The sequence below is a fragment of the Micromonospora qiuiae genome (genome assembly GCF_016863555.1).
In the GTDB taxonomy this organism is placed as follows: Bacteria; Actinomycetota; Actinomycetes; order Mycobacteriales; family Micromonosporaceae; genus Micromonospora; species Micromonospora qiuiae.
Map to the genome: position 1 here is coordinate 1 of NZ_BOPC01000055.1, position 57,671 is coordinate 57,671.

46 protein-coding genes and 1 pseudogene (1 of these 47 running past the window's edge) are annotated in these 57,671 nt (G+C 69.9%); 21 read left to right on the forward strand and 26 right to left on the reverse strand.

Annotated elements, in window-relative coordinates; genetic code table 11:
• The first annotated feature begins 385 nt into the window (after positions 1 to 385).
• Positions 386 to 1,483 (forward strand): hypothetical protein, encoded by a 1,098-nt coding sequence (locus tag Vqi01_RS30845; RefSeq protein WP_239098523.1) that lies wholly within the window; start codon positions 386 to 388, stop codon positions 1,481 to 1,483.
• A gap of 137 nt (positions 1,484 to 1,620) precedes the next feature.
• Here Vqi01_RS30845 and Vqi01_RS19775 read toward each other — a convergent pair whose 3' ends face one another.
• Together Vqi01_RS19775 and Vqi01_RS19780 are read right to left on the reverse strand one after the other, a co-directional pair.
• Positions 1,621 to 2,610 (reverse strand): D-alanine--D-alanine ligase family protein, encoded by a 990-nt coding sequence (locus tag Vqi01_RS19775; RefSeq protein WP_204036307.1) that lies wholly within the window; start codon positions 2,608 to 2,610, stop codon positions 1,621 to 1,623.
• An 8-nt stretch (positions 2,611 to 2,618) separates the two neighbouring features.
• Positions 2,619 to 3,932: an aminotransferase-like domain-containing protein gene (locus Vqi01_RS19780; RefSeq protein WP_204036308.1), complete on the reverse strand. Its 1,314-nt coding sequence runs from the start codon at positions 3,930 to 3,932 to the stop codon at positions 2,619 to 2,621.
• A gap of 290 nt (positions 3,933 to 4,222) precedes the next feature.
• On the opposite strand from Vqi01_RS19780, the gene Vqi01_RS19785 reads away from it, so the two are divergent.
• Complete coding sequence (locus Vqi01_RS19785) at positions 4,223 to 4,888, forward strand: GNAT family N-acetyltransferase (protein ID WP_204036309.1); 666 nt, start codon at positions 4,223 to 4,225, stop codon at positions 4,886 to 4,888.
• 12 nt (positions 4,889 to 4,900) lie between these two features.
• Here Vqi01_RS19785 and Vqi01_RS19790 read toward each other — a convergent pair whose 3' ends face one another.
• From Vqi01_RS19790 to murJ, 7 genes are all read right to left on the reverse strand, one after another.
• Positions 4,901 to 6,067, reverse strand: a complete 1,167-nt coding sequence (locus tag Vqi01_RS19790) for an N-acetylmuramoyl-L-alanine amidase (protein ID WP_204036310.1) — start codon at positions 6,065 to 6,067, stop codon at positions 4,901 to 4,903.
• A gap of 199 nt (positions 6,068 to 6,266) precedes the next feature.
• Positions 6,267 to 6,590: a thioredoxin gene (gene trxA / locus Vqi01_RS19795; RefSeq protein WP_204036311.1), complete on the reverse strand. Its 324-nt coding sequence runs from the start codon at positions 6,588 to 6,590 to the stop codon at positions 6,267 to 6,269.
• Between the two features lie 29 nt (positions 6,591 to 6,619).
• On the reverse strand, positions 6,620 to 7,591 hold the full coding sequence (trxB, locus tag Vqi01_RS19800) for a thioredoxin-disulfide reductase (protein ID WP_204036312.1): 972 nt from the start codon (positions 7,589 to 7,591) through the stop codon (positions 6,620 to 6,622).
• 173 nt (positions 7,592 to 7,764) lie between these two features.
• The gene (locus Vqi01_RS19805; RefSeq protein WP_204036313.1) at positions 7,765 to 8,844 is read right to left on the reverse strand and encodes an RsmA family anti-sigma factor; all 1,080 of its coding nucleotides are present in this window, start codon (positions 8,842 to 8,844) and stop codon (positions 7,765 to 7,767) included.
• A complete protein-coding gene (gene sigM, locus Vqi01_RS19810; RefSeq protein ID WP_204036314.1) occupies positions 8,841 to 9,581 on the reverse strand; it encodes an RNA polymerase sigma factor SigM in 741 nt (246 codons plus the stop codon). Before sigM ends, Vqi01_RS19805 begins: the two co-directional genes overlap by 4 nt.
• A 28-nt stretch (positions 9,582 to 9,609) precedes the next feature.
• On the reverse strand, positions 9,610 to 11,211 hold the full coding sequence (locus Vqi01_RS19815) for a protein kinase family protein (RefSeq protein WP_204036315.1): 1,602 nt from the start codon (positions 11,209 to 11,211) through the stop codon (positions 9,610 to 9,612).
• 433 nt (positions 11,212 to 11,644) lie between these two features.
• Positions 11,645 to 13,390 carry a murein biosynthesis integral membrane protein MurJ gene (murJ, locus tag Vqi01_RS19820; RefSeq protein ID WP_204036316.1) on the reverse strand — a complete coding sequence of 582 codons (1,746 nt, stop codon included), beginning with the start codon at positions 13,388 to 13,390 and terminating at the stop codon, positions 11,645 to 11,647.
• Positions 13,391 to 13,515: 125 nt separating this feature from the next.
• Here murJ and Vqi01_RS19825 point away from each other — a divergent pair, with 125 nt between their 5' ends.
• From Vqi01_RS19825 to Vqi01_RS19835, 3 genes are all read left to right on the forward strand, one after another.
• A complete protein-coding gene (locus Vqi01_RS19825) occupies positions 13,516 to 14,976 on the forward strand; it encodes a CCA tRNA nucleotidyltransferase (protein ID WP_204036317.1) in 1,461 nt (486 codons plus the stop codon).
• A 214-nt stretch (positions 14,977 to 15,190) separates the two neighbouring features.
• Complete coding sequence (locus Vqi01_RS19830; protein WP_204036318.1) at positions 15,191 to 17,266, forward strand: S8 family serine peptidase; 2,076 nt, start codon at positions 15,191 to 15,193, stop codon at positions 17,264 to 17,266.
• A gap of 247 nt (positions 17,267 to 17,513) precedes the next feature.
• Positions 17,514 to 17,993: a methylated-DNA--[protein]-cysteine S-methyltransferase gene (locus tag Vqi01_RS19835; protein ID WP_204036319.1), complete on the forward strand. Its 480-nt coding sequence runs from the start codon at positions 17,514 to 17,516 to the stop codon at positions 17,991 to 17,993.
• Between the two features lie 161 nt (positions 17,994 to 18,154).
• On the opposite strand, the gene Vqi01_RS19840 is transcribed toward Vqi01_RS19835, so the two are convergent.
• The 3 genes from Vqi01_RS19840 to Vqi01_RS19850 form a co-directional block, all read right to left on the reverse strand.
• Positions 18,155 to 18,709, reverse strand: a complete 555-nt coding sequence (locus Vqi01_RS19840; protein ID WP_204036320.1) for a hypothetical protein — start codon at positions 18,707 to 18,709, stop codon at positions 18,155 to 18,157.
• Between the two features lie 724 nt (positions 18,710 to 19,433).
• Positions 19,434 to 19,673, reverse strand: a complete 240-nt coding sequence (locus Vqi01_RS19845) for a DUF397 domain-containing protein (protein ID WP_204036321.1) — start codon at positions 19,671 to 19,673, stop codon at positions 19,434 to 19,436.
• A gap of 4 nt (positions 19,674 to 19,677) precedes the next feature.
• Entirely contained in the window at positions 19,678 to 20,532 is an 855-nt protein-coding gene (locus Vqi01_RS19850) for a helix-turn-helix domain-containing protein (RefSeq protein ID WP_204036345.1), read from the reverse strand.
• Positions 20,533 to 21,150: 618 nt separating this feature from the next.
• Between Vqi01_RS19850 and Vqi01_RS19855 the strand changes: the two genes are divergently transcribed.
• Positions 21,151 to 21,444 carry a hypothetical protein gene (locus Vqi01_RS19855; protein WP_204036322.1) on the forward strand — a complete coding sequence of 98 codons (294 nt, stop codon included), beginning with the start codon at positions 21,151 to 21,153 and terminating at the stop codon, positions 21,442 to 21,444.
• An 83-nt stretch (positions 21,445 to 21,527) separates the two neighbouring features.
• On the opposite strand, the gene Vqi01_RS19860 is transcribed toward Vqi01_RS19855, so the two are convergent.
• The gene (locus Vqi01_RS19860; RefSeq protein WP_204036346.1) at positions 21,528 to 22,607 is read right to left on the reverse strand and encodes an inositol-3-phosphate synthase; all 1,080 of its coding nucleotides are present in this window, start codon (positions 22,605 to 22,607) and stop codon (positions 21,528 to 21,530) included.
• 23 nt (positions 22,608 to 22,630) lie between these two features.
• Complete coding sequence (locus tag Vqi01_RS19865; protein ID WP_204036347.1) at positions 22,631 to 23,269, reverse strand: PadR family transcriptional regulator; 639 nt, start codon at positions 23,267 to 23,269, stop codon at positions 22,631 to 22,633.
• 174 nt (positions 23,270 to 23,443) lie between these two features.
• On the opposite strand from Vqi01_RS19865, the gene Vqi01_RS19870 reads away from it, so the two are divergent.
• The 3 genes from Vqi01_RS19870 to Vqi01_RS19880 all read left to right on the forward strand — a co-directional run bounded on the left by Vqi01_RS19870 (position 23,444) and on the right by Vqi01_RS19880 (position 28,703).
• Positions 23,444 to 23,905, forward strand: a complete 462-nt coding sequence (locus tag Vqi01_RS19870) for a DUF5318 domain-containing protein (RefSeq protein WP_204036323.1) — start codon at positions 23,444 to 23,446, stop codon at positions 23,903 to 23,905.
• 196 nt (positions 23,906 to 24,101) lie between these two features.
• Positions 24,102 to 26,981, forward strand: coding sequence for a transglycosylase domain-containing protein (locus Vqi01_RS19875; RefSeq protein ID WP_204036324.1), 2,880 nt, complete (start codon positions 24,102 to 24,104; stop codon positions 26,979 to 26,981).
• Positions 26,982 to 27,128: 147 nt separating this feature from the next.
• Positions 27,129 to 28,703, forward strand: coding sequence for a glycosyltransferase family 87 protein (locus Vqi01_RS19880; RefSeq protein ID WP_204036325.1), 1,575 nt, complete (start codon positions 27,129 to 27,131; stop codon positions 28,701 to 28,703).
• 144 nt (positions 28,704 to 28,847) lie between these two features.
• Here Vqi01_RS19880 and Vqi01_RS19885 read toward each other — a convergent pair whose 3' ends face one another.
• Together Vqi01_RS19885 and Vqi01_RS19890 are read right to left on the reverse strand one after the other, a co-directional pair.
• On the reverse strand, positions 28,848 to 30,914 hold the full coding sequence (locus tag Vqi01_RS19885) for a hypothetical protein (protein WP_239098520.1): 2,067 nt from the start codon (positions 30,912 to 30,914) through the stop codon (positions 28,848 to 28,850).
• Positions 30,911 to 31,702 carry a deoxyribonuclease IV gene (locus Vqi01_RS19890; RefSeq protein ID WP_204036326.1) on the reverse strand — a complete coding sequence of 264 codons (792 nt, stop codon included), beginning with the start codon at positions 31,700 to 31,702 and terminating at the stop codon, positions 30,911 to 30,913. Before Vqi01_RS19890 ends, Vqi01_RS19885 begins: the two co-directional genes overlap by 4 nt.
• Before the next feature lie 562 nt (positions 31,703 to 32,264).
• Between Vqi01_RS19890 and rpsF the strand changes: the two genes are divergently transcribed.
• The 4 genes from rpsF to rplI all read left to right on the forward strand — a co-directional run bounded on the left by rpsF (position 32,265) and on the right by rplI (position 33,897).
• Complete coding sequence (rpsF, locus tag Vqi01_RS19895; protein ID WP_089004747.1) at positions 32,265 to 32,555, forward strand: 30S ribosomal protein S6; 291 nt, start codon at positions 32,265 to 32,267, stop codon at positions 32,553 to 32,555.
• 81 nt (positions 32,556 to 32,636) lie between these two features.
• On the forward strand, positions 32,637 to 33,155 hold the full coding sequence (locus Vqi01_RS19900; protein ID WP_204036327.1) for a single-stranded DNA-binding protein: 519 nt from the start codon (positions 32,637 to 32,639) through the stop codon (positions 33,153 to 33,155).
• Between the two features lie 41 nt (positions 33,156 to 33,196).
• Positions 33,197 to 33,436: a 30S ribosomal protein S18 gene (gene rpsR, locus Vqi01_RS19905; RefSeq protein ID WP_007073789.1), complete on the forward strand. Its 240-nt coding sequence runs from the start codon at positions 33,197 to 33,199 to the stop codon at positions 33,434 to 33,436.
• Positions 33,437 to 33,450: 14 nt separating this feature from the next.
• Positions 33,451 to 33,897, forward strand: a complete 447-nt coding sequence (gene rplI / locus Vqi01_RS19910) for a 50S ribosomal protein L9 (protein WP_204036328.1) — start codon at positions 33,451 to 33,453, stop codon at positions 33,895 to 33,897.
• Between the two features lie 139 nt (positions 33,898 to 34,036).
• On the opposite strand, the gene Vqi01_RS19915 is transcribed toward rplI, so the two are convergent.
• Entirely contained in the window at positions 34,037 to 35,728 is a 1,692-nt protein-coding gene (locus tag Vqi01_RS19915; RefSeq protein ID WP_204036329.1) for a hypothetical protein, read from the reverse strand.
• 410 nt (positions 35,729 to 36,138) lie between these two features.
• Between Vqi01_RS19915 and dnaB the strand changes: the two genes are divergently transcribed.
• Positions 36,139 to 37,530 (forward strand): replicative DNA helicase, encoded by a 1,392-nt coding sequence (dnaB, locus tag Vqi01_RS19920; RefSeq protein WP_239098524.1) that lies wholly within the window; start codon positions 36,139 to 36,141, stop codon positions 37,528 to 37,530.
• A 148-nt stretch (positions 37,531 to 37,678) separates the two neighbouring features.
• Here the strand turns inward: dnaB and Vqi01_RS19925 are convergent, their stop codons facing one another.
• From Vqi01_RS19925 to Vqi01_RS19940, 4 genes and pseudogenes are all read right to left on the reverse strand, one after another.
• The gene (locus tag Vqi01_RS19925) at positions 37,679 to 38,047 is read right to left on the reverse strand and encodes a TFIIB-type zinc ribbon-containing protein (RefSeq protein ID WP_204036331.1); all 369 of its coding nucleotides are present in this window, start codon (positions 38,045 to 38,047) and stop codon (positions 37,679 to 37,681) included.
• Between the two features lie 22 nt (positions 38,048 to 38,069).
• Positions 38,070 to 38,702 (reverse strand): phosphoribosyltransferase, encoded by a 633-nt coding sequence (locus Vqi01_RS19930; RefSeq protein WP_204036348.1) that lies wholly within the window; start codon positions 38,700 to 38,702, stop codon positions 38,070 to 38,072.
• Positions 38,703 to 40,016: pseudogene (locus tag Vqi01_RS19935) on the reverse strand (glycosyltransferase 87 family protein); the annotation flags it as partial.
• Between the two features lie 13 nt (positions 40,017 to 40,029).
• Positions 40,030 to 42,531 carry a putative bifunctional diguanylate cyclase/phosphodiesterase gene (locus Vqi01_RS19940; RefSeq protein ID WP_204036332.1) on the reverse strand — a complete coding sequence of 834 codons (2,502 nt, stop codon included), beginning with the start codon at positions 42,529 to 42,531 and terminating at the stop codon, positions 40,030 to 40,032.
• 433 nt (positions 42,532 to 42,964) lie between these two features.
• On the opposite strand from Vqi01_RS19940, the gene Vqi01_RS19945 reads away from it, so the two are divergent.
• The 5 genes from Vqi01_RS19945 (at position 42,965) to Vqi01_RS19965 (ending at position 48,925) form a co-directional block, all read left to right on the forward strand.
• Complete coding sequence (locus Vqi01_RS19945) at positions 42,965 to 46,027, forward strand: AfsR/SARP family transcriptional regulator (RefSeq protein ID WP_275408830.1); 3,063 nt, start codon at positions 42,965 to 42,967, stop codon at positions 46,025 to 46,027.
• Positions 46,028 to 46,263: 236 nt separating this feature from the next.
• Positions 46,264 to 46,755: a cyclic pyranopterin monophosphate synthase MoaC gene (moaC, locus tag Vqi01_RS19950; RefSeq protein ID WP_204036334.1), complete on the forward strand. Its 492-nt coding sequence runs from the start codon at positions 46,264 to 46,266 to the stop codon at positions 46,753 to 46,755.
• Complete coding sequence (locus Vqi01_RS19955) at positions 46,752 to 47,234, forward strand: MogA/MoaB family molybdenum cofactor biosynthesis protein (protein WP_204036349.1); 483 nt, start codon at positions 46,752 to 46,754, stop codon at positions 47,232 to 47,234. Before moaC ends, Vqi01_RS19955 begins: the two co-directional genes overlap by 4 nt.
• 30 nt (positions 47,235 to 47,264) lie before the next feature.
• Positions 47,265 to 48,512 carry a molybdopterin molybdotransferase MoeA gene (locus tag Vqi01_RS19960; protein ID WP_204036351.1) on the forward strand — a complete coding sequence of 416 codons (1,248 nt, stop codon included), beginning with the start codon at positions 47,265 to 47,267 and terminating at the stop codon, positions 48,510 to 48,512.
• Positions 48,506 to 48,925 carry a molybdenum cofactor biosynthesis protein MoaE gene (locus tag Vqi01_RS19965; protein ID WP_239098521.1) on the forward strand — a complete coding sequence of 140 codons (420 nt, stop codon included), beginning with the start codon at positions 48,506 to 48,508 and terminating at the stop codon, positions 48,923 to 48,925. The genes Vqi01_RS19960 and Vqi01_RS19965 overlap by 7 nt, the downstream gene beginning before the upstream one ends.
• A 6-nt stretch (positions 48,926 to 48,931) precedes the next feature.
• Here the strand turns inward: Vqi01_RS19965 and Vqi01_RS19970 are convergent, their stop codons facing one another.
• Together Vqi01_RS19970 and Vqi01_RS19975 are read right to left on the reverse strand one after the other, a co-directional pair.
• The gene (locus Vqi01_RS19970; RefSeq protein ID WP_204036335.1) at positions 48,932 to 50,374 is read right to left on the reverse strand and encodes a glycosyltransferase 87 family protein; all 1,443 of its coding nucleotides are present in this window, start codon (positions 50,372 to 50,374) and stop codon (positions 48,932 to 48,934) included.
• Between the two features lie 203 nt (positions 50,375 to 50,577).
• Positions 50,578 to 51,123, reverse strand: coding sequence for a DoxX family protein (locus tag Vqi01_RS19975; protein WP_204036336.1), 546 nt, complete (start codon positions 51,121 to 51,123; stop codon positions 50,578 to 50,580).
• A gap of 126 nt (positions 51,124 to 51,249) precedes the next feature.
• Between Vqi01_RS19975 and Vqi01_RS19980 the strand changes: the two genes are divergently transcribed.
• Positions 51,250 to 51,795: a GNAT family N-acetyltransferase gene (locus Vqi01_RS19980; RefSeq protein WP_204036337.1), complete on the forward strand. Its 546-nt coding sequence runs from the start codon at positions 51,250 to 51,252 to the stop codon at positions 51,793 to 51,795.
• 112 nt (positions 51,796 to 51,907) lie between these two features.
• Positions 51,908 to 53,353, forward strand: a complete 1,446-nt coding sequence (locus Vqi01_RS19985; RefSeq protein ID WP_204036338.1) for a polysaccharide pyruvyl transferase family protein — start codon at positions 51,908 to 51,910, stop codon at positions 53,351 to 53,353.
• Positions 53,354 to 53,369: 16 nt separating this feature from the next.
• On the opposite strand, the gene Vqi01_RS19990 is transcribed toward Vqi01_RS19985, so the two are convergent.
• From Vqi01_RS19990 to Vqi01_RS20000, 3 genes are all read right to left on the reverse strand, one after another.
• Positions 53,370 to 54,605 carry an ATP-binding protein gene (locus Vqi01_RS19990; protein WP_204036339.1) on the reverse strand — a complete coding sequence of 412 codons (1,236 nt, stop codon included), beginning with the start codon at positions 54,603 to 54,605 and terminating at the stop codon, positions 53,370 to 53,372.
• 135 nt (positions 54,606 to 54,740) lie between these two features.
• Entirely contained in the window at positions 54,741 to 55,466 is a 726-nt protein-coding gene (locus Vqi01_RS19995; protein WP_239098522.1) for an LppU/SCO3897 family protein, read from the reverse strand.
• Positions 55,467 to 55,500: 34 nt separating this feature from the next.
• Positions 55,501 to 57,671 carry the 3' portion of a UvrD-helicase domain-containing protein gene (locus tag Vqi01_RS20000; RefSeq protein ID WP_204036340.1) on the reverse strand. Its footprint extends 1,027 nt past the window's final position, so only the last 2,171 of its 3,198 coding nucleotides appear in the window; its start codon lies off the right edge, out of view — the gene reads right to left on this strand; the stop codon is at positions 55,501 to 55,503.

A 57,671-nucleotide genomic window follows, 5' to 3' on the forward strand; every position in this document is an offset into this window, starting at 1 on the left:
TTACCTCCAGGCGCTGGACATCGAGTTAACCCCGTGCGGCGGCCGGCCACGTTTCACGTGAAACGAACCGTGATCAGCTCAGCCTCGCTCCTCATTCGACCCGGCCAGAGACATCACCAAGTTCCCACCGGCGGCACGCCCCCGTACGCCTGATGAAGGACGCCGGCCGCCAGAAGGTTATCCACACCCGTTATCCACAGGCCGGCGTTGTTTCACGTGAAACCCAAGCTGGAACCCGTGTTGAGCCGCGCGTACGGCCACCGCGCAGAGATCTTCTAGCCTGTGGATATCTCTGGGGACAGTCCGTGCGTAGCGCTGCCACTTCCCTTGATCCTGGCCGGAACCGAAGGTGATTCGGATAGGGACAGCGGTGGCGGACTCGGTTATGGTCAGCCTCGTGCGCGACACCCCTCCCTCAGTCCCGGACTTCACACAGTGGCCGTCCTTCCCCTTCGAGGGCGAGCTGCAAATCAAACCACTCGACGATCCGGTGCCGGTCGAACCACCCCGCAAGGGTGAGGCCGACCGGGAATGCGCCGCGTGCCAGGCGCCCGACGATGCCTACATCTGGGTCGGTGAGCGGTGGCGCGTACGCGCCATGGACCGCCCCACCGGCCTGCCGATGGTTCTCATCCTGGAATCACGGTCGCACTTCGACTTGGGCGACCTACCCAATCTGCTCGCCGCCGAGTTGGGCGTGATGATCGTACGGCTCGAACGGGCCATCCGATCGCTCGACGGAGTGGCCCGGGTGCACGTCAACCGCTGGGGCGACGGCTCCGCCCACCTGCACATGTGGTTCCTCGCCCGGCCATACGGGCGGCTTCAACTAAGAGGCACCTTCCTCACCCTCTGGGACTCGATCCTGCCGCCCATCCCCGAGGAGAAATGGCGGGAGAACCTCGCCCTCGTGGCTGCCTGGCTCGCCGAGTTCGGCGGTCGGCCGCTGGCTGAGCCGCCCCGGATCCAATGGCAGGCCCCGTCCAGTCTCGCCGTGCAGTCCGACCCGATCGAGGAGGATGTACTGCAGGGGAGTTCGCTTCTGGACGCCATCGGGGAATCGGCCGAGCCGCCGGATATCGATGCTTTGGACCTCGGAGGGCAGCCGACGACCGGGGCCATGCCGCCCGATGCTCCGGAGGTCGAGGCGCTGCCAGCCTCGACCGAGGCCGCGTCGACGGCTGTTGCTGCCGCCGTACGATCGGCGCGACCTTCACCAGAAGCGGAGGCCGGGCTTGCCGATGCCGCGCACGAATGGCACGCCGGCATCGCCGGCGCGGCAGAGACCGGCGCGGCAGAGGCGGGCGCGGCAGAGGCGGGCGCGGCAGAGGCGGGCGCGGAGCGGGAGGCGGGCGCGGCAGGTGCGCCGGACGCGTCGACCACCGAGGCGTACCCGACTTCGCACGGCCAGGCTTCCGAGCCGGAGGCGACGGGGTTCGCCGGCGACGTGACCGGCTCGATCGGCAGGTCAAACGGTGCCTGAGATTCGGCCGTGGTGACGGCGGGACGATCTGGCTCGCAGTCGAGTCCGCGGGCTTGTCCAGCGCCCCGGAAGTGTTAAGAAGGGGCCCCTATACAACGCTAGGCGTTAATAAGGGGCCCTTCCTTACATCTCGGCCGTCAGCGGGTGGTGGCGCGGGTGACCAGGGCGGCGATCACTTGGCCGAAGTCCATGCCGGCGGCCTGGACCGCGAGCGGCAGCAGCGACGTCTCGGTCATTCCCGGGGAGACGTTGACCTCCAGTACGTGCGGCTGGCCGGCCGAGTCGACGATCAGATCGACCCGGCTGAGGTCACGTAGGCCGAGCGCGGTGTGCGCGGCCAGCGCGATTTCGGCCACCGAATCGGCCACCGCCGGGTCCAGCCGGGCCGGCGTGTGCCAGGTGGTCCGGCCGGCGGTGTAGCGGGCGGCGTAGTCGTAGACGCCGTTACGCGGCACGATCTCGACCGGCGGCAGGGCCTGTGGACCGTCACCCAGGTCGACGACGGAGACCGCCACGTCCATGCCGGGCACGTAGCGCTCCACGAGCGCGGTCTGGTCGTACGCGAAACAACCGACCATGGCGGCCGGCAGGGACGCCGTGTCCCGGACCACGGCGGCGCCGAGCCCGGAGCCTCCCTGCGCCGGCTTGACCATCAGCGGCAGTCCCAGCCGGTCGACGATGCGGTCCAGCACGGCCACCGCACCCAGTTCGCTGAACCGGTCGTGCGGCAGTGCGACCCAGTCCGGGGTGGCGATGCCGGCCTCCCGGAGCACCGCCTTGGCCGACGGTTTGTCCCAGGCCAGCCGAGAGGCCCGCGCGTCGCAGCCGACGTACGGCACGCCGCAGAGGTCGAGTACTCCGCGCAGCGATCCGTCCTCACCGGTGGCACCGTGCAGGGCGATCACCACGGCGTCGGGCGGATCGGCGTCCAGCGCCGGCAGCAGGGCAACGTCGGCGTCGCGCAGCTCGGCCTCCATCCCGACCGCTCGCAGCGCGTCGAGCACCCGGCGGCCGGAACGCAGCGACACGTCGCGCTCGTAGGACAGACCACCGGCGAGCACGAGCACGTGCAGTTCGCTGGCGGTGGCACCGGACAGGAGGGACTCTTCGGTTGCGTTGGCACCCATGCCGGGCATCATGCCAAGTCGGGTCCCGGGGCGTCCGAGCCGGCCTGGCCCCGCCGGGCGCCTGGCCCACCGACCGCACCGAACACCCGCCGCATGGCGATGTCCTGCTCCATCACGCCGGCCAACCGGCGGACCCCTTCCCGAATCCGCTCGGGCGAGGGGAAGGAGAAGTTGAGCCGCATGTGGCCGGCGCCGCTGTCGTCCGCGTAGAAGCCGGTGCCGGGGACGTACGCCACCCGGGCGGCGATGGCCCGCGGCATCATCGCCTTCGCGTCCAGCCCGTCCGGCAGGGTCGCCCAGACGAACAGGCCGCCGGCCGGCGTGGTCCATCTGGTCCCGGCGGGCATCAGGTCCGCCAGCGCGGCGAGCATCGCATCGCGTCGCTCGCGATAGACCTCCCGGTAGACCTTCAGCTGCTCGCGCCAGGGCATCGTGCTGAGGTACGCGGTGACGGCGGACTGCGCGTAGACGCTGGGGCAGAGGATCTGCGCCTCGCTGGCGATCACCAGCTTGTCCCGCACGGCGTGCGGGGCGAGGATCCAGCCGACCCGTAACCCGGGAGCGAAGGTCTTGGAGAAGGTGCTGAGGTAGAAGACGCCCTCGCGGCGACGCGCCCGCAGCGGCGCGGGCGCCTCTCCCTCGAAACCCAGCTGGCCGTACGGGTCGTCCTCGACCACCAGCAGACCGGCGCGCTCGCAGATGTCCAGGACCCGCTCACGCCGTTCTTCGGTGAGCGTCACACCGGCCGGGTTCTGGTAGGTCGGGATGGTGTAGAGGAACTTCACCCGACGGCCGGCCCGGGCCTGGTCCGTGATGGCCGTCTCCAGCGCCTCCGGGATCAGGCCGTCGTCGTCCATGGGCACGTGCACGACCTGCGCCTGGGCGGCCTGGAACACCCCGAGCGCGCCGACGTAGGTCGGCCCCTCGGCGAGCACCACGTCACCTGGGTCGAGGAAGAGCCGGGCCACCAGGTCCAGCGCCTGCTGCCCGCCGACGGTCACCACCACGTCCTCGGGGGAGGCACCGCAGGCGGCGTCGATGCCGGAGAGGGCCATCACCTCGCAGATCCGCTCGCGCAGCTCCAGGGTGCCCTGGCCGATGCCGTACTGCAGGGTCGTGGCCCCGTGTTCGGCGCCGAGCCGGCCGAGCATCTCGCCGACGGCGTCGAGCGGGAGCGCGGCGATGAACGGGGCACCTCCGGCGAGCGAGACCACTTCCGGCCGGCTGGCCACCGCGAACAGCGCCCGGATCTCCGAGGCGGTCATTCCCCGCACCCGGCGGGCGTACCGGTCGGTGTAGTCGTCGAGTGTCGTGCCGGTCATCACATCACCTCGGTGGCGGCTCGGACGGCTCCTTCCCGGATACCCGGGACACCGGCGACCATGGCGGCACGGCGCGCCGGATGTCGATCCTAGCCGCCACTTGTCGGCTGGGCGTTTCTTGACGGCCTCGCGTCCACATGCCGGGCCACGGGGGGCGCTCCTGTGGTGGGCGTTCGCACGTACTCTCCCGTGGTGGCGATCGGCGGCGTACGATCGCTCGTCGGGGGGTAGGAATGCGGCGGTGCCGTCCGGGCTGGCCCCGCTGCCGAACCTAGTGTGGGGAAGCACCTATGTCGCGACGTCTGGTCAGCCTGACCCTCGACACCCTGGAGGATCTCCCCCGGCCGTGCCGGCAGTGCGTCTACTGGGAGCTTGATCCCGTTTCGGCCGATCGGGCCTGCGCGGCCGGCGATCCCGGGCTGGAGAAGGAGGCGTGGGTCTCGCAGACCCTGCTGGAGTGGGGGTCCTGCGGCAAGTTGATCTACGTCGACGGGATGCCCGCCGGTTTCGTCATGTACGCCCCGCCGGCGTACGTGCCGCGGTCGATGGCTTTTCCCACCTCGCCCGTCTCCGCCGACGCGGCGCTGCTGATGACCGCGAACGTGGTGCCCGCCTTCGCCGGCGGTGGGCTGGGCCGGATGCTGGTGCAGGGGGTGGCCCGCGACCTGACCAAGCGCGGCATCAAGGCGATCGAGGCGTTCGGTGACGCCAAGTTCGGTGACGCCGCCGATCCGGCCGGCACCTGCGTCGCACCTGCCGACTTCTTCCTGTCGGTGGGCTTCAAGACCGTCCGCCCGCACCCCCGTTTCCCCCGCCTGCGGCTGGAACTGCGCACGGCGTTGAGCTGGAAGTCGGATGTCGAGTACGCGCTGGAGAAACTGCTCGGCTCGATGAGCCCGGAGGCCCTGCTGCGTCCGGTCCGTCCCGCGCCGGCCACCCGCTCCACCACAGGGTGAATCCGGCGGCACTCAGTCGACCACGGTGCTGGCGGCGATGGCTGCCCGCAGCTCACGCACGTCGATCGACCCGGTCGGCACGTCGCGCTCGATCGGCAGGTACATCCGCTGCACCGCCGCCACGATCGCCTCCACCACCTTGTCCCGGAAGCGGGAATCGACCAGCCGATTCCGGTCCGCCGGTGAGGTGAGGTAGCCGACCTCGACGCGTACCGCCGGCATGCGGGTGAGCCGGAGCAGATCCCACGCCTTGGCATGGGTCCGGCAGTCGCGCAGTCCCGTCCGCGCCACGATTTCCCGCTGGACCAGGCCGGCCAGCCGTTCCCCGGTCGCGGAGGTCACGCCGTTGTCGGTGCCGTAGTGGTACGTCGCGACCCCTTCGGCGTCCGGGTTGGCATGCCCGTCGGTGTGCAGCGAGATGAAGACGTCCGCGCCGAGCGAGTTGGCCAGTTGTGCCCGGTCGATGTCGGGCAGGCAGGTCTCCGGTGCCGGCCCGCGGGTGAGCTGCACCCGTACGCCCGACGCGGCGAGCGCTCCCTCGAGCCGGTTGGCCAGGTCGTGTACCAGGTCGGCCTCGGTCCAGCGCAGCGGACCGTCAAGCACCACCACGCCCGGATCGGTGCCGCCGTGGCCCGGGTCGATGACCACCGTCCGGCCGACCAGCGTCGGGCCGGACTGCCTGATGGCGTCGGATTCGCGCAGCCATTGCGGCCGTCCGCCGACCACCTTGCGTCCGAGGCGGCGCAGCGCCCCCATGGTGTGCGGACCGCAGGTGCCGTCCGGGGCCAGTCCGACCTCACGTTGGAACTGGGCCACCGCCCGGGAGGTGCGTACGCCGTAGATGGCGTCGGCCCGGCCGACGTCGTACCCCATTTCCAGCAGCCGTTCCTGCAACGACCGGACGTCCTCGCCGGTGAGCGGAACCGGCACTGCGTGGTAGAGCGTTCGGGCGCCGAGGCGCCAGCGCGCGGCGTCGAGGGCCCGCCAGGTCTCGGCGCCGACCCGGCCGTCGACGCTGAGTCCCCGTGACTGCTGGAAGGCCCGGACGGCCCGTTCCGTGGCCGCGTCGAACTCGTCGTGATGCGGGCCGGTCGCCTTGGAGAGGAGGTCGAGACCGGTCAGCACGGCACGGATCTCGGTCACCGCAGGTCCTCGGTCACCGGGACGGATCGGACGCACGCACGACCCCCTCTGCACGGGCGATGGCTGGCCGGGCCCATCGGCGGCGAGGCGCCGCGACGGGAACCAGGTGGTCACCGGCGTCCCGCGCCCCCTGGGTTCGAGGCTATGCGCTGAACGATCCGCAGGGGCGGAAAAACGCGTCGACCCCGTACCGGTGAGCCCGGCACGGGGTCGAGACGGCGGTTGTCGCCCGAGGTCAGAGCGCCGACTGGATCAGCTTGACCAGCTCGCCCTTGGGCTTGGCGCCCGCGATCGACTGCACCGGCTCGCCGTTCTTGAACACGGTGAGGGTCGGTACGGACATCACCCGGTAGGCGCGGGCCGTCTCCGGGTTCTCGTCGATGTTGAGCTTGACGATGCTGACCTGGTCACCCATCTCGCCGGCGATCTCCTCCAGCAACGGCGACACCTTGCGGCACGGTCCGCACCACTCGGCCCAGAAGTCCACCAGAACCGGCTTGTCCGACTTGAGTACGTCGGCGGCGAAACTTGCGTCGGTGACCGCCTTGGTTGCTCCCACTATTGACCCTCCTCCTCAAATTTTCTGGTTCAGCCCGCAGCCCTGGTGCCGGTCTCGCTCGGCAGCGTGGCGATGAAGCGTTCCGCGTCCAGGGCCGCCGCACAGCCCGTACCGGCCGCGGTGATCGCCTGCCGATAGGTGTGGTCGACCAGGTCACCGGCGGCGAAGACACCGGGAATGCTGGTCCGGGTGCTGGGCGGGTCGACCTTCACGTAGCCCTCGTCGTCCAGCTCCACCTGCCCGCGGAACAGCTCGCTGCGCGGGTCGTGGCCGATCGCCACGAAGACGCCGGTGACGTCGAGCACCCTCGTCTCGCCGGTGTGCACGTTGCGCACCCGTACGCCGGAGACCTTGCCGTCGGCGCCGAGAATCTCCTCGACCACGGTGTTCCACTCGACCTTGATTTTGTCGTTACTGAGCGCCCGCTCTGCCATGATCTTGCTGGCCCGGAACGAGTCCCGCCGGTGGATGATGGTGACCGAGTCGGCGAAACGGGTCAGGAAACTGGCCTCCTCCATCGCCGAGTCACCGCCACCGACGACCACGATGTGCTGGTTGCGGAAGAAGAAGCCGTCGCAGGTGGCGCAGGAGGAAACCCCGTGGCCGAGGAACTCCTGCTCACCGGGCACGCCGAGCGGACGCCAAGCGGAACCGGTGGCGAGGATGACCGCCCGAGCCCGGTAGGCGGTCTCGCCGACCCAGACGGTGCTCGCCGTGCCCGGCTGGCCGGTCTCCACCAGCTCGACGCGGGTGGCGTCGTCGGTCAGGAACTCGGCGCCGAACCGCTCGGCCTGCTTGCGCATGTTGTCCATGAGCTCGGGGCCGAGGATGCCGTCCGCGAAACCGGGGAAGTTCTCCACCTCAGTGGTGGTCATCAGCGCCCCGCCGGACTGCACGCCCTCGATGACCAGGGGCTTGAGATTGGCGCGGGCCGCGTAGACCGCCGCGGTGTAACCGGCCGGCCCGGAGCCGATGATGATCAGGTTGCGGACCTCGTCCACTGCCGTCTCCCAATCGTGTTGACTGTCGCCATCGACGTATGCCGATGGCGATCCGAGTGCCGACGCGGCGGCAACTGATGTGCAGAACGTCATCGTACGAAGCGGGAATTCCCGAGCCGGTCATCCGGTGGGTCAGGTCACGTGGACGGGCAAACGTCCGGTGGCCGTGAAAATCACCCTACCCGCGTACGGTAACGGTTGTCCGAGCCGGACCCGGGGATACCGCAGTCGGGCCCGCTGACCCAGGACCACCGGGTGCCGGAATCGTCGGTGAAGCGCACGACCAGCGCCGGGCGCCCCTGGAAGCGGGCGTAGTCGACGGCGTCGAAGGTGACCGGACCGCCGTGCTCGGAGCCGATCTCGGCCAGGCAGGCGCTCAACGCCATCTGGTCGCCGAGCCGCGCCAGGTCCCCCAGGCCGGCCGGCCGCCCGCCCGCCGCGCTGAGCTGTGGTTCGGGGCTGCCGGCGAACTTTCTGACCGTCGGCAGAGGCTCTGCCTTCGCCAGTTGCTCCGAGGAGTAGTCGGTGCCGGTGCGCTCCGGCGGGGCCGCGACCCGGTACCGGGGCTCGGCCGCTGCGGGCGCCGGCTCCTTCGCAGTGTTCGCGGACGCATGCTCCTGGGCGTCCTGCGGCTTGTGACCGTACGGTTCCGCGTTGCTGGTGCCCTGGTCGCTCAGCGCGGTGCCGCTCGCTGTCTGGCTTTCGGCCTGATGCCGGGCGACTTGCAGGACCCCAATCCCCAACACGGCCACGGCGGCGAGCGCGACCGGGCCGGCGAGCCGGGACCAGCGCCGTCGCCGCTGACCCGGACGGCTCTGGTCGCGGTCCTGCGCCGGCCGTAACGTGCGGGCCGGACGCCGGGATCCGCCGAGCGGCTGGGCCGGCACGAGGGCCGGTCTGGCACCGGTCGGCGTTGGTTCGGAGTCGTCGGCCAGGCCGTCGATGGCGTCGGTCGCCCGGTCCACGGCCGCGATGTCATCTTGCGTGGCCTCCGACGGAGCAGCGGCGCCCATCGCGGCGAGGATCCGGTCGGCGATCTCCGCCGGCATCTCCGGCGATCGCTCACCCAAGGCGGACAGGTCCGCACGGACCTCGGCGACGGCCGGGGCCAGCGACGCGTGGGCCTGCGCCCAGGCCGGGTCCTCCGTGACGAGGCGAGCGACCTCGGTCTCCTCCGGGGTGCCCGCCAGCGCACCGCCGAGGTAGTCGGCGAGCAGGTCGTGGTCGACCCCGCTGAACTCCCCGGTACTCACGCTTCCTCCTGGTCGGCATCCGGTCGGGAGTGGCCCGACCTCGATCGGACGGCCTGCCGGGCTCTCGGGTTCCCGCGGGTGATCGCCGGCACGTCGGACGGGTCGCCGGGCAACTGTTCGCCACCGGTCCGCAGGTGCCCAAGCACGACCGCCAGCCGGGCCCGGCCCCGGGCGCACCTGCTCTTGACCGTTCCCTCGGGCACGCCGAGGATCCGGGCGACCTCGGCGACCGGGTACCCCTGCACGTCCACCAGGACGAGAGCAGCTCGCTGCTCGACCGGAAGCGCGGCCAGGGCGTCGCGGACCACCATTGCGGTGTCGTGGTCGCGTGCCGGTGCGGCCGGCTCGACGCCGCCGGTGCCGTCGTCTGAATCGCGGACTCCGTCGGGCAGCGGCACCGTGGGGTGGGACTGCCGTCGTCGAATCCGGTCGAGACAGGCGTTCACCACGATCCGGTGCAGCCAGGTGGTGACAGCGGCGTCGCCCCGGAACCGCCCGGCGGCACGGTGCGCGGACAGCAAAGCGTCCTGGAGGGCGTCGGCCGCCTCCTCCCGGTCGGCGAGCGTACGCAGGGCCACCGCCCAGAGTCGGTCCCGGTGCCGGCGGAACAGCTCGGCGAACGCGTCCCGGTCGCCGGCGATGTGGGCGTGCAGCAGATCCAGGTCGGTGACCGTCTCGTCCACCAATGCTCCGTCCGTCCGGTCCCGAGCGGCAGCACGTCCATCGCGTACGTCCATCATCGAGTCCGGTGCGGGTGCCGCTCCGTCACGACCCCTGGACCGTGATCTCCTGGACGCCGACCTTGAAGCCGTTGCCGTTCGCGGGCAGCTCGGTGATCCAGAAAAGCAGGTAGCGGTACTTCTGGTCGGCGTCGAAGCCGTTGAAGGTCATGGTGGTCCCGTCGTGCTCCTCGAACGGCTGCCCGATCCTGTTCTTCAGATACGCGGTGAGGACCTGCTCATCGCCGGCCTTGTCAGAAGGGCGGTCGATGGTGCCGGTCAGCAACTCGGCCGAGGCACCCGGGGTGGAGAGGTTGACCTGTACGGACTTGACGGTGTGCTCACCGCCGAGGTCGATCCAGACACCCATGCCCCGCTTGAGGCCGCCGAAGTTGCTACGCGGGTAGGTCTCCGTCGACCAGCCCTCGTCCCGGTCGCCGTCGAAGACCTTCTCGGCGTCGCGGACCTCGCTGCGGTTGCGGCTGTCGGGGTCGATGATCCGGGCGTCGCTGATCTTCAGGTTACGGGCCTTGGGCGTCGGCGGTTCCGTGCTCACCGGCGCACTGGCCGTGGGCCCGGCCACCGGGTCGGTCTGCGGATCCTCGTCGTTGTCGCCCAGCGTGGTGATGCCGATGATCAGGCCGATCAGGGCCACCGCCAGCAGGCCGGCGATGCCCAGGGCGACCTTGCGCCCACCTGCGGCGGCCAGCGGCGAGGGCACCTCGCCGGGCTCGGCGGCGAAGCGCAGCGGGCCGCTGTTGTCGAGGTAGTCGTCCTCGGCGGGCACGTCGAGCCGGGCCAGTTCCGCCGCCAGCACGTCCGACGAGGGAGGCGCGACGTTGGCGTCGAGCAGATCCATCGTGAGATCGTCAAGGTAGGCCGGCACGCCGGCCCGGATCTGGCGCGGAGCCGCCAGGACACCGTTCGCGTCGCGCACCGCGTCGGCGATGGCTGCCCGCCCGTGCCCGGGTGTGGCGCCCAGCAGTGGTGCCTCAGTGTGGGGCCAGTGCCCGGTCAGGGCGTAGTAGAGGATCCCGCCGACCGCCCGGACGTCGGTCTCCTGGGTGTCGGCACCATCGGTGCGGGCGTCGGCCAGCACCACCCGACCGTCGTCGCTGATCATCACCGTGCCGGGGTGCACGTTGCCGTGCACCATGCCGGTGGCGTGCACGGCGGCCAGCGCACTGGCGACGGCGTTGCCGACGGCGGTCGCCCGCCACGTGTCCAGCGGGCCGTCTGCGACGAGCTCCCGCAGCGACTGTCCGTCGACCCACTCGCGCACCACGTAGGCGCGCTCGGCCTCGTCGATCGCGTCGTAGACGCCGGCGAGGTTGGGATGGACGACCCGGCTGGCCGCGACGGCGGCCTGGAGCATCTCGGTGGCGGAGTCACCGCCCGGGTAGCGCATGACGACCGCGACGGGCCGACGCAGCACGACATCGACGCCGCGCCAGACCAGCCGGCCCGCGCTGTCGTTGTTGATGTGCTCGACCAGTTCGTACCGTTCGGCGAGGATCTCACCGGTCTGCGGAGCACCGAAGGTCATGACCGGCGGAGTGGTCTCGTCCGCGTCCTGACCCTCGCCGACCTGGGTCACCCGTCCTCCCTCGGTGATCGTGTCGATCGATGGACCCGAGTTGCTGGGCATCTGATTCCCGCTCCGCCTTCGTGTCGCACCGGGCGACCTGATCCCGGCACGGCGAGCGCCGGTGCCTGTCTGTCCCGTCGAGAGCGACCTTACCTGGGTTCGCCGTCTCCCCGACATGTCATCTTCCCGCCGCCACCGCTGGGAAACTCACGCCTCGGGCGGTCTCGTCCTGTTACGACCGCTGTCAGCCCCGTTGCTGGCAGATGTACCAGCCAATCTAGAGGCTGCCCACAATTGCCCTCCGCACGGGCGGTGCGGGGACGTGGGGTGGATCGCCACGCCTGCGGGGTTCCCGTCGATCGGCTGACCATGCTCGGACTTCCGGCTGGTTATCCACAGGCCGATTCGTCAGTTGAGCGGCGACGCGCCCGGTTATCCACAGGCCGGTCCACAGGATGGTGATCCGCGATCACTGTGCGTGCATCTATGGCGATCAGCGGCCGAGGCGGCGGCGAACCATGCCGACCACCTCGGTGATTTCCGAGATCCGCAACACCATGGCCAGGCCCAGGTAGCTGCCGCCGATCACCGCACCGCCCACCACCAGCTGCACGATCGCCTGCAGGCGGGTCGGCGTGTCGTCGCCGGGGAGCACGGCCACGACCAGCAGGCCGGCCACGGCGGCGCCGAGCGCGGCAAGGGCCACCCGACCGAGCGTACGCAGGATCGCGCCCAGCCCGATCCGGCCCACCCGGGGGCGCAGCAGCCAGGCGGAGCCGATGGCGGCGGCCAGGTACGAGACCGTGTTGCCGATCATCATCCCGGCCCCGGCGAAACTCGCCGAGAAGAGCAGGAAGAGTACGACCTGTACGCCGACCCGCAGCGCAACCACCGGAATGTTGATCAGTGCCGGGGTGCGGGTGTCCGGCAGCGCGTAGAAGGCGAAGGTGAACAGCTGGCTGATCGCGAACGGAACCAGTCCGATCGCGGCGACCAGCAGCACGGTCGACGTGGCCACCGCGTTGTCCGCGCTGAAGGCTCCGTAACGGAAGACCACCACCGAGATCGGTGCGGCCAGCACCGCATAGCAGACCGCGATCGGTGCGAGCACCGCGCTGACGGTCCGGGTGCCCCGGCTCAGATCGCTGGTGAACTCGTGGAACCGACCGTCCGCCGCGGCGGCGCTCATCCGGGGCATCAGCGCGGTGATGATCGAAACGGCGATGATGCCGTGCGCCATCATCAGCAACAGGAACACGTTGTTGTAGATCAGGAGGCCGGCATTGTCCTCGCCGGCCGCCCGGGTCAGCAGATTGACCACCACGAAGAGGCCGAGCTGGTTGACCGCCACGTAGCAGAACATCCAGCCGCCGAGCTGGCCCAACTCGCGCAACCCCAGCGCCCGGAAGTCGAACCGCGGCTTCCACCGGAACCCGACCTTGCGTAGCGCCGGCAGCAGGCCGGCGGCCTGGACCGCCACGCCGAGCAGCGTGCCGCCACCGATCAGGAGAATCTGGTTCAGCCCCACGTCGGCGGGCTGACGCGCCTGGGCACCGAAAACGAGGATGTAGGTGCCGAAGGTGGCGATGGCGACCAGGTTGTTCAGGATGGGTGCCCACATCGGTGCCGCGAAGTGGCCCCGCGTGTTCAGGATGGCCGCGATCAGTGCGCTGATGCCGGTGAAGAAGAGCATCGGCAGCATCAGGTACGACAGCTTGGTGACCAGGCCGGTGTAGTCGTCGTCCTTGCCACTGGCGTACAGGCTCGTGAGCACCGGTGCCGCGATCACCGCGATCAGCACGGTTGCGGCGAGCGCGACCACCGCCAGGGTCAGCAGTCGCTGTGCGTACGCCTGCCCCCGGTCAGAGTCGATCTTGCTCCGGCGGACCAGCACCGGGATCAGCACGCTCGTCAGGATGCCGCCGAGCAGGAACTCGTACACCTGTTGCGGCAGGAACATGGCAGTGGTGAAGACGTTGCCGATCAGGTTGCCGAGAGCCGCACCGATCATGAGATTACGGAGGAAGCCCGTACCCCGGCTGACCAGGCTGCCGATCGCCATGACCGCGCTGTTGGCCGCGGCGCTGCCCTCCGCCACCTGCTCCTGGGGTGGCGCGACCGACTCGGCCGCCGGCTGGTTCAGCGGCTCGGCGGAGATGAACGTCGCGCCGTCACCGGGCCGTCCGCCGGGCGCGCCGCCCTGCTGGGCGTTCGCGCTGCGGTAGAGCCCGCCGCTCATCTGTGCCTCCAAGGGGTACGCCGGAGCCGGCACCGGCCCGCACGCCACAGACCTTAGTCAACTCGCGTCCGTATACCGCGCCCGGCGGAGGAGATGCCGGTCAGGACCGATAGGCTGGCGCTCCCATGTCCGAAGCCGCCGCATCCCACGCCATCGACCGCCGCGAACTCACCTCGGCGCAGCGCAACGCCGTCGCCGAACTGCTCCGGGTCTCCCCGGTCGCCGACGAGTTGGGCCGCCGGTTCGCCGCCGCCGGTCACGAGCTGCACCTCGTGGGCGGTTCGGTCCGTGACGCCCTGCTCGGCCGCCTCGGCGAGGACCTCGACTTCTGCACCGACGCCCACCCGGACCAGACGCTGAACGTCGTACGCGGCTGGGCCGAGGCGATCTGGGAGACCGGCCGCGAGTTCGGCACCATCGGCTGCCAGCGGGACGGGCTGCGGCTGGAGATCACCACCTTCCGCGCGGAGTCGTACGACCAGGTCAGCCGCAACCCGGTGGTCGAGTACGGCACCAGCCTGATCGAGGACCTGCGGCGGCGGGACTTCACCGTCAACGCGATGGCGGTGAGTCTGCCCGAGCACCGTTTCACCGACCCGTACGGCGGCCTGGCCGACCTGGCCGCGAAGGTGGTGCGTACCCCGGGCACGCCCGCCGAGTCGTTCGGTGACGACCCGCTGCGGATGCTGCGGTCGGCTCGTTTCGCCGCGCAGTTGCGTTTCACGGTGCACCCGGACGTACGGGCGGCGATGAGCCGGATGGCGCCAGACCTGGATCGGATCACCGCCGAGCGGATCCGCGACGAGTTCACCAAACTACTCTGCGGCGCGGATCCGATCGCCGGGCTGCGGCTGCTGGTGGAGACCGGGCTGGCCGAGCGTTTCCTGCCCGAGCTGACCGGGCTCAAGCTGGAGATCGACGAGCACGCCCAGCACAAGGATGTCTACGAGCACACCCTCACCGTGGTGCGCAACGCGATCTCGTACGAGGATGACGGGCCGGACTTCATTCTCCGGATGGCCGCCCTGATGCACGATGTCGGCAAGCCAGCCACCAAGGCGGCGGGCCCCGACGGGCGGGTCAGTTTCCACCACCACGAGGTGGTGGGTGCCCGGTTGACCAAGGCGCGGATGAAGGCGCTGCGCTACCCGAAGGACGTGACCAGCAAGGTCGCCACGCTGGTCGCGCTGCACCTGCGCTTCTACGGCTACGGCCGGGGCGAGTGGACCGACTCGGCGGTGCGCCGGTACGTCACCGACGCCGGTGACCTGCTGCCTCGGCTGCACAAGCTGACCCGCTCGGACTGCACCACCCGAAACCGCCGCAAGGCGGCGCAACTGGCGGCGGACTACGACGCCCTGGAGGAGCGGATCGCCCGGATCGCCGCCGAGGAGGATCTGGCCCGGGTCCGACCCGACCTCGACGGCAACGCGATCATGGAACTGCTCGGCGTACCGCCGGGGCCGATCGTGGGGCGGGCCTGGAAGCACCTGAAGGATCTGCGCCTGGAACGCGGGCCGCTGGACCGTGACACCGCCGAGGCCGAACTGCTGCGCTGGGCCCGCGACGAGGGCCTTCTCGGCTGAGGGACGCGGCTCGCACCCGTCATCGATGATCATTCGGTGCGGGTCGCTACGCCGAAACGCCGACGTATCGACCAAAAGGTTGACGCGGCTCGTTGCGTGGATCCGTCATGATGTTCGCACGTCCATTCGCGCGCTCAACTGTCGAAGCGGGACGATCCACTATCCGTCCGGCCGCGTTCAAGGCGTGGTCGATGACGAGCGGGGAGATTATCTAGTGAAACGCCGTGGCGTATTGCGCCGCACGGCGGTGGCGGGGCTCGCCCTGGCCACCGCCTCGTCCATCCTCACCGTCGCCACCGGTGCGGCAGCCGCCGAACCCTCGCCGGAGCGATCGCACCCCAAGGTTCGCGGCGGCGAGAGCACCAGCAGCGTGGTACCGGACCGCTACATCGTCGTCCTGAAGGACCAGCGGGCCAGCTACAGCAGCGTCCGGGCCACCGCCTCGGCGCTCACCCGAGCCAACGGCGGCACCGTCGGGCAGGTGTTCGGCAACGCGCTCAGCGGCTTTTCGGTCGCCATGAACCAGCGGCAGGCGGAGAAGCTTGCGGCGAATCCCGCCGTGGCCTACGTGGAGCCGGTGCAGCGAGTCTTCGCCACCGGTACTCAGAGCAAGCCGCCGTCCTGGGGGCTGGACCGGATCGACCAGGCCTCGGCCAAGCTGAACAAGTCCTACAAGTACCCGAACACCGGCAGCAAGGTGACCGCGTACATCCTGGACACCGGCATCAACCTCAAGCACCAGGACTTCGGCGGTCGGGCCAGCTTCGGCTTCGACGCGTTCGCGCCGCCGCCTCCGCCCCCGTCCACTCCGACGCCGGAGCCCACCGAGCCCGGCAGCGTGCAGACCAGCGCGAACGGGGACTGCAACGGGCACGGCACGCACGTAGCCGGCACCGTCGGTGGCACCAAGTACGGGGTGGCCAAGGGCATCAAGCTCGTTGACGTGCGGGTGCTCGGCTGCGACGGCGGCGGCGACATCGAGCAGGTGATCGCCGGCATCGACTGGGTGACGGCCAACGCGAAGAAGCCGGCGGTTGCCAACATGAGCCTGGGCGCTGGGGTGTCCACGGCGCTCGACGCGGCCGTGAAGCGCTCCATCAACTCCGGCATCACGTACGCGATCTCGGCCGGCAACGAAGCCGCTAGCGCCTGCGGCGTGTCGCCGGCCCGGGTGCCGGACGCGATCACTGTCGGTGCCACCGATCGGTTCGACATGCGGGCGATCTTCTCCAACTACGGCAAGTGCGTCGACGTGTTCGCTCCTGGGCTGGGCATCGTGTCGGCGTGGCACAGCAGCAGCAACACGGCCAGCAGGGTGCTCAGCGGCACCTCGATGGCCGCTCCGCACGTCGCGGGCGCTGCGGCGCTGCTGCTGCACTCCAACCCGAAGTGGACGCCCAAGCAGGTCCGCGACCGGATCGTCACCACCGGCATCGCCGGCGCGGTCCACGACCCGAAGAGCTCGATGGACCGGCTGCTGACCGTCGGCTCGGTCACCCAGGCCCGCTCGGCGTACGGCTTCAAGGCCAAGTCGAACGGCAAGTTCGTCACCGCCGCCAGCACCAAGAAGGCACTGCTCAACAACGGCAAGAGCCTGGGCACTGCGCAGCGGTACGACTTCGTCAACGCCGGCAGCGGCCTGGTCGCGTTGCGTTCCAAGTCGACCGGTCGGTACGTGGTCGCGCCGAGCAAGGGCAAAAAGCCGCTGATTGCCAGCCACAAGAAGATCGTCACCGCCGGAAAGTTCAAGATCATTAACCACACCGACGGTACGATCAGCCTGAAGGCCAAGATCAACGGTAAGTACGTCACGGCGCCGAAGTCCGGTAAGTCGTCGCTCAAGGCGAGCGCGAAGAGCATCGGCACGTCCCAGAAGTTCACCATGGAAGCGCCGGCACCGGTGGTCAGCATCAAGTCGGTGGCCAGCGGCAAGTACGTCGTGGCCGGCAGCAAGCCGCTGATCGCCAGCAGCAAGTCGGTCACCAAGTCGGCGAAATTCGAGATCGTCACCCGCGGTTACGGGCTCTTCGGCCTGAAGGCCCTCGCCAACGGCAAGTACGTGACAACGCCGAATTACGGCAAGAAGCCGCTGATCGCGAACAAGAAGTCGGTGGGCTACTGGGAGTTGTTCGGGTTCTACGACTACTTCGACGATGGCACAGTCACCGTGCTGGGCGGCGACGACAAGCTGGTTTCCGCCGGCAAAGCCGGTAACAAGCAGCTGATCGCGAACAAGAGCCTCTCCGCGAAGCCCGGCAAGGGCGAGAAGTTCCTCTTTTCGATCGCCTGAAGTCCTACCGCACCACACCCGGCACCCGCCGGAGCACCCCGATTCCTGGGGAAGCTCCGGCGGGTGCCGCCGTTGCAGCCTCCTCTTGCGGAGGCCAGCGCGCCCGCACCTCGGTGAGCGCGCCCGCACCTCGGTCAGCGCGATCTTGCACTTTCTGTCGCCGAGATGCCCTTTGTCTAGGGGTTTGTCCTGACCAAAAGTGCATGATCGACGATGTGGGGGTGGAGGGGTCGGGGAGGATGGGGGGATGGGTTGGACGGTGCTCGACTCGCCGATCGGGATGTTCTCCGTGGCCACGGACGGGGTCAGCGTGTGCGGGACGCGCTTCGGTCCGGTCGAAGACGCGGCCGTCGCGCCGGTCGACGAGGTGTCCCGGCGGGCGGTGGCGGAGCTGCGGGCGTACTTTGCCGGGGAGCTGACCGAGTTCGGGGTGCCGGTGACGGTGCCGCGCGGCTCGGAGTTCGAGCGGGCGGTGTGGCAGGAGATGACCCGCATCCCGTACGGCGAGACGCTGACCTACGGCGAGATGGCCCGACGGGTGGGTGATCCGGGCGCGGCCCGCGCGGTCGGGGTGGCCTGCAACCGCAACCCGATCCCGGTCATCGTGCCGTGTCACCGCATCATCGGCGCCGGCGGAAAACTTGTCGGCTTCGGCGGCGGCCTACCCCGCAAGGTCAAGCTCCTGGAGATGGAAGCCGCCGTGGCCCTCCAACGCGCCTGGTCCTAACCCGGCCACCCCCACCCCACCCGCTTTGACGACGGCGGCGAGGACCAGGGCGAAGCGCACCTCGATCATGAGGTTAGCGGCAGTCCAAGAGATCCACTTCGCCGCTAACTTCATGACCAACAAGGTGTTGGCGGTCGGAAGGCAGTGTGCAGGGGTGGCGGTCAATCGGGGGCGGGCAGGCAGCCGCCGTCGGCGATGCGGGTACCCACCTCCACCTGGATGTCGTCCCGGCGGACGCTGCCGAAGACACACGCCCGTCCGGTCCACCCGGCGAAGAGCAGCCCATTGCCGGGGCCGAGGTCGAGCCGACCCGGCGGCCGGACGACGACGTCGACCAGCCCGGTGACGGCCAGCGCCCGCTCTACGACCTCCTGCTCGGGCTCGTCCTGGCCGCCGACGGGCAGCAGGTTGAGGCCCTGCGATACCTCCGCCGCGCAGGCCCGGGCACCGTCGGACGCCTCGGGGTCAAGATTGCCGCGCTGCCGGAAGGCTTTGTTGGCCGCCTGCTGGCGCAGAAACTCCTCCTGGCGCAACTGCTCGTCCGTCACCGGGTTACCGGTGCCGGGCACCGCCGGCACGATCGGGGAGGCGACGACGCCGCTCGGCTCGACCACCACGTTGGGCGGCGGGGTGGCCGCAGAGGTGACGCCGCCGCCAGGCTCGGGCACCACCGCCGGTGGCGCGGTGCCGGCGACAGCACAGCGGGCCTCGGCCACGGGTGTCACTGGAATGGCGGGTGGTGCATTCTCGCCTGGGTCGGCGGATGGAGCGCTCCCTGGCTGGGCGCAGGCGACCAGGGTGGAGAGCAGCATCGCGCCAACGACTGCCCCGGCAGCCCGATGCCCAGACCCGACGACATGAGCAGCGTCGATGGACAACACGCTGCTCAGCCTAGCGTCCGCCCCATCTGCGCCCGGTCCCTCCTGGACCGCCAGAACGGGGGATTGGCGGTATCACCACGCGAACGATCGCGCCATTGCGGCGTAACGGAGTTGATCATAGGGCTCAGAGACCGGCAATGGGTGGTAATAGCGACGTCCAGGGGTGGTGGCCGCTGTGCGTGGGGATGTGGACGGCGCGGATTGCGGCATCTCGGGGTGTTCGGGTGCTCGGGGCGGGCGCGGGTTGCGGCATCTCGGGGTTTCCGGCCCCTTGGGTGGCGCGGGTTGCGGCATGTTGGGGCTTCCGGGCCGGTCGAGACCGCGAGTTGCGGCATCCTGTGGGCAGGGCCGCGAGTTGCGGCATCCATTGGCAGGGCCGCGAGTTGCGGCCCCCTTGGCAGGGCCGCGTGTCCTGTTGGCAGGGGCGCGAATTGCGGTGCCCTATGCGAGGGGCCGGTTGCGGACGTGGTCTCATCGCCCGGCCGCCTGGACGTGCCAGGACCCGCCCCGTCGCCCTGCCTACTGCCGCTTGCTCTTACCCGGCCAAGCGTGCTCGGCGTCAGGCGGTGGGCGCGTCGAATCGCCCTGCCCGAAGTTCGACAAGGAAACGGCTCCAGGTGGTGTCGGGATAGATCAGGATGGGGCCGGTGCGGTCTTTGCTGTCGCGTACGGCGTACCGCCGGCTTCCGTCGAGCACCGGCCCGGCCTCTACACAGTTGCCGTCGCCGTTGCCGCTGCGGGTGCTGACATGCCAGGCCACCGGCAACCCGGTGCTGGTGGATCGGTCGGCGGTCGCCATCGGCTCACTCCAGACGCGCTTCGAGATCGAAGAGGATTCGCTGCACGGCGCCGTTGCGCAGCGCCGCCCGGCGTAGCCGATCGTAGCGCTGGTGCAGCGAAGCGGCCTTCTCTCCTTCGACCACGACTGTCCCGACGACCGTGGAGATGCAGCCGGCGGGTGGATAGGGCCGACGCATCCGGAAGACATCGAAGGCACCATTCGGACTGGCATGGGCACCCGCGGTGAGCGGCAGGATCATGATCTCGACGTTCGGCCAGCCGGCCATCTCGCGGAGGCGGGCAAGCTGGGCGCGCATCACCTCGGGGCCGCCGATCATCCGGCGCAGCGCGCCCTCGTCGATGATCGCGGAGAGTCGAATCGGCTCGGGCTGACTCAAGCGCTGCTGCCGGTTCATGCGCAGGTTGACGAAGCGTTCGAGCTGTTCGTCGGGGAGGTGGTCGTCCGCAGCCCGGATGACGGCCTCGGCGTATTCCCTGGTCTGAAGAAGACCGGGGATCACCGAGTCCTGAAAGGAGTTGATAGCGGTGGCCCGGCTCTCCAGCCAGATCCAGTCGATCAAAGACGCGGCGACGTTGGCGGTGAGGCCTTCCCACCAGCCTTTTTGCCAGACATCCTGTGCCATCGTCTTGAGGTCGTCGCGTCTTTTCGGGTCGTCGATCCCGCAGACGTCGAGGTAGGTCAGCACCTCGGGAACCCGGGCCGGCAGCATGCCGGACTCAATTCGACTGACGGTGCTGGCGTTGCGGTTCAGGCACTCGCCCACGTCCCGCAGGGTGCGCCCGGCACCTTCGCGCATCTCGCGGAGCTGCTGGCCGAGCCATTGGGCGCGAAGCGTGAAGGCATGTTCGTTCGGCATCGCCTCTCCATTCGTCTCCGGACAGCATGGCGAAGAGATTCCACAGTTGCAAGCTTGCATGGCTGCGATCCATCATGCATGCTGCGTGTGGCTGTGGTTACCGAAGGTGATCGACGGTCGAGATGGGACGGACCGGAGTGGGTCGGCTTGGCGGCATGCCCACCCCGGTCCGGGAACGAGCCGAACGGGAGACACATCGCGATGGATGGCGTCCCGGGGGTACGACTCCCCGACTGTCTAGCACGCCGTACCCGCCGTGTGCGGGCATCGGCGCGCCTGCGTTGTGCGTACCGCTTCGGTTTCAGGCCGGGGGTGTGCTGACCCGACAGCGCATTCCTCGGCGTCGAGCCGGGCGGGCGCGCGGACCCCGCTGCGAATCCCCCTCGCGGCGGCGCCGGACCGCGCGTCCGCCCCTTCTCAGGGGGTACGCACTGATGAGACCGCACGAGAGCCGGCTCGGATCGTGACCGGGAGGCGGTTGCCGGCACTGGTACGAATTGCCTGGCGGGTGTTGGAGTTTCACCGCCACCACCGCTGTCGGGTGTGCGGAGACGGGGGACGGTGTCCTGCCGTCGAGGTGGCGCGGGCCCGGATCAGGGCGTGGCGGCGGTACGGGTCATGACTGTCGAGATCGGCCCCGGCGACCTGGTCTGGGTGACCCGAGCAGCCAGCGTCCAGTTCGCCAGGCGACCCTTCGTTGCCCGGGTGATCCGGGTCCGTGACGACCTGATCACCTACCACGGCTGGTGCTGGCTCGACGTCTACCAGTTGAACCAGAAGGGCGACGCGGTCGACCGCCGCTCGATTTTCGTCCAGCCGGTTGGCCTCCGCCTCATCGACAAGCGCGTCACCGGAACTGCCGGCCGGGTCGTGTCAACAACCCGTCAGGGCGGCGGGCGGTTGACCAGGTGATGGCGATGCTGGGCGACCGGTGAGACGGCTGTGGGGCCGGATCCGCACGGACCCGACCCCACAGCCGCTGCTACGTCAGCGGGTCAGCGCTCGATCTCGCCGGCGATGAACGCCTCGACGGCGGCGTGTGCGTCGTGGTCGGCGTACTGCACGGGCGGGGACTTCATGAAGTACGACGAGGCCGACAGGATCGGGCCGCCGATCTTGCGGTCCAGGGCGATCTTCGCGGCCCGGACGGCGTCGATGATGACGCCCGCCGAGTTTGGCGAGTCCCACACCTCGAGCTTGAGCTCGGCGTTGAGTGGGGTGTCACCGAACGAGCGGCCCTCCAGGCGGATGTAGGCCCACTTGCGGTCGTCCAGCCACGGCACGTGGTCGGACGGGCCGATGTGCACGTCGCTCTTGGCCATCTCGTGCGGCACCTGGGAGGTCACCGACTGGGTCTTCGAGATCTTCTTCGAGACCAGGCGGTTGCGCTCCAGCATGTTCATGAAGTCCATGTTGCCGCCGAAGTTCAGCTGGTACGTGCGCAGCAGCTCGACACCGCGGTCCTCGAAGAGCTTGGCCAGCGCCCGGTGCACGATGGTCGCGCCGACCTGGCTCTTGATGTCGTCGCCGACGATCGGCAGGCCGGCGTCGGTGAACTTCTGCGCCCACTCCGGGTCCGAGGCGATGAAGACCGGGAGGGCGTTGACGAACGCGCAGCCGGCGTCGATCGCAGCCTGGGCGTAGAACTTGTCGGCCTCATCGGAGCCCACCGGCAGGTAGGAGACGACGACGTCGACCTGCGCGTCGCGCAGCGCCTTGGCCACGTCGACCGGCTCGACGTCCGACTCCTCGATGATCTCGCGGTAGTACTGGCCGAGACCGTCGAAGGTCGGGCCGCGTTGCACGGTGACGCCGGTCGGCGGCACGTCGCAGAGCTTGATGGTGTTGTTCTCGCTGGCGACCATCGCCTCCGCGAGGTCCATGCCCACCTTCTTGGCGTCGACATCGAACGCCGCGACGAACTTCACGTCCGAGACGTGGTAGTCGCCGAAGGTGACGTGCATGAGACCCGGGACGCGATCGTTCGGGTCGGCATTTCGGTAATACTCGACGCCCTGTACCAGGGACGAGGCGCAGTTACCCACACCGACGATGGCGACGCGGACGGAGCCCATCGCGTGTGCCTCCTTCTTCATCATCACGGCCGCTCTTTCCTGGACTCTCCAGGCGGAGGCGGGCTGTTGTCTTCTCGTCGGCCGCCGGCCGTCCCTTCCTGCGGGACCGTCGGGGCACGGCCGGAGCGCTCGTTGGCGATGAGCTCCTCCAGCCAGCGGACCTCACGCTCACAGGCCTCCAGGCCGTGGCGCTGCAGCTCCAGTGTGTACGCGTCGAGGCGTTCGGCCGCCCGGCCCAGCATGTCGCGAAGGCCTTCGCGGCGTTCCTCGATGGTGCGGCGGCGACCTTCCAGGATCCGAAGGCGGGTCGCCTGGTCGGTTCGGGAAAAGAACGCGAAGTGAACACCGAAAGCGTTGTCGCCGTACGTCTCCGGCCCGGTTTGTGCGATGAGCTCGGCGAAGCGTTCCTTGCCCTCTGCGGTGATGGTGTAGACCACCCGACCTCGCCGGCTGGTCAGCGCGGGGACCTCCTCGGTGGTGGCGGGTGTCTCGGCGGCCTCGGCGATCCAGCCCGCCGCTTGCAGGCGGCGCAGAGTCGGGTAGAGCGAGCCGTAGCTGATTGCTGCCCGGATTGCCCCGAGCTTGGCGGTCAGCTCCTTGCGCAGCTGGTAGCCGTGCATGGGGGCGTCCTGCAACAGGCCGAGGATGGCGAGTTCGAGCACGGCCACCCTTCCCTTACCCTGTGGGTGGAGCGCTAACCACCACGATGTATCGGACCGATACATCGCACCGTAGCGTCTCACCCTGGTCGGGGCAAACCCCCACTCCGGGCGTTCAACAGTCACTGATCGTCACGGTGGTCGCCTCGTCTGACGAGAGCGCGTACCCTTTGCCGCATGCGTACGCAGCGCCAGGTAGTGGACTACTCGCTCCGGAAGCGAGCGGCGCTGCGTGAACTCCTCGCCGGGCGCGTCGGCACCTACGACCTGTGCGACGCTTCTCCGTACCTGAAGAACGCGGCTCGCTTCCATGGTGAGCCCACCGATCAGCGGTGTCCGATCTGCCGGAGTGAGAACCTCACTCACGTCCACTACATTTACGGGGACGAGCTCAAGCAGTCCGCCGGCCAGGCCCGTACGATGGCCGAGTTGTCCGTGCTGGCGATGACGCTGCGTGAGTTCCAGGTCTTCGTGGTGGAGGTGTGCCTCGGCTGCGACTGGAACCATCTTGTCGAGCAGTACCTGCTCGGGCGGGACGGGCTGACCGGTGGCGTCGAGGGCGAGTCGGAGCAGCAGGCGGCGAGTGTGGCCGCCGCCGGTGGACCAGGTGCCCGACGAAGGCGAGAGGCGCAACGGTGAGTCGAGCTCGATCGGCCAGCCCTGGCCGTGGTGTACGCGGCCGGGGCAACCGATGGCTCACACGGGCGAATAGTCCGAATGATTCTGATCTGAACTCGTCGATGCGGCACCCCCGTGCCGAGGCGACGGGTGTCGCAACTCACGGCAAACCGGTGGCGGCGCGACAGGGCCCCACCGCGACGGCAGGGTGTGAGGAATGAACTCGTACGGTGATCCCAGCTCCTCGCGCGGCCGGGCCCGCATTCCGGGCCAGGACGACGGGCCGGCGGACGACGCGTACCGCCGCCCGGGTGGTGATCCGCGCGCAGTCAACTGGTCAGCCGGACCGGCGGACGCGGGTTCGGTAGCCCGTGCATCGGTTGGCGGGCGCGCCTCGGTCGGTGGCTCGGCGAGCGTTCCGCCGCGTGGCGGGCCCGCCGCTGGCTCTGCCTCGGCCGGCGCCGGGTCAGTGGGCCGGGCCGGGCCGGGTCGCGCCTCGGTGCCGGTCTCCCCGGCCGGGCCGGGCCGCGCCTCGGTGCCGGTGTCCCCCGCGCCGGGGCGAGCCGGTCGCGCGTCGGTGCCGGTGAGCCCGGCGCCGGGCCGGGCTTCCGTCGGTGCCGCCTCCGTCAGCGCGGCCTCGGGCGGTCGGGCGAGCGTCGGCTCGGCGTCCGTGGGCGGCCGGGCCGCGGTGGCCCGCGCGAGCGTCGGTGGACCGGGCGGACCCGGTGGACCGGGCGGACCCGGTGGACCGGGCGGACGCGGTGGACCGGGCGGACGCGGTCGCGGTGGACGCGACCCGGACGCGGTGGCCCGGGCCCGTAAGCGCAAGCGGATCAACATGCTGATCGCCGGTTTCGCGGTCTTCATCATGCTGGCCGGCATCGGCGTGGTCGGGTTCACCTACTACTCGACCAACGTGGTGCTGCCCAAGGAGATCCCGCTGCCGCTCTCCACCACCGTCTACATGAAGGACGGCAAGACCACGGTGGCCAAGCTCGGCAACGAGAACCGCATCTTCGTCACCATCGACAGCATCCCGCAGCACGTGCAGGACGCGGTCGCCGCCGCCGAGGACCGTAACTTCTACCGGCACTCGGGCGTCGACTACAAGGGCATCGCCCGGGCCGCCTGGAACAACCTCTCCGGTGGCGACAAGCAGGGTGCCTCGACCATCACCCAGCAGTACGCCCGCAACGCCTACGAGAACCTCCAGGACGACAGCTACGGCCGGAAGGTGAAGGAGGCGATCCTCGCCTCCAAGCTGAACGACAAATTCACCAAGAAGCAGATCATGGAGAACTACCTCAACGTGATCTACTTCGGTCGGGGCGCGCACGGCATCGAGGCGGCGGCACAGACGTACTTCAAGACCAGCACCAAGAATCTCACTCCGGCGCAGGGGGCGGTGCTCGCCGCCCTGATCAAGCAACCGGTCGCCAGTGCCACGCACAAGGGGTACGACCCGGCGGAGAACGAGGTCGACGCCAAGATCCGGTGGGAGTACGTCATCAACGGCATGGTCGAGGAGGGCTGGCTGAACGCTCCTGGCAAGCCGGATCGCCCGACCGAGTACCCGAAGGTCGAGAAGGTCAAGAAGGACAACGGCTTCGGTGTCGCCACCCCGCGCGGCAACGTGATCAACTACGTCCGCAAGGAGATGGCCGAATGGGGCATCTGCACCGAGACCGGTGAGCCGGACAAGCCAAGCTGCGTGAGCGAGCTGCGGGAAGGCGGTTACCGGATCACCACCAGCATCGACCCGAAGATGCAGAAGTCGCTGGAAGAAATTGCCCAGGTCGATCGCAAGGGCGCATTCCTGGCGGACCAGCCGAAGAACCTGATGCCGGCGGTGGTGTCCGTGGAGCCGAAGACCGGCCGCGTGCTGGCCTACTACGGCGGCAACAGCGGCGCCGACTACGACTACGCGGGCCTCAACACCGACTCCAAGGGTGCCCTCGTCGGTGGTCACCCGGCCGGTTCGACCTTCAAGGTTTACACCCTCGCCGCTGCCATCGATGCCGGCATCTCTGTGAAGTCGTATTGGGACGCCACTCCGTTCAAGCCGGAGGGCTTCAAGGATCCGATCGTGAACGCCGGCCGGGACGTGCGACAGAGTTGTAACAAGTCCTGCACTCTGCAGGAGTCGACCGTGCTGTCGTACAACGTGCCGTTCTTTCACATTGCCGACCAGATCGGCACGGACAAGGTGATCGACATGGCCCGGCGGGCCGGCATCCGCACCATGTGGAACGACGATCAGAAGCCGTTCGACCTGCTCAAGAACAAGCCGAAGGATCTCGCGCCGAGCCAGTTCGACCGAGTGGCCGCCTATGGTCAGTACCCGGTCACCGTGCTCGACCACGCCAACGGCCTGGCCACGCTCGCCAATGGCGGCAAGTACAACAAGGCGCACTTCGTGCTGAAGGTGGAGAAGCAGAACAAGGCAACCGGCAAGTGGGACAAGGTCCGCGGCACGGGCGAGAAGCTCGAGCCGAAGCAGGTAATCCGGCCGGAGGTCGCCGACGAGGTGACCGCTGTCCTTAAGGAGATCCCGGGCAAGAACAACGCCAGCGTGGCCGGCCGCCCGCTGGCCGGCAAGACGGGCACCTGGCAGCTCGGCGACACCGGCAAGAACCAGGACGCCTGGATGGTCGGCTACGACGAGAATCTCGCCACGGCGGTGTGGATCGGTAGCCGCGACGTGAAGAAGCGGGCCATCCTCGACCGGGGCGGCAGCAACATCAGCGGTGGTGGTCTGGCGGCCCAGCTGTGGAAGCGGTACATGGACGAGGCGCTCAAGAACTCCAAGCCCTCTGACCTGCCCAACGTCACCGGCATCGGGGACGAGAGCGCCGGCAACGGCGTACCGCCGGCTCCTCCGCCGCCGGAGAACGGGCAGTGCGAGCCGACCGATCTGATCTGCCAGCTCACCGGCGGAAACAACAACCGCGGAAACAACCGCGGCGGCCGCGACAACAACGGCTCCGGCCCCGGTAACCCCGCCGACGGCTTCCCGTTCAACCCGCCGACGGGCGGCGACGGCCGCGGTGGTGGTGGCGGTGGCCTGCTGCCACCGAGAACAACCAACCGGGAGTAATAGCCATCGATGCCGCAGGCGGCCGGACAGCGGGTCCGACCGCCTGCGGCTTTTGGCGTACCCCAACGCAGGTGGTCGCGACGATCCATGGCCTTCGTCGCGGTTTCGACTTCTGCCCGGTCATTTGATACGGCAGGATGCACGGTCATGAGCACCCAGTCGACGCCCGGCATCGATGGACCGGATGTCCCCGATCACCCGTCCCGGTCCGACGGCTTCATCCGCGGACTCTCCGGCCTGATCGGTGGCCCGCTCGGCGACCACGCCGTCGCCCGCGACTCGCCGAGCGGCACGGCCCGCCGGTTGTGGACGGCTGCGCGGATCGTGCTGGCGCTGGCCTGCCTGACCCTGGTCCTGCACTGGGTGCAGAAGTCGCCCTGCCAGGACGGTGCCTGGACGGACAACAAGCAGTACACCCGGTTCTGCTACACCGACGTGCTGGCGCTCTACTACGCCGAGAACCTTCACCAGGGTGCGGTGCCCTACCGGGACCATCCGGTTGAGTACCCGGTGCTGACCGGGTACTTCATGGGGGCGCTCGGCCTGCCGGTGCACGCGGCTGGCGAGGGTAATCCCGACATGAACCAGGGGCAGTGGTTCTACAACCTCAATGCCCTCGTGCTCGGGGCGCTGGCGGTGGCCACCGTGGCCGTGCTGCTGGCACTGCGTCGCCGCCGACCGTGGGACGCCGCGCTCTTCGCCCTGTCCCCCGCGCTGCTGCTCACCGCCACCGTCAACTGGGACCTGCTCGCCATCGGGCTGGCCGCCTTCGGCTTGCTGGCCTGGGCGCGTACCGGCCGAGGGTTGGGGGGCAGCCTGCCCGGCGGATCGCCGCCAGGGCATTGGAACGGCGGGTTGCTGATGATCGCCCTGGCCGGGGTGCTGATCGGGCTCGGCGGTGCGGCGAAGATGTGGCCGCTGTTCATCCTCGGCCCGATCCTGGTGTTGGCGATCCGTACCGGCCGAGTCTGGGCCGGCATCCTGCCGATCATCACCGCCGCGGTGACGGTGGTCGCGGTGAACCTACCGGTGGCCCTCCCGGAAGCTTCGCGGGAGAACTGGGGGCGGTTCTTCGAACTCAACACCACTCGCCCGATCGACTGGGGAACTCTCTGGTACATCGGCCGCTACCTGGACGGCAAGATCGGTGACCCGGCAAGCCAGGGCCCGTTCCAGTGGCTCGACGCCAACATTCCCACCCTCAACTGGGTGTCGTACGCCCTGTTCGGGCTGGCCTGCCTCGGCATCGGCCTGCTCGCGCTGCTCGCGCCGCGCCGGCCCCGGCTCGCCCAGCTCGCCTTCCTCGTGGTCGCCGCCTTCCTGATCTTCAGCAAGGTCTGGTCGCAGCAGTTCGTGCTCTGGCTGCTGCCGCTGCTGGTGCTCGCCCGGCCCAAGTGGGGGGCCTTCCTCGCCTGGCAGGCGGCCGAGGTCGGCTACTTCGTCGCGTTCTACGGCGAACTGCTCGGCACGTCGACCGGCACCCCGGTCTTCCCGGAGGGCGTGTTCGTGCTCGCCTCGACCCTGCGACTGGCCACGGTGGTGGCGCTGTGCGTGCTGGTCGTACAGGAGATCCTGCACCCCGAGCGCGACGCGGTCCGCAACAGCTACGCCGACGACCCGGACGGCGGCCTCTTCGACGGCGCTCCCGACGCCCCCTGGCTGCAACGATGGCGAGCAAGCCGCGCAACCGCCGCCCCGACCCCGACCCCAGCCGCCGCCTGACGCTGGCCGTCGACTTGTCAGCCGCGCAAGTCCCAGACGGCGCCGGCCACCGTCAGGATTTGCGGGAAGCCTGCCCGGCGCAGGGATCAAGCCTGACCGCCCGGAGCCGGGCAGGCTTCCCGCAAATCCCCACCCGGACCGGCTCTAGAGACGGAACACGACGACCGAGCCGATCTCCTCGCGGGTGACGCCCAGCCCGTCGACCGGCGCGTCGATGCTGATCTCCCACGGCGTGCCGGCGATCCGGTCGCGCAGCACCAGCACGTTGTGTACGCCGAGGGTGCGCAGGTAGTCGACGCTGACCTGGTCGGGGAAGGCCATCGTGACCCGGCGGACGTCGTCCAGTTGGCGCGGCGTGAAGCCACTGCCCCCGTTGACGATCTTCTGGAACCGCGTCGTCGACCAGAGCATCACCGGCTGGTCGTGGTTCTGCCCGCTGGGCAGCACCAGCAACGGGCCGTCGATGGTACGCATGGCAGCCGGCTGTGGTGGCACCACCGGGTGCGGCGTGGTATTGGTGCCCTCGGCGATGACCAGCACCAGCGGGAGCAGGGTGGCCAGGCGCAGCCACGGGCTCGGCCAGGAGGGGATCCGTTCAGCGGAGATCTCCCGGACCCGCTCGGCGAAGGCGCCGACCGCGCCGGCGGCGAGCAGTCCGAGCAGGAGGGTGGCCCACAGCATGAGCCGCCCCGGCGTACGGATGCCGGCCCAGCCCGGCAGGTGGTCGAAGAGCGGAGCGTAGGTGAATCGGCCGCCGAAGAACTCGGTGCCCATCGACAGTGTCATCGCCACCAGCGCCCCGGCGAGCAGCAGGAGGCGGTGGCGGACCTTCCAGATCGAGAAGAACAGGCCACCGGCGGCCAGCGCGTAGAGCACGAAGCCGGGCAGCAGGGTCATCTCCGGATGCCAGGGCAGGATCGATCGAGCGCCCTCGTGTAACCCGCCCCAGATGCGGGACTCCGTCGGAGCGGTCACGAAGCCGCTCAGCGGGGGCGAGAAGGCGGCGATGTCGCGGAGGGTTCGTTCGGCGTGCGGGTGCAGGTGGGTGACGGTGAAGTACGGGATGGCCAGCAGCACGCCGACCCCGGCGAAGATCAGACCACCGATCACGTCGGCGGCGAACAGGCGTTGGCCGAAGGGTCGTTTCACCCGCCAGAAGATCCGCTTCGCGTACCAGACGACGACGCTCACGATCACCGTGCCGGCGAGGAAGTACGCGAACGGCAGGCCGACGCCGAAGCCGAGGCTCAGCTGCCAGGTGGCCACCAGCCAACCGCCGTAGACCCAGCCCTCGCGCCGGCGCTCGGGCCGGTAGCCGTGCCGCAGCGACCAGCCGTGCCCCCGGGCGAGCATGGCCAGCGCCAGCGGGATGCCGCCGTTGGAGATCACGTGCAGGTGACCGGCCTGGGCCAGCAGCCACGGCGCGTAGGTGTAGCTGACTCCGGCCACGGCGGACCCGATCCGTCCCGCCCCGAGCTGCCGGGCCAGCACGTACGCGCCGAACGTGGCGAGCGCGTGCGCCAGCACGAACATGATGTTGTAGCGAACGAGGGCGGCCTCCGGCCCGGTGCCGATCATGCCGGCTGGCGCATAGCCGAGCAGCGTGTCGGAGAACGCGAAGCTCCAGCGCTCCGGAAAGAAGACGTTCGCGTGCCACAGTTGGGCGGGGTCGGTCAGCAGGATGTGCCCGGACCAGGCCATCTGCCAGGCCTGGAGGCTCGGGTCCCAGTAGTCCTGGGGCAGCGTGTATCGGGGGTAGCGCAGCGTCGGCCAGGTCATCAGCACGGCCAACGCGAGAGAGCCGAAAGCGGCCAGGGTCCACTCGTGGATCAGAATCCGGCCGAATCGACGGCCGAAGCGGCCGTACCAGGTCGGCACCGGGTCGGGGGCCGGCCCGAAGGAGGCCCAGGGATCCTTGCTGTCCCCGTCCGCCCGGCCCTCGTGGCCCTTCCCGTCCCGCTCGGCTGTGCCCTCGTCGGCCTTGGCGTCGTCCTTGTCTGTCGTGCCCGCGGCGTCCTTGCCGTCGCCCTTCTTGTCGGCCGTGCCGGCCTTCCTGTCGGCGAGGCCGGCCTCCTTGTCGGCGGTGGCCTTCTTCGGATCGTCCTGGCCGGGCTCTGGCCGCTCGTCGATGCCGTGGCCGCTCCTGTCTGATTCGTCCTTGCTGATCGCGCCCGTGGCGTTGTGGTCGCCGCCGGTTCCGCCCGTCGTCATCGCGCCGGAGTCTCCCCGCCGAGCTGTTCCCGCAGGAAGGCGATGTCGCTGGCCTGGCCCTCGGCGCCGCCCGGCGTCTCGACGATGACCGGGGCTCCGGCCGCCCGGATCACCGCCACCACCAGCTCCGGGTCGATGGTTCCGCCGCGCAGGTTGTCGTGGCGGTCGCGGCCCGACCCGAACCCGTCCTTGGAGTTGTTGGCGTGCACCAGGTTGATCCGCCCGGTGATCGCCTTCACCCGGTCGACCAGGCCGAGGAGTTCCTCACCGCCGGCGTGGGCGTGGCAGGTGTCGAGACAGAAACCGACCTGATGGTCACCGATGGCGTCCCAGAGCCGGGCGAGCGCGTCCAGCCGGCGCGCGCAGGCGTTCTCACCGCCAGCAGTGTTCTCGATGAGCACCGGCAGCCCGAAGCCACCCGACTCCTCCGCGTACGCCAGGGCCTTGCGCCAGTTGTCGAACCCGCTTGCGGGGTCGTCGCCGGAACTGATGTGCCCGCCGTGCACCACCAGCCCCTTCGCGCCGATCGCCGCAGCGGCCCTTGCGTGCGCGAGCAGCAGCTTGCGACTGGGGATCCGGATGCGGTTGTTCCCGGTGGCGACGTTGACCACGTACGGCGCGTGCACGTAGATGTCCACGCTGCTGGTGCGCAGGTGCTCCGCGTCCGCGCGGGGCTGCGGCGCCTTCCAACCCTGCGGGTCGGAGAGGAAGAACTGCACGGCGTCGGCTGCACGGGCGGCCGCTTCCGCGAGCGGGTCCGTGGGATCGACGTGGGCTCCGATACGCATGCAGGCGAGCCTACGTCGGGCGGACGACAGTCGGGGTCACGCCCATCGCGCCGGTCGCGTCACCGCGTACGGCTGGAGTCGTTGATACCGGTGGATTCGACAAACAGGTATGTGCCCGGCCCGGCGTTGCAGCCGGCCGACGGGAGGGCCCTCCGGCTCGGCGGGTCCGGGGTCGACGGACAAAATGTCAGTAATTTTGGTGTTTGCCCCACCTGTCACCCGCTTCCGCGATAACGTGCAGGTAACAACGTGATAAAGCTCCGCGGGGCGTCTCCGGTCCAATCTCATCGGTGTGGTCGTTCCTCCCCAGGTCCCACCCAAGGAATGCGGACGAGGCGCCCCGCGGTCACGTCAGTCCGGGGGTCCGTGTCGACACTGAGGTCGGCACGGACCCCCGGACCGCTGCGCCCGTGGCCTCGGTGCTGGTGATCGTCCGGGCCGGGTATCCTGGGCCGGTCGTCCGCTCCCGGGGCCGGGTCCTCCGGATCGGGACGGACCGCGACGCACGACCTCCTGCCACGGAAGGACCGTGGCCGCTTAGCCCACAGGAGGTGAGCACGTCTTGCGTCATTACGAAATCATGGTGATCCTCGACCCCAGCCTCGAGGAGCGCACCGTCGCACCGTCGCTCGACACGTACCTGAACGTGATCAGGACCGCGGGTGGCTCGGTGGAGAAGACCGACGTGTGGGGCCGCCGGCGCCTCGCGTACGAGATCAACAAAAAGGCTGAGGGCATCTACGCCGTCATCGACCTCCAGGCGACGCCGGAGGCCGTGGCCGAGCTGGACCGCCAGCTGCGGCTCAACGAGTCCGTGCTGCGCACCAAGGTCATCCGGCCGGAGATGCGCTAAGCATTCCACCCCCCGCCCCACCGGGATGAGCCTCATCTGTGCTGTCGGAGGGTTCTGGGAACCTGTACGACGTACGGATGAGTGCGCGAGGAGATGGTCATGGCAGGAGACACCACCATCACGGTCATCGGCAACCTGACCGATGACCCCGAGTTGCGGTTCACCCCCTCCGGGGCTGCGGTCGCCAAGTTCCGGGTCGCTTCGACGCCCCGGTACATGGACAGGGCGTCCGGCGAATGGAAGGACGGCGAACCGCTGTTCCTCTCGTGCACCGTCTGGCGGCAGGCCGCGGAGCACGTTGCGGAGTCGCTACAGCGCGGCACCCGCGTGATCGTGTCGGGCCGGCTGCGCCAGCGGTCCTACGAGACTCGCGAGGGTGAGAAGCGCACCGTCATCGAGCTGGAGGTCGACGAGATCGGCCCGTCGCTGCGCTACGCCACGGCGAAGGTGCAGAAGATGTCCCGCTCCGGTGGTGGCGGCGGCTTCGGTGGTGGTGGTGGCCAGGGCGGCGGAGGAAACTTCGACGATCCCTGGGCTTCGGCCGCACCAGCCCCCGCTCGTTCCGGCGGCGGCAACTTCGACGAGGAGCCTCCGTTCTGATGGCGCCGAGCGCCCGTGATCGTAAACCAGGAGCAAGAGCAATGGCGAAGGCTGCGGCACTGCGCAAGCCGAAGAAGAAGGTGAACCCGCTCGACAAGGACGGGATCACCTACATCGACTACAAGGACACCGCGCTGCTGCGCAAGTTCATCTCCGACCGCGGCAAGATCCGCGCTCGGCGGGTGACCGGCGTCACCTCGCAGCAGCAGCGGCAGATCGCTCGTGCGGTCAAGAACGCCCGTGAGATGGCGCTCCTGCCGTACACTGCGACGGCCCGCTGACAGGAGGCACCGACATGAAGATCATCCTGACTCAGGAGGTGTCCGGCCTCGGTGCCCCGGGCGACATCGTGGAGGTCAAGAACGGCTACGGCCGTAACTACCTGCTCCCGCAGGGCTTCGCGATCGCCTGGACCAAGGGCGCGGAAAAGCAGGTCACGCTCATCAAGCGGGCCCGCGCGGCCCGTGAGATCCGCGACCTCGACCACGCCAACGAGGTGAAGGGCCAGCTCGAGGGCCTCAAGGTGAGCCTGAAGGCTCGCGCCGGCGAAGGTGGTCGGCTCTTCGGCTCGGTCACTGCGGCCGAGATCGTCGACGCCGTCCGGGCCGCCGGTGGTCCGCCGCTGGACCGCCGCCGGCTGGAGTTGGGCGGCCACATCAAGTCGATCGGGTCGCACCCGGTGCGGATCAAGCTGCACCCCGAGGTGAGCGCCACCCTCAACCTCAACGTCGTGCAGGGCTGACCTCGCCGACCTACCTGACCGGGCCCGCACCGTCCATCGGTGCGGGCCCGCTCACGTCCGAGCCTCGGTCCCGCTCACCTGGGCGTTGCGATCCCGGTGTCCGACGTGCTCGACGCGATACGACCTCGCCCAACCGATGTCAGCCGCCGATGGGCTGACCGGTCAACGCGCTGATCATGACGGTGGAGAGACCGCCGCCGACCACCGCGGCAGCGAGGGCGATCGTGGTCGACTTCCAGGTCGTACCCACCCTCCGGAGCAGCATCGCGACCACCAGGCTGCTGGCCAGTGCCAACCCGAAGCGCGGCATCCCGGACACCATCGCGCCGAAGGCCCGGGCCCGCTGCGAGTCGCACCCACCACCGCTGATATCGGTCACACACCCCGCCGGCGGCGTGCCGTCGAGCGTCAACAGCCACACGAAGATCACCATCGCCGGCAGGAGATAGCACGCCGCCGTGTAGAGCAGCGGCAGCCACGGACCACCCGGATCCGGGTCGAGCAGGTCGTTCTCCAGGCGCCGGTTCCAGCTACCGGCGCCGACCGCCTCGATTCCCCGCCGTACGGCCGCCATGCCGACCGGCCGGGCGGAAGGCGCCGGGGATGCACGCCGCCGTGGTGCAGGGCGAGGGCGAGGCGCGGTGTAACCGACCACCGGGGACCGCGGTGCCGACGCACTCGCATCGACCCAGCGAGGATCGTCCCCCGCCAGCCGGGTCCCTGGCCAGAAGCCCTCCTGCACCGCTTCCGATCCAGCCGGCTCAGCCCAGGACCACTGCCCCGCACCGGACGTCGCACCCGAGCGGGATGCACCCGTACGGTCCGACCGAGCCGGGTCGGAGTAAGCGTCCCACCCGTCGGGCGTCCGCTGCGGCTCCCGCCGCTCCGCCTCGGCGTCGCGGTCCCACTGCCCGGTGGTGTCGGGCTGGAGCCACTGGCTGGTCCGGTCGGGCTCGAGCCACCGGTCCGCATCGGCTGTCTGGAGCCACTGACTCGTGCTGTCGGCATCCCATGGATCGGACTGGTCCAGACGACGGTCGACACCGGCGGGCTGCTGCCAGGCGTACAGGCCAGAAGCGTCCCACGGATCCACCGCCGGCGGATCTTCCGGCTGAGCCCTCCGCCTTCGGCGCTCCGCCGTCCGTTCCCAGGACTCCGACCCTCGGTCCCATGGATCCGCCCCCGGCTCGGCAGCCGGCTCCACCGCGCGCCGCCGGCGCCGTGTGGGCGACTCGGCGACCGGTTCCGAGTTGGTCGTCTGCTGGCCTTCATCCTCCAGGCCCGACCAGATCACCTGGCGGCGTCGTGACTGCGCGCGGCGGGGGCGGCTTCTCGGCGCCACCCCGGAGACCGGATCGTCCTCCTCGGCTCGGCGGCTGCCGACGTACCCCTCTTCCTGCGGGCGGTCGAAGGTCCACTCCCGGGTGTGTTCGGACACCGGTTCAGTGGCGGAGTCGCGCCAACTCGACTCGGCCGCCCGCCGGCCGCGGTCGGTCTCCGTATCGGCGGCCCGCCGGCCCCGGGTCGTCTCGGTCGAGCGCCAGCTGGCGTAGCGTGGCCCGTCGGCGTCGTCATCGTCGTCCGGGGCGGCATGCCGGCCGCCACCGTCGACGCTGTGTACGCCCGACTCCAGCGCCCAGCGAGGAAGGTACGACTCCTCCGGCTCCTGCTGGCCACGTTCGATGGCTCGGCGGCGGCTCGGGGTGCGGTACCGCTCGCTGGGCGAGTCGTATCGTTCGGCCGGGGACCGGTCGACGGGATCGGCCCACGAAGCGGCCGGCCCTCGCTCGCGCGGGCCATCCTCTCCGCGTCCCCAGTCCCGGTAACTCACGGCCGGAGCGTGACCCTTCTCAACCGAAAGCGCAATCCGCTGTCCAGGTGTAGCCGTAGAGCACCGATCCTACGGGACTATCAGGACAAAGCCCTACCCGAAAGTTTCGTCCACAGCCTGGGGATATTAGCTGCCCAGGTCAGCGGCATGCGGGCGGATCTTCCCCACCCGTTATCCACACCCTGTGCACAGGCTGCGCACAACCCTGTCCGCCGGCATCCACAGGTTGTCCCGAGGCTCGTCCACCGCCCTGGTTGAGTGGCTGACCTCGGGTTCCGTATGGTTAGCCCCCGACCGGCCGCCCGATGGCCCCCGATCGACGCGGACGGTCGACTTGTCGCACCCGGGCGATAAGCCTGGAACCGATCCGACGCAGTGGAGGGGGGCCCCGAGTGTCGGTCACCGACGACATGCGGACGGAGTCGTTCCCTGGCGGCGGGGCACCGGCCGGCCCGGCATCCCGCGACGGCCAGTTCGACAAGACGCCACCCCAGGACGTCGCCGCCGAGCAGTGCGTTCTGGGGGGCATGCTGCTGTCCAAGGACGCCATCGCCGACGTCGTAGAGATCCTCAAGAGCAACGACTTCTACCGGCCGGTGCACGCGACGATCTTCGACACCATTCTGGAGATCTACGGCCGGGGTGAACCGGCCGACGCGATCACCGTCGCGGCGGCCCTGGCGGACTCCGGTGACCTGGCCCGGATCGGCGGCGCGCCCTATCTGCACACCCTGATCGCGAGCGTGCCGACCGCCGCGAATGCGGCCTACTACGCGCGCATCGTCAGCGAGCGGGCGGTGCTGCGGCGGCTGGTCGAGGCCGGCACCAGGATCGTCCAGCTCGGCTACGGGACCGGCGGCGGTGGCAGCCGCGACGTCGACGACATCGTCGACCTGGCCCAGCAGGCCGTCTACGACGTGACCGAACGCCGGGTCAGCGAGGACTTCGCCGTGCTCGCCGACATGCTCCAACCGACCCTCGACGAGATCGAGGCGGTCGGTGCCCAGGGCGGCGTGATGACCGGTGTGCCCACCGGATTCACCGATCTGGACCGCCTGCTCAACGGCCTGCACGCCGGCCAGTTGATCATCGTGGCCGGCCGACCTGGATTAGGCAAATCAACTGCAAGTATGGACTTTGCAAGAAATGCGGCAATTCGGGCGAATCAGGCGGCGGCCATCTTCTCGCTGGAAATGAGCAAGGTCGAGATCGTCATGCGACTGCTCTCGGCCGAGGCCCGCGTGCCCCTGCACGTGTTGCGCAGCGGGCAGCTCTCCGACGACGACTGGACGAAGCTCGCCCGCTGCATGGGCGAGATCAGCGAAGCCCCGCTCTTCGTCGACGACACGCCGAGCATGAACTTGATGGAGATCCGGGCCAAGGCCCGCCGGCTCAAGCAGCGGCACGACCTCAAGTTGATCGTGGTCGACTACCTGCAGCTGATGACTTCGCCGAAGCGCACCGAGAGCCGGCAGCAGGAGGTGGCGGACCTGTCCCGTGGCCTCAAGCTGCTGGCCAAGGAGGTCGAGTGCCCGGTCATCGCGGTCAGCCAGCTGAACCGTGGCCCCGAACAGCGCACCGACAAGCGCCCCCAATTGTCCGATTTGCGCGAGTCTGGATCAATCGAGCAAGATGCGGACGTTGTCATACTTCTGCACCGCGACGACTACTACGACAAGGAGTCACCGCGGGCCGGGGAAGCGGATTTCATCATTGCCAAGCACAGGAATGGCCCGACCGACACGGTGACCGTGGCGGCACAGTTGCACCTGTCGAGATTCGTGGACATGGCGATCGTTTGACCCACTCGGCGGCCGGTGCAACGCCGATCGCCGTTTCGCCGTAATGGCGGTGTCCCGATCGATCAGACACCGCCATACGGACGCAACGGAGTCGATCAACTGGCTGCGAAACGCCGTGGGAATCAGCCGGGAGCAGCGGCTGTGGGAATCAGCCGAACATCTCGTCCAGGAAGCTCTTGCGCTTCTTGCGCCGGTAGTGGCCGTGGTAGCCGTAGTGCTGCTGTCCGTGGCCGTACATCGGGGCCGGTGCCGGGTAGCCGGGCGGCGGGGGCGGCACGGCACCGTAGCCGGGCTGATGCGGGGCGGGTGCGGGCGGCGGGGGTGCCTGGTAGCCGGCGGGGCGTTGGAGGGCGGGCGGGGACTGCTGCGCGCTCCAGTTGGCCTCGGCCTCGAACAGCTTCTCCAGCTCGCCGCGGTCGAGGAAGATGCCCCGGCATTCGCCACATTGGTCGATGACGACGCCGCTGCGCTCGTACTGGCGCATTTCTCCGTGACACTTGGGACAGGTCAGGCTCATTACCCGAAGGTACCTGGTCGGCTCATCCGGTAGCCGTCAGCGTCGTCGTCACCTCCTCGTCGGAGACCTCGTGGAAGTCGTCGTAGTACGCCCCGACCGCACCGAAGGCGGGTGGGCGCTGGGCGCAGATCACCTCGTCGGCCTCGGCGGCGAGCATCTCGTACGCCTCCTCGGAGCTGACCGGGACGGCGACCACCACGCGGCGGGCCCCGAGTTGGCGGGCGACCTGGACGGCTGCGCGGGCGCTCGCTCCGGTGGCCAGGCCGTCGTCGACGATGACGGCGATGCGGCCGGTGAGGTCCAGCGGTGGCCGATCGGCCCGGTAGAGCTGCTCCCGCCGGTCGAGTTCCGCCTGCTCGCGGCGTTGGACCTCGGCGATGTCGTCCGGGCCGAGGTGGTTGGCGACCATGTCGTTGAGCACGCGTACGCCACCGGGGCCCAGCGCCCCGAAGGCGACCTCGGGAGCCATCGGCATGCCGAGCTTGCGGACCACCAGCACGTCCAGCGGCGCGCCGAGGCGTTCGGCGATGACTCGGGCCACGGGCACGCCGCCGCGCACGAGGCCGAGTACGACGACATCCGGTTCGCCGATCAGGGCGGTCAGCCGGTCGGCGAGCACCCGGCCCGCCTCGGCGCGGTCGCGGTATCTGGTCATGCCTTCAGGTCTACGCCCCGCGGGCCCGCTTCGCCCGGTGGTTGCCGGATCCGAGGGGTGGGCCAGCGCGGGTGCCCAGAGCAGGAACGCGATCGGGTACAGCAGGTAACCGAAGCGGGTGGCGGGCATCAGGAGGATGGCCGCGAGGAGTCCGTACCCGCAGATCAGTGCCGCGGCGTGGGCGGTGTGGGGCGGGCGGCGGGCGAGCCGGAAGGCGATCGCCAGCCCGGTGCCGATCAGCAGCGCGGCGGCGATCGCCCGGCCGGCGGGCAGCGCGCCCGCGATCAGGTGCCCGGGGAACGGTGACTGCGCCGGGCTGGTGACCAGGCCGTGCCCGAGGGGGAACCGCAGCACGTTCTCCACCAGCGCTTCGTGGTCGACCAGCAGGGCGGGCAGCAGCGCGGCGGCGGGTAGCCCCAACGCGCCGGCCGCGACCCGTGGCCCGGCCCCGCGGGTGAATCCCCAGATGATCAGCACTGCGGCGACCGGCCAGGCGAAGAGCTTGAGCGCCCCGGCAAGCCCGACGGCGATGCCGGCGGAGCCGGGACGTGCGGTGGCGGCGAAGGCGAGGGCCAGCAGGCAGAGCGCGAGTACGGGTAGGTCGTCGCCGCCGGTGGCCAGGGTGAGCGCGCAGATCGGCAGTACGGTGGCGGCCTGGGCACCGCGCAGCAGGAGTGCGTCGTGCCGGGCTCCGGGCGCGGGTCGCCGCAGGACGCGGAGGGCGAGCAGGAGAGCCAGCGTGGTGCCGACGGCGAACCACACCCGGGCATCGGTCCACCATGTGTCGGAGAGCGCGCGGGGCAGCCCGAACAGCGCCATTCCGGGCTGGTACGGGGTGTAGCCGAGCAGTTGGTCGTCCGGGTGCAGCGCGGCGATGGCGTCCGGTCCGAGATAGGGGGTGCCGGTCTCCAGCAGGCGTCGCCCGGACTCCTCGACGACCAGCACCTCCTCCTGCGCCCGGTCGGTCCGTCCGGCGGCGCGTTGCGCGCTCTGCGTGATCAGGGGCAGCGCGACGGAGCCGGCGAAGGCGAGGGTGGTGACCAGCCAGCGGGCCGGCACCCCGACGAGCGGGGAGGCCGGCCGGTGGCGACGAACGAGGAGTTGACCGGCCCCGGCGAGCGTGGCGGCGAGGTAGCCCAGCGCGGCGATCGAGCCCCAGGCGCGGTGCGGGGTGAGGGTGGAGGTGGCGGCGGTGACCGCCGCGAAGGCGGCCGAGGCGGCGTAGAGGCCGAGGTCGAGCGGGAGGCCACCGATGGCCGAGTCGAGGCGGTGCCACCACCGGGGGCGGCGGCCGGTCGTGGTGGCGGTGCGCATCGGGTCCAGTGTGTCAGGCCGGCTGATGGCGGCCGCGGGCCCCCGGCCGGCGACCCGGTGGTAGCCGGACCACCGCGCCGGCGTCGTGCAGTGCGGTGGCGAGGGCGCCTGGTCGGCCGCCGGTGCCCCGGCGGAGCGCCGCGAGCAGCGTCCCGGCGGGTAGCGGTCGGGCGAAGAGGTGGCCCTGACCGGCGGTGCAGCCGAGTTCCCAGAGGGCATGGCGCTGCGCCTCCCGTTCCACCCCCTCGGCCACCACCGCCAGGTCGAGGCTGCGGCCGAGATCGAGGGTGGAGCGGACGATGGCGGCGGCTTCGGCGGAGGACTCCATCGCAGTGACGAAACTTCGGTCGATTTTCAGCTCGTGCACCGGAACCCGGGAGAGCAGGGACAGCGAGGAGTAGCCGGTGCCGAAGTCGTCCAGCGCGAGCCGGACGCCGGAGTCGCGTAGCCGGGTGAGCACCTGGTCGACGACGTCGAGCTGGCTGAGCGTGAGGGTCTCGGTCAGCTCCAACATCAGCCGGTCGGGAGGCAGGTCGTGGGCGCGTAGGCGGGCCAGCACCGCGCTGGGGAACCGGGCGTCGAGCAGGCTGCGTGGGGAGACGTTCACCGCAACCGGGACGCCGAAGCCGGCATCCCGCCACATGCCGGCGGCGATCAGCGCCTGGTCGAGGATCGCCTCGGCGAACGCGGGGAGCAGCCCGGAGCGCTCGACCGCGTCGAGGAAGCGCAGCGGATCGATCATGCCGTGGGTGGGGTGACGCCAGCGGGCCAGCGCCTCGGCCGCGATGACCTCTCCCGTGCCGAGGTCGACGATCGGCTGGAAGTTCACCGTGAACTCCTGGTCGGCGACCGCGCGGGGCAACTCGCCGCTGAGCGTGAGCCGGCCGAGGTCGGCGGTGTCGCGGGCCGGTGCGTAGGTGGCGATCCGTTGCCCGGTGCGTTTGGCCTGGTACATCGCGACGTCGGCGCGGCGCAGCAGTTCGACCACGCCGCCGGTGGCCGGCGCGATGGCTATGCCGCCGCTGGCCTCGACACTGATCCGCATGCCGTCGATGTCGAAGGGCTCGTGCAGCGTCGCCAGCAGGGTTTCGGCCCGGTGCGCGGCCACCGCGGGGGCGGGCAGGGCCCGCAGGAGTACGGCGAACTCGTCGCCGCCGAGCCGGGCCACCAGGTCGTCGGCGCGGGCGGCGCCGCGCAACCGCTCGGCGACCCGCACCAGTGTCTGGTCGCCGGCGGCGTGGCCGAGGGTGTCGTTGACCTCCTTGAAGTGGTTCAGGTCGATCAGCACCAGCGCGGTGACGCCGTCGGCGTGCCGGTTGTGCAACTGCTCGTTGCCCTCGTCGAGCAGGTGGCGCCGGTTCGCCAGGCCGGTCAGCGCGTCGTGCGCTGCGGCGTGCGCGTGGGCCTGGGCCACCCGGGCGAGTTCGGCGTACGCCTGGGCGTTGCGTACCGCCGTGCAGAGCGCCGAGGCGAAAGTGTGCAGCGTGTAGCGCTCCCGCTCGTTGAGTTGCACCGGGCCCTGGAAGCGCAGCCGTAGCACGCCCACGTCGATGGACTTGTCGTGTCCCTCGAGCGGCACCGAAGCCACCGCGCCCTGCATGGTGCGCTCGTCGGCCGGCCCGTCGTAGGTGATGCCGGTGGTTCCGCCTCGCGCGATGCGGCCGGCGTCGCGCAGTTCGATCTCCACTTCGTCGGCGGAGAAGAGTTCGGCGGCCCGGGTGATCGCGGTGGTGAGGACCTCGTCGAGATCGACGACGTTGAGCGCGTCGGTGGTCTGCGCGAGCCGTTGCCACACCTGCTGCTCGGTGCGGGCGCGGACTCTCGACAGGTAGAGCAGGTGAAGGCTGAGCACCAGCGGCGGTACGGCCAGCAGCAGCCGGGCATCGAATCTGATGATCAGTACGGTGCCGACGATGACGACGAGCCGGGTCAGGGCGGCGGTCACGCGGAGGTCCCAGTCGTCGCGGAACAGCTTGCGCAGGGACGTGCCGGTGGCCATGGCGATGACCGGCAGTGTGATGAGTTCGTCGATCAGCACCGCGGCGAGGTAGGCGGCACCCAACGCGATCATGGCTTGGCCGATGTCGTGGTTCTCCGCCGACCACTCGAGCAGTTGCAGGACGAGCCCTGCGGCGGCGGCGACAAGCATGTTCTTGCCGATGCCGAAGGCTCGCTTGAGTGGGGTTCCCCGAGCCAGGAGGGTGGCGATCGCTACGCCGATCCCGGTAGCCAGGACCACCACCGGCACGGGTGCCGCGGCGAGGCCGATCACGATTGCCGTCTCGGTCCAGGCGATGTCGTGATTGGTGGCGCGGATCCGGACCCCTACCTTGACCCGGAAGCCGATCGCGACCAGCGAGATCAGCGCCGCCCAGATGACCGTGGCCTCCCGTACGCCGTAGCTCGGCAGGTGGGCGATGGACACGGCTCCGACGAGTGCGGCTGATACGACGACGAGACCGACTGCCGGCCGTAGCCGTCGATCGGTCTCGGTCTGTCGTTGCTGTGGAGCCAACCGTTGTCCCCATTCGTCACCGAGGGGCTGCGCTCCGCAAGCGTACTTCTACTGGCGCTGACTCAGAAGCCAGCTCAGTTCCATTCGTGCGAGTTCATTTCGCCCCCAGATGGTTTGGTTTTGCTTCGGTAGCCAAAACCATAGGAGCATCCGCGACCGTTTCGCTATAAAAAATGTCGGTTTGCGCATAATAGGCCAATGCCGTGGCTGTTTGTCACGATCTGTCCCAACTCGCTGACGGAGGGTCTATTCGAGTGGTCGATCGGGTTGTCGCCTTCCAGTGGGCAACCCGCAACCTGCCGGATTCTTCTGGTCCAAACAACCTTGACCAGATCACAATGCTCGCTTGATCGCCGCTTCGGCTGAGCTTGCCGGATGCTGCCCGGTCACGCCAAGTGGGGCCGCCGCTAAGCTGCGTACAGTGATCCTTTGAATGCAGTCAGAGGGGCCGGTGCAGATTCAAGTCCTCGGCGGTCTCGTGGTGCGCCTTGCCTCGGGGGTACTGCCTCCGGGAACGCCGAAACAGCGGACAGTTCTGGCCATGCTTGCCTGCCACGCGAGCCGACTGGTCTCGGTCGAGCAACTTGTCGATGAGCTGTGGCCCGAGGCGCCGCCGTACTCGGCCGTGCCCAATGTGCGTACTTATGCCGCTAATCTGCGCCGTGCGCTGGAGACAATGGCGCCGGATCGAAAGGTGTTGATCAGAGACCGGGGCGGTTACCGTCTCGATGTCGATCCTGCCCGGGTGGACGTCTTCGCCTTCCAGGCGGAGGTCGCCGAGGCTCGCCGGCTCGCCGGCTCGGACGACGCAGCGGCGGCCGCCCTGCTGTCCCGGGCACTGCCGGCCTGGCGGGGGCCCATGCTCACCGGCGTCTCGCTCGGTCCGGCGCTCGCCGCGCACGTGGCCGCCGCGACCGAGGACCGGATGCTGGCAGCCGAGTTGTTCGCCGAGCTGAGCATCGAACTCGGCCGCTACGACGACGCTCTGCCGGTGCTGCGGGAAATGTTGATCATTCAGCCGTTGCGAGAGCCGGCCCACCTGCTTCTCATGCGGGCGCTCCACCTGCGCAATGACCACGCCGGGGCGATCGCAGCGTACACGGCCGCTCGGCGGGCGCTGCGCGAACAACTGAACATCGAACCGGGCGTGGAATTGCAGGAGTTGTATCTCCGTATCGTCGAGCAGAAAAGGACGATTCCGCGGGAATTGCATATCGACGCTCCTGCGTCGTCCACTCGGGCACCTGTGGAAATGGCCGAGCGAACGGATCAGTCGTATCTTTTCTTCCCCCGAATGGTCTCGGGCTTCGTCGGCCGGGCGACCGCTATCGAGCATCTGGTGTCCGAGAATCGGCGGGCCGGTGAGTACGGCCCCGCCGTGCACCTGATCGACGGGATGGCCGGCAGTGGGAAGACCTCATTGGCCGTACATGTCGCCCAGCGGCTCGTGGAACGTTATCCGGATGCCCAGTTGTTCATCGATCTCAAGGGCCACAACCGAGCCGAGAAGATGGACTCGGCGATCGCGCTGGCGACATTGCTGCGCCAGCTCGGCGTGCCGGGCGGCCGGATACCGTCGGAACCCGGAGATCGCCTCTTGTTCTGGCGCCGAGAGTTGGCCAGCCGCCGGGTGATCATTGTGCTGGACAACGCGGCGGACGCCGAGCAGATTATTCCGTTGCTGCCCACCAGCGCAGGAAGCGCGGTGATCGTGACGTCGCGGCGGCGGATCACCGGCTTGGACGTCGGGCCGCCGGTGTCGCTGCCCGTGATGGAGTTGGCGGAGGGCACAGCGCTGCTCGCGTCGACCGTGGGCGCCGATCGCGTGGCGGTGGAGCCCGAAGCCGCGGCGGCCGTGGTGGAGCAGTGCGGCCACCTGCCGCTGGCGATCCGGCTCGCCGGATCTCGGCTGGCGCACCGCCCGACCTGGCGGGTGGCTGATCTCTCGGCCCTGCTGGCGGACAACGCTTCCCGGCTCGACCATCTCGCGTCGGGTGACCGGAGCGTGGCGGGGGCGTTCGCGGCTTCCTACGAACCCCTGGAGGAATGCACGAAACGTTTGTTCCGGCTGCTCAGCGTTCATCCGGGTGACGAGTTCGACGTGATTGTCGCCAGTGCGCTCTCCGGGCTGCCCCACGACGGCACCATCGACGCTCTGGACAGTCTCCTCGATTGTCATCTGATCGAGGAGGTGGAGCCGGGGCGCTACCGGATGCACGATCTCATGGGGCAGTACGCCCACGAGTTGTCGCTCCGACACGACGCCGCGCACGCGCGGGATCAGGCGCTGTCGGATCTGATCGACGTCATGCTGCATCGGTCCTTCCCCGTGGCCGACAATCTTGAGTCCAGGGCCGTGCGGAAATATGTGACCCTCGGTCCGCCGCGCCGGCCGGATCTCCTGGACATCGCCGCACCGTCGACGGAAGAGTGGGTGGAGGACGAAAGATCCAATCTGGTGGCGCTCGTCGTACGGGCCCGTGAATGGGGACACCACGATCAGGTCTGGCGCCTGGCGAGAATGTTGTGGCGTTTCCTCTATGTGCGGGGTTACTTCGACGACATCATCCGAACGCACCTCGCCGGGCTTGCCTCAGCAGAGGCCGCCCAGGACGAGGCCGCGGCTGGCATCATGCACAACTACGTCGCATCCGCCCATCTGCGTACGGGCAACTTCGGGGATGCGCTGAAGCACGTCAGTGCTGCGGTGAGCATCGCCGAGCGACGTGGCGACGTGGAGCGCATCGGGCGATACCGAGTCAACCTGGTTGCTGTCCACTGGATTCGTGGCGAACTCTCCGAAGCGGTGCGGGTCGGGCTCGAAGGGCTGCGGAACGGACAGGATCTCGACGAGGTGCCGACCTTTCTGCCGAATGTGGGGCTTGCCCTGATGCTGCTCGGTCGCAACGACGAGGCTCTGCACCTGCACCGCCTGCACCTCTACCTGGCCCGCCAGGCCGGTAACCGGTTTCACCTGCTCAACGCGCTGGGTCACATCGGTGCCGTGAAGTGCCGCGTGGGACGCTACGAGGAGGCGATTCGGGCGCTGCGCGCCGCACTGGTGCTGCGCAGGCGCACGGGCCACCGCTATGCGGAGGCGGAGGTAGAGAACGACCTCGGCATCGCGCTTCGAGGTCTGGGTCGCCTGGACGAAGCGGTGCTCCACCACGAGGCGGCCAGACAGTTGGCGGTCGAGTCGGGTGAGCCACACGTGGAAGCGGCGGCGATCAATGACCTGGCGGTGACCCTGGTCAGCTCGGACGTCAGCCGGGCGATCGACCTGCACCGTGAGGCGTTGCGGGTGGCCGCCCGGATCGCCCATCCGTACGAGCAGGGGCGGGCACTGGCCGGGCTGGCCGAGCACCTGGTCGCCACCGATGCCGTGGAAGCCCGCCGACACTGGGAGCGGGCGTTGGCGATTTTCCGGCGGATGGGAGTGCCGGAGCGGTCCGAGGTCGAGCGTCGCCTGGCTGAGCTCGGCCACAGCAGAGTGTGACTACTGATCACGACCACGCGCGCTTCTTATCGAGTTCTTATCGGCGGTGTCGGTACCGTCGGTGGCGTTCGCTGACGGGGGGAGATCGGCCAGCTGGCGGGTCTCGTCGGGGCATCTGCCGTCGGATTTCCCCAGAGTCCGACAGCAGACTGGTGAGGAGGGAGCGGCATCTTCGTGTCGTTCCCTCCAAAACACCAGGACCGGCCTCGTCGTACCGGAGAGATAGGCTGCCGACCGTGACCGAACCCGCCCAGCTCACCCACGTCGACGCGGCCGGCGCAGCGCGCATGGTGGATGTCTCCGCCAAGCAGGTCACCGGCCGCTCGGCGACCGCCGCCGGCCGACTACGCACCACCCGCGAGGTGATCGAGCTGCTGCGCCGCGACGGGCTGCCCAAGGGCGACGCGCTCGCGGTCGGTCGACTCGCCGGCATCATGGGCGCCAAGCGCACCCCCGACCTGATCCCGCTCTGTCACCCGATCGCGCTGCACGGCGTCACGGTCGATCTGGCGCTGACCGCCGACACCGTCGAGATCAGCGCGACCGCCCGCACGGCCGACCGCACCGGGGTCGAGATGGAGGCGTTGACCGCGGTCGCTGTCGCCGGCCTGGCCCTGGTCGACATGGTCAAGGCGGTCGACCCGGCGGCCAGCGTCGACGCGGTCCGGGTGCTGAGCAAGGAGGGCGGCAAGACCGGCCGGTGGGAGCGTCCGGAGAGCCGGCCGTGATCCGCGCCCGGGTGGTGGTCGCCTCCAATCGGGCCGCCGCCGGTGTCTACGCCGACACCAGCGGTCCACTGCTCGTCGCCGGCCTGCGCGAGCTGGGCTGCGCGGTGGAGGAGCCGGTGGTGGTGCCCGACGGTGAGCCGGTCGGCGAGGCGGTGCGGGCAGCCGTGGCGGACACCGTCGACGTGGTGCTGACCAGCGGTGGCACCGGGGTCAGTCCCACCGACCGCACCCCGGACGTGACGCGCGACCTGCTCGACTACGAGATTCCCGGCATCGCGGAGGCGATCCGCGCGCACAGCCGAGACACGGTGCCCACCGCAGCGCTGTCCCGGGGCGTGGCCGGGGTGGTCGGCCGCACGCTGGTGGTGAACCTTCCCGGCTCGACCGGCGGGGCCCGCGACGGCCTCGCCGTACTAGGGCCGATCCTCGCGCACACCGTCGACCAGTTGCGCGGTGGCGACCATCAGGGGACCGGATAGGCTCGGCCGGTGGGTTCAGTGAGAACGGAACTGCCCTCCGGCGACGACCGGATCACCGCGCCACCGCCGGCCGGTTGGGCGGAGGCGCGCTCCCGGGTGTACGCGGTCGGCCTGGCCGCCGCACTGCCCGCCGTCGAGCGACCGCTCGCCGAGACCGACGGGCACACCCTCGCCGAACCGCTCACCACGCGTACCGATCTGCCTGCCTTCCCGACGTCCAGTGTGGACGGCTGGGCGGTGCGCGGCGCCGGCCCGTGGCGGGTGGTCGGCCGGGTGCTGGCCGGTTCGGCACCGGCGCCGTTGACCCAGGACGGTACGACCGTCGAGATCGCCACCGGGGCGATGGTGCCGGAGGGCACCTCCGCGGTGCTGCGGGTGGAGGAGTCGACGCGTACCCCCGACGGGTTGGTCGACGGTGTGCCGCGCGCCGCGCCGGAGTGGCGCCGACCCGGCGAGGAGGCAGCCGCCGGTGAGGAACTGCTGCCCGCCGGGGCCTTGGTGGACCCGGCGGTGATCGGCCTGGCCGCGTCCTGTGGGCACGACACCCTGCGGGTACGCCGGCAACCCCGCGCCGCGCTGCTGGTCTTCGGCGACGAACTGCTGACCGCCGGCCCACCCGGTGCGGGCCGGGTCCGCGACGCGTTGGGTCCGGCGCTGCCGGCCTGGCTTCGCCGGTACGGCTGCCAGATCCGCCCGACCGACGTGGTCGGACCGGTCGCCGACACGCTGCCCGCCCACGTGGCCGCCCTGCGCACCGCGCTGACCGGGGCCGACCTGGTCTGCACCACCGGTGGCACGATGCACGGTCCGGTCGACCACCTGCACCCCGCGCTGGCGGCGCTGGGTGCGGACTACGTGGTCAACACGGTCGCGGTGCGTCCCGGCTTCCCCATGCTGCTGGCCCGGTTGGTTGGCACCGATGGTCGGGTCCGGTTCGTCGCCGGCCTGCCCGGCAACCCACAGTCCGCCGTCGTCGCCCTGGTCTCGCTGGTCGCCCCGCTGCTGGCCGGGCTCGCCGGCCGAACGATGCCGGTTCTGCCCCACGCCACGCTCGCCGAGCCTGTCGCGGGGCGCGGTGACCACACTCACCTGGCTCTGGTCCGCCGCGATCCGGTGACCGGTACGGCGCACCCGGTGCGTCACGTCGGCTCGGCGATGCTGCGCGGGCTCTCGGTCGCCGACGGGTTCGCGGTGATCCGGCCCGGCACCGCCGGCAAGGTCGGGGACGAGGTGCCGGTCGTGCCCCTGCCGCTGCTCCCGGAAGACCGGGCATGGTGATGGTGCTCGGTGGGGTCACCGACCAGCCGCTGGATCTGGCCGCGCACGAGACGGCGGTCGCCGATCGCCGGGCCGGCGCCGTGGTCTCGTTCGCCGGCGTGGTCCGCGACCACGACCACGGTCGCCCGGTGACCAGCTTGGAATACGAGGGGCATCCGAGCGCCGAACGAGTGCTCCGCGAGGTCGCCGACGAGATCGCCGCCGATCCCGAGGTGTACGCCGTGGCCGTGTCGCACCGGATCGGTCCCCTCGCCATCGGCGACATGGCCCTGGTGGCGGCGGTCAGCACCGCGCACCGGGCCGCCGCGTTCGCCGCCTGCGCGCGGCTGGTCGACGAGGTGAAGGCTCGGCTGCCGATCTGGAAGCGGCAGGTGTTCGCCGACGGCACCGAGGAATGGGTCAACTGCCCCTGACGCCGTTCACCTGCGGGCGTACAGTAGCGCGGCCCGCGCCATCCGGTCGGTGTGGAAGGCCGGTTCGGCGCCGGGACGCCAGGGCAGTGCGGCGACCAGCACGATCAGGGCCAGCGCCAGGGAGTTCTCCATCAGCGCGCCGAACAGGCCGTCCTGGTAGTGCGAGACTTCCGGCAGTTGGTGTTCGTACGGCCAGATCGGGGAGATCAGGAAGATCAGGTAGAGCCCGACGGCGGCGACACCGTGCCGGAGGCCGGTGAGCGTCGGATACCCGATCGGCGGGCGGAGCACAGACCACACCGACGATCCGCCCTGTGGGCCGGGTGCGGTACGCGGGACCAGCCCGCGGCTGGCGTCACGGCGGCGTACCGCGTGATCGACCAGCACGATGATGGCCGGGATCACCCAGACGAGGTGGTGCGTCCAGGAGATCGGGCTGATCACGTTGGCGGTCAGGCCGACCAGGGTGAAGGCGGTCAGTTCGTCGCCGTCGGAGTGGGCGTCGGCGGCCCGGGACAGGCCGAGCGCCAGCACCAGCACGGAGAACGCGAGCCAGAGCAGGCCGGGAGTTTCGATCGAGTCGTAGAGCCGCGCGAGGAGTCCGGCCAGGGACTGGTTGGGCGTCATGTCGGCGGCGCCCACCCGCTCGGTCTGCCACAGCACACCGCCGAAGTAGGCCCGGGACTCGGCGCCGACGATGCCGAAGCTGCCGAGCGTGACACCAATGGCGGTGCCGATCGCGGTGCTGGCGACCCGCCACTGCCGGGTGATCATCAGGTAGAGGATGAACAGGGCGGGGGTCAGCTTGATGGCGGTGGCCAGACCGATGCCCACGCCAGCCCAGGCGCCGCTGTAGACGAACCGCAGCAGCGGGCCGTCGCCCTCGGTGTAGTGCGTGCCCCGGCGCGAACGCCAGCGCAGGGCGATCAGGTCGGCCATCACCAGAGCGAACAGCAGCAGGTTCACCTGTCCGTAGCCGAGGGTCTCCCGGGTCGGCTCGATGGCCACGGCGAGCGGCGTGGCGATGGCCACCGTGTACCAGAGCGGCCAGCCCAACCGGTCGACGATCGGGCGCAGCAGCGCGGCCAGCACCAGAGCCAGCGCGGCGATGCTGACCGCGGCGTTCACCAGACCGGCCGCCGCCACCGGAAGGTGCGCCATGGGCAGCATGGCCAGCCCGGCGAAGGGCGGGTAGGTGAAGCCCAGGGTGGTGTCGGGCGCAACGAATTCGTACAGCTCGTGGCCGCTCGCCCACCAGACCACCGCGCCGTGATAGATCTTCATGTCGAAGAAGTTGTACGGCCGCCCGAAAACACCGATGGCAAGCCATGCGGCGTAGGCGACGGCGGCCACGATGCCGATCCGTACGACTGTCCTTCGATCGATCCCACCGGTTACGCGGCGGACTGCGGCGAGGCGGTCCAGCCCTCCACCGACACTCGCCGGCATGGCGTGGCCACCCCCGTACCAAGGTCGTCCTACCCGTCCAGGTCCGGTAGGGAGCCTAGAGCCGCGCCTCACGTCATGCCTCCCGCGTTATGCGACCGTGTCCGATCCCACACACTCTCTTGACATTTCCACCGCGTTAACGCCTAGCGGGCGGTTCGGGTGATTCGTGGCGTTGGCGGGGGTGAGGGATGGATAATCGCAGCTCAGCCTGGGAGCCGACGAGCGGTGGCAGCCGAGCGGACGGCGATGCGAGCCTCCCGGCGGGCGGTCCGGACGGCACGGCGCACGGACCGTCGGGAATGGCCGATACGGTGCCCGGCCCGCCAACGGAGTCCTGGCTTGCCCTCCGTGTCGGCCGCAGCCAGCAGCAACCCGCCGAAGAGACCGAGGTTCTTCAGGAAATGGATCTGGTTGTTGATCCGCTGCGCGGGATCGTCCTGCTTCCAGAAGGGATGCCCGGCGAGGGTCACCGGGATCAGGGTGCCGGCGAGCACCAGGGCGGCCGGCCGGCTGAACCTGCCGGTCGCCAGCATCAGCCCGGCACCGAACTGCACCGCCGAGTGGGCCCGGATCAGCGTCTCGGTGTCGGTGGGGATGCGCCGGTCTGCCCGCTCCAGCAGCGGGGTCACCCGGTCGGTGACCGGTTTCGCGGCGGGCACCAGGCGGTCGGGGTTGGCGAAGCTCTTCGCGCCGCTGACCACGAAGATGCCGCTCAACATGGCGCGGGCCAGGGACCGTACGGGCGTCATGAACCAGTCATACCCTGTCTCGGGCGGCGCCATGCCCCGCAACGTCTGATGTCGATCGACCGGGTGGCGTACGCCAGTTCCAGGGACCACCGCCGATGGACGCGCCACACCGGGTAACCTCGCCGCGTGGCGACGCTGCGACTACGCCCCGAGGATCCGGCCGACACCGGGGCGATCCGCCGGGTGCTGGCCGCCGCCTTCGCCCGTCCCGACGTGGCCACGCCACCCGAGGTACGGCTCGTCGACGAGCTGCGCGCCAGCGACGCCTGGCTGCCGGCACTGGCGATGGTCGCCGAGTACGGCGGTGAGATCGTCGGTTACGCCCTGCTCACCCGGGTGTTGGTCCGCTCCGCCGAGGGCAACCGGCAGGCGCTCGCTCTCGGCCCGGTGGCGGTGGCACCGCATCGCCAGCGGATCGGGCTCGGCACCGCCGTGGTGCAGGCCGCCCTCGATGCGGCCACGGAACTCGGTGAGCGGCTGGTCGTGGTGCTCGGTGATCCCGGGTACTACCGACGGTTCGGGTTCAGCCGGGCCGACCGGATGGGCCTGACCAGCCCCTGGTCCGGGCTGGGCGAGCCGTGGCAGGCCCTGGTGCTGCCGCCGTCGATCAGCGGCGAGCTGCCCCCGCCGCAGGGCGACGTGATCTTTGCGCCGCCCTGGTCGAAGGTCTGATCGCCGGCACTTGACCCGCTCAGCAGCAGGTGGTGGCGCCGGTGGCCAGACCGCTAGCATCGAACCACTCACGGGGATCAATCGCACATTCGCCCATGGAGGCTCCAACCCGATGACCCGCGTCCTGTTGCGTTCTGCCAAGGACCCGTTCACCCCGGTCAGCCCGGAGCTCTCCCTCGCGCTGTACAAGAACGGCATTTTCGGGCGGAACGTCGGCAACCTGGTCTTCACCGAAGCGGTGCACAAGCTGATCAGCGTGCCGAATTACGAGGTGGTCTCCAACTCCTTCCTCAGCGAACGGCCCGGCGTGGACCAGGCGTACGTGGACCGGATCAACGAGCAGTTCGACCTGTTCGTGGTGCCGCTGGCCAACGCGTTCCGGCTCAGCTTCCTGGCGAACCTCAAGCGCCTCACCTGGGTGATCGAGCAGCTGCGAATTCCGGTCGTGGTGGTCGGCGTCGGCGTCTCGGGTGGCAGCGGTAGCCTCGACAACCCGTTCCCGCCACCGACCGACGAGCTGCGCGTGGCGGTGCGCCGGTTCGTGCGCGCGGTGCTGGACAAGTCGGCGACGATCGGCGTACGCGGCGAGTTCACCCGGGCCTACCTCGCCGAGCTGGGCTTCGGCGACGACGTGGTCGACGTTGTCGGCTGTCCGTCACTGTTCCGCGACGGCCCGAACCTTCAGATCACCAAGCGGGTCCCCGCACTCATGCGGGAGAGCCGCTTCACGATCAACATCTCCCCGTACGTGCCCCTGATGGACGAGGTCGGGACCCGGCACGCCGAGCGCTACCCGAACATGGTCTACGTGCCGCAGGACGACAAGGACCTCGAGCTGCTGCTGTGGGGCACCAACCCGGAGAAGGTCCGGCTGAAACTGCCGCACCACACCGGCCACCAGCTCTACCGGGAGGACCGCATCCGGTTCTTCGTCGACGCCTCGACCTGGAGGCGCTACCTCGCCGAGCGGGAGTTCTCCTTCGGCACCCGGATCCACGGCAACATCGCAGCACTGGCCGCCGGCACCCCCGCCTACGTCCTGGCGCACGACAGCCGCACCCTGGAGCTGGCCCGGTACCACGACATCCCGCACAGCCTGGTGCCCGACCTGACCCCCGAGGTGGACGCCGCCGACCTCTACGCCGAGGCCGACTACACCGCCTTCAACGCCGGGCAGGCGCAGCGCTGGGACCACTTCGCCAGCTTCCTGGAGCGCAACGGCATCGAGCACATCTTCCAGCCGGGCAAAGCCAACCCCGGCTACGATGCGCGGCTGGACGCCGCCGGGCTGCCGCCGCCGGTCACCACGCTGATGACCACCGATCCCGAGGACCGCGAGCGGATCACCGCCCGGATTGCGGAGCTGTACTCGCTGGGCGGGTTCCGCGCGCTGCGCAAGGCACACAAGCCGCAGTTCCCGTTCCCGCACACCAGCGCCCAGCGCGAAAGGCTGGTGGGCGGAGAAAAGACGTCCGCCGTACGGCGCCTGCCCGTACCCGTACAGTCCGCGCTGCGTCGCAGCCGCGCGATCGCCAAGCGGATCCGCCGCCAGCCCTGAGGAGGATCCGGCCGGCTCAGGCCGGTTGGGTGCGCAGGTAGCGGCCGAAGTGCGGGACGGTGAAGGCGACCGTGCCGCGTTCTCCGGAGTAGATCAGCCCTTTCTTGATCAGCGCGTCCCGGGCTGGGGAGAGGCTGGCGGGCTTGCGGCCCAGGGCGCGGGCGATCTCCGCGGTCGGCACCGCCGCATCCATGTCGTCCCGGCCGACGCCCTCGGCCGCGCTCTCGACCAGGGAGAGCGTCGCCATCGCGCGCATGTACTCGCGTTCGGCCGGGGTGGCCCGCTCGAACCGGGAGCCGAAGAAGCCGACGGCCAGTTCGGCCTCGGCTTCCGGGGCGGCGACCCGGACGTCGGCCACCGTGATCGGTGACCGTGGGGCATGGTCCCAGGTGGCCTTCCCGTACGCCTGGACGAAGTACGGATATCCGCCGGACTTCTCGTAGAGCAGATCCAGCGCCTTGACCTCGTACTCCACGTCCTCTCGCTCCGCCGGCGCGCAGAGTGCCTGGTCGGCGGCGAGCCGGTCGAGCCGATCGATGCGCTGGTAGCGGAACAACCGCTCGGAGTACGACTTGGCCGCGCTCAGCACCGCCGGTAGGTGCGGCAAGCCGGCACCGACCACGATCAGCGGTGCGCCGAGTTGGGAGAGTTCGTGGCACGCGGCGCAGAGCGCGGAGACGTCCTCCGGCCCGAGATCCTGCATCTCGTCGATGAAGATGGCGATGCCGGTGCCCACGTCGCTGGCGACCGAGGCGGCGTCGGTGAGCAGTTCCACCAGGTCGATCTCGATGTCGCCGGAGTCGGCGCGTCCGGCGGCGGCCGGTACGTCGATGCCGGGCTGCCACCGGTCGCGCAGTTTCGGGACGCCGCGTCCGGTCGGGGTGCTCCGCTGGGCGAACGCCTTCAGCACCCCGAGAAAGGCGTCGATCCGGTCCGGTGCCCGGTGCCGGGGCGCGAGTTCCCGGACGGCCATGTGCAGGGCTGCGGCGATCGGCCGGCGCAGCGACTGCTCGGGCCGAGCTTCGATTTTTCCGCTGCCCCAGAGGCGGTTGATCGCCTGTGAGCGCAGGGTGTTGAGCAGGACGGTCTTGCCGACACCGCGCAGCCCGGTGAGCATCAGGCTGCGCTCCGGGCGGCCCCTGGCGATCCGTTCCAGCACGATGTCGAAGACGTCCAGTTCCCGCCCTCGCCCGGCCAACTCGGGTGGGCGCTGACCGGCGCCCGGCGCGTACGGGTTGCGGACCGGATCCACGAATCGCAGAGTATCGGCCCATCTAGCTGAGGGGCTAGACATGGATAGACGGAGCTACGGCGTGTCGGCTCTCGACATAAAACTAGTGCTGTCTAGCTTCCACGCTAGACAGCACTAGTTTTGGTAATCGATCGGTCAGTCGCGCTGCTTGAGGCAGAGCACGAAGTCCAACGAGTCCAACTCGCTGTCGTAGAAGTACCAGTTCGTGTAGCCGTCCACCTGGGCGCACTTCGTCTCGGCGTCCCTCGCCCCGCCGGTCTTGCCGTCGAAGCGGCGCAGCACCTCGTACGACTTCGGGACGCAGTCGCTGATCGCCAGCTTCGGCTTGCCGCCGTTTGATGCGTCGTTGCGGACGCACTGGCCCGCTTCGACGAACCGGGGATCGGTGGACGAGTTGGCGGCCCGGGCACTCGGCGTCGGCTTTTCGTCGTCATCCTCCGGGGCGTCGGTCGGGGCCACCGGCTCCTCGGTCGGCGCGGCCACCGCCGTCGACGGCTCGTCGTCGCGCCCGAGCAGGTAGAACGCCGCCCCACCGCCCAGGACAAGCATCAGGACCGCGCCCAGTGCGGCGAGCAGCGGCCCTCGCCCGCGCCTGCTCGGCGGTGGCGTCGGCTGCCCGGCATACGCGGTCCTGACATCGTATTCGGCCCGCCGCTGGCCGTCGTGGTACACCGACTGCTGCTGGCCGCCGTGGTACGCCGGCCCCTGCTGGCCGCCGTCGTACGTCGGCTCGGCGGGCCGGTGCGGTGCCCCGCCGTAGACCTGCCCCGAGCCGTAGACCTGTCCCGAGCCGTACGCCTCACCGGGGTGCGGCTCGTGCCACGGGTGTCGGCCGCCACCCGGTGATCGGTAGTTCGCCATGCACCCCTCCTGCGCCAACGGTTGACGATACTGGTCAGATCAGCCGCAGCTGGCGGTCCTTCGGCCGGCGGGTTTCGCCGCGGTCGCCGAGGCGCTCGAACAGACCTGGGTCGATCACGTCGAGGAACGGCGACGGCCGGCACTCGCGTTCCGACCCGTGCCGGGTCCGGCGAGCGGCGTGACTGACGTAGAGGCGGTCCTGCGCACGGGTCAACCCGACGAAGAACAACCGCCGCTCCTCGGCCACCGCCTCCTCGTCGGGTGTGGTGCCGGGCCAACGCAGCGGCAGCAGCCCGTCCTCGGCACCGACCAGGAAGACCACCGGGAACTCCAGGCCCTTGGCAGCGTGCAGGGTCAGCAGGGTGACCGCCTCGGCGCGCGGGTCGAGCGCGTCCACCTCGGCGCCGGTGGCGAGCTGGGACAGGAACATCTCCAGGTCGTCGCCGCAGCGGCGGGCCAGCGGCGTCAGCAGGTCGACGGCGGTCCGGACGTCGGATGGGCGCACCCCGCCGGTGCCGTCGAGGGTGGGGACGGCGAACCGCTCGGCGAGCAGCTGGCCGGCGAGGCGTACCCGGGCGGGTAGCGCGCCGTCGAGCCCCGTGGCGTGCCGCAGCTCACGGGCGATGGCCGCCACGCCGGGGCGGTCCCGTAGCCGGTCGTGCGAGCGCTTCTGCACCGGGACGTTGGCCCGGGACAGGGCGTCCACGATCGGCGCGGCCTGCGAGTCGGTCCGGTAGAGCACGGCGATGTCCGAGAAGGACAGCGTGGTCGACCGGCCGTCGATGCGCCCCGAGTCCAGCGACCGGTGGGAAAGGCCGCCGACCAGCTCGTCGATGGTGCGTACCACGAAGTCGGCCTCGTCGGCGACGGAGGCCGCAGCGTACCGGCCGACCAGCGGGGCCTCCGGGTCGAGCCGGGCCGGGTCCAGCCGCCGGCCCCGGACCAGCGACGACGGCGCGATGGCCTGCACCGCGGCAGCCAGGATCGGCGCCGAGGACCGGTAGTTGCGGTTCAACCGGACCAGCCGGGCGTCGGTGAAGTCCTGCGAGAAGCGCAGGAAGTACCCGACGTCGGCGCCCCGGAACGAGTAGATCGCCTGGTCGGGGTCGCCGATCGCGCACAGGTTGCCGTCGGCGGGGCTGAGCAGGCGTAGCAGTTCGTACTGCACCGCGTCGACGTCCTGGTATTCGTCCACGAAAATCCACTGCCATCGGTCCCGGTACCGCTCGACCAGTTTCCGGTCCTCGCGCAGCAGCGCCACCGGCAGGGTGAGCAGCTCGTCCAGGTCGACCATGCCCTGCTTGCGCAGCAGCGCCAGGTAGCGGGCCGGGTCGTCACCGGCCTCGGTCCGCGCCGCCGCCCGGTCCGCGTCGTCGGCGATCCGGAAGTCCTCCGGCAGGCCCGCGGCTCCGGCGTTCTCGCGCAGGATGGTCAGCCCGAGCGAGTGGAAGGTGCCCACGGTGACGTCCTCGGCGACCGGGCCGAGCAGGCCGTCGAGGCGGTGCCGCAGCTCCTCGGCGGCCCGCCGGGTGAAGGTGATCGCCAGGCAGCGCTCGGGGAAGACGTTCAGCTCCGCGCAGAGGTAGGCGATCCGGTGGGTCAGCGTACGGGTCTTGCCGGTGCCCGGTCCGGCCACGATCAGCAGCGGCCCACCGGGCGCCGAGGCGGCCACCCGTTGCATCGCGTCGAGCCGGTCGAGCAGCCCGGTGCCGACCTCCTCCATCCCGGCGAGCATCGGCTCGAACGGCTCGTGCGGGGAGGGCTGCGGCGCGATCGGCGGCGCCGGCGGTGCCGGCCTGCGCTTCGGCTCGGCCTTCGCCGCCGGCCGCTTCGCCTTGGCCTCCGCCCTGGCCGGCGGCTCCGCGGGCCGCCGCTGCGCCGGCACCGGTACGTCGAACAGTGTCTCCTGCCCCGCCGACCTGCCGGCGGCACCCAGCTCGGTCGGGTCGAAGAGCGTGATCACGCCGTACTCGCCGTCGTAGCCGGGCACCCGCCGGACCTCGCCGCGGCGCAGCCGGCCGATGCCCTCGGCGAGCAGTTCCCCGCCGACCCGGCCGATCTCGTCCAGCGGGGCGCGGGTCAGGATCTCCAGCTCCGGGCCGAGCGCGGCGACCAACTCGGTGAGCTTCCCCTCGACCTTCTTCGAGCGCGGACCAACCTTGTTGATCTCGCCGAGGATCTCGGCGAGCTGGATCAGGTGGGTCA

What these genes read in the sequence shown, in the direction of transcription:
- Vqi01_RS30845 (WP_239098523.1), top strand. Translation starts at nt 386, where the DNA reads ATGGTCAGCCTCGTGCGCGACACCCCTCCCTCAGTCCCGGACTTCACA.
- Vqi01_RS19775 (WP_204036307.1), bottom strand. Translation starts at nt 2,610, where the DNA reads ATGGGTGCCAACGCAACCGAAGAGTCCCTCCTGTCCGGTGCCACCGCC.
- Vqi01_RS19780 (WP_204036308.1), bottom strand. Translation starts at nt 3,932, where the DNA reads ATGACCGGCACGACACTCGACGACTACACCGACCGGTACGCCCGCCGG.
- Vqi01_RS19785 (WP_204036309.1), top strand. Translation starts at nt 4,223, where the DNA reads ATGTCGCGACGTCTGGTCAGCCTGACCCTCGACACCCTGGAGGATCTC.
- sigM (WP_204036314.1), bottom strand. Translation starts at nt 9,581, where the DNA reads ATGGACGTACGCGATGGACGTGCTGCCGCTCGGGACCGGACGGACGGA.
- Vqi01_RS19815 (WP_204036315.1), bottom strand. Translation starts at nt 11,211, where the DNA reads ATGCCCAGCAACTCGGGTCCATCGATCGACACGATCACCGAGGGAGGA.
- murJ (WP_204036316.1), bottom strand. Translation starts at nt 13,390, where the DNA reads ATGAGCGGCGGGCTCTACCGCAGCGCGAACGCCCAGCAGGGCGGCGCG.
- Vqi01_RS19825 (WP_204036317.1), top strand. Translation starts at nt 13,516, where the DNA reads ATGTCCGAAGCCGCCGCATCCCACGCCATCGACCGCCGCGAACTCACC.
- Vqi01_RS19835 (WP_204036319.1), top strand. Translation starts at nt 17,514, where the DNA reads ATGGGTTGGACGGTGCTCGACTCGCCGATCGGGATGTTCTCCGTGGCC.
- Vqi01_RS19845 (WP_204036321.1), bottom strand. Translation starts at nt 19,673, where the DNA reads ATGGCGACCGCCGACCGATCCACCAGCACCGGGTTGCCGGTGGCCTGG.
- Vqi01_RS19850 (WP_204036345.1), bottom strand. Translation starts at nt 20,532, where the DNA reads ATGCCGAACGAACATGCCTTCACGCTTCGCGCCCAATGGCTCGGCCAG.
- Vqi01_RS19855 (WP_204036322.1), top strand. Translation starts at nt 21,151, where the DNA reads ATGACTGTCGAGATCGGCCCCGGCGACCTGGTCTGGGTGACCCGAGCA.
- Vqi01_RS19860 (WP_204036346.1), bottom strand. Translation starts at nt 22,607, where the DNA reads ATGGGCTCCGTCCGCGTCGCCATCGTCGGTGTGGGTAACTGCGCCTCG.
- Vqi01_RS19870 (WP_204036323.1), top strand. Translation starts at nt 23,444, where the DNA reads ATGCGTACGCAGCGCCAGGTAGTGGACTACTCGCTCCGGAAGCGAGCG.
- Vqi01_RS19875 (WP_204036324.1), top strand. Translation starts at nt 24,102, where the DNA reads ATGAACTCGTACGGTGATCCCAGCTCCTCGCGCGGCCGGGCCCGCATT.
- Vqi01_RS19880 (WP_204036325.1), top strand. Translation starts at nt 27,129, where the DNA reads ATGAGCACCCAGTCGACGCCCGGCATCGATGGACCGGATGTCCCCGAT.
- Vqi01_RS19885 (WP_239098520.1), bottom strand. Translation starts at nt 30,914, where the DNA reads ATGACGACGGGCGGAACCGGCGGCGACCACAACGCCACGGGCGCGATC.
- Vqi01_RS19890 (WP_204036326.1), bottom strand. Translation starts at nt 31,702, where the DNA reads ATGCGTATCGGAGCCCACGTCGATCCCACGGACCCGCTCGCGGAAGCG.
- rpsR (WP_007073789.1), top strand. Translation starts at nt 33,197, where the DNA reads ATGGCGAAGGCTGCGGCACTGCGCAAGCCGAAGAAGAAGGTGAACCCG.
- rplI (WP_204036328.1), top strand. Translation starts at nt 33,451, where the DNA reads ATGAAGATCATCCTGACTCAGGAGGTGTCCGGCCTCGGTGCCCCGGGC.
- dnaB (WP_239098524.1), top strand. Translation starts at nt 36,139, where the DNA reads ATGCGGACGGAGTCGTTCCCTGGCGGCGGGGCACCGGCCGGCCCGGCA.
- Vqi01_RS19925 (WP_204036331.1), bottom strand. Translation starts at nt 38,047, where the DNA reads ATGAGCCTGACCTGTCCCAAGTGTCACGGAGAAATGCGCCAGTACGAG.
- Vqi01_RS19930 (WP_204036348.1), bottom strand. Translation starts at nt 38,702, where the DNA reads ATGACCAGATACCGCGACCGCGCCGAGGCGGGCCGGGTGCTCGCCGAC.
- Vqi01_RS19945 (WP_275408830.1), top strand. Translation starts at nt 42,965, where the DNA reads ATGCAGTCAGAGGGGCCGGTGCAGATTCAAGTCCTCGGCGGTCTCGTG.
- Vqi01_RS19965 (WP_239098521.1), top strand. Translation starts at nt 48,506, where the DNA reads ATGGTGATGGTGCTCGGTGGGGTCACCGACCAGCCGCTGGATCTGGCC.
- Vqi01_RS19970 (WP_204036335.1), bottom strand. Translation starts at nt 50,374, where the DNA reads ATGCCGGCGAGTGTCGGTGGAGGGCTGGACCGCCTCGCCGCAGTCCGC.
- Vqi01_RS19975 (WP_204036336.1), bottom strand. Translation starts at nt 51,123, where the DNA reads ATGACGCCCGTACGGTCCCTGGCCCGCGCCATGTTGAGCGGCATCTTC.
- Vqi01_RS19985 (WP_204036338.1), top strand. Translation starts at nt 51,908, where the DNA reads ATGACCCGCGTCCTGTTGCGTTCTGCCAAGGACCCGTTCACCCCGGTC.
- Vqi01_RS19995 (WP_239098522.1), bottom strand. Translation starts at nt 55,466, where the DNA reads ATGGCGAACTACCGATCACCGGGTGGCGGCCGACACCCGTGGCACGAG.